We start from the raw sequence: 57,671 nt of genomic DNA on the forward strand, positions 1-57,671 counted from the left end.
GCTCAATGGACAGCCGACTTGATGGACCATTACAAGGTTGAAAAATGCGCATTCATCGGCCCTTCCTACGGTGGAGGCATCATCCTCAGGATTGCCGCATTTATGCCAGAAAGGATTCAGTGCGCTGTCCTTGTCGCTCCAGCGGGGATCAGCCTTGGTTCAAAGATTAAAATGATCAAGGAAATCCTTGTCCCGATGATTTTTTATAAAGTTAACGGATCTGCCAGAAGCCTGCGCAAAATCGCCGATGTCATGTCCTCCAACAGTATGAAGGAGCTGGATGAAAGCATCATCGGCAATATTTTTAAACACACAACCCTAGAACAGGAAATGCCCAAACTAACGACTGCGGAAGAATTGAGAGATTACAGTGCTCCCACCCTTGTCATAACGGGAACAGAGGATGTATTTTTCCCAGGAAACAAAATTTCCCAAAAAGCGGAAGGACTTTTAGGTGACTGGCTAGAATTGAAACAGTATCAGATGGGACATTTTCCGTCCACAGCACAACTTGAAACAATCGATACAGATATCAAGGAGTTTTTGAAAAACCATTATTAGGAGGCAAGTAATGCACTCAAATCCAGTACAAAAAGTCGGCCAGATTGGAATACCTGTAAAAGATATCGAAAGGGCCACTGTCTTTTATCAAGAAAAATTAGGTCTGCCGTTATTGTTCAATACGGATACAATGGCGTTTTTCGGCTGTGAAGGCGTCCGTCTTCTGTTAACCCTTCCGGAAAACGAGCAATTTGCCCATCCTAGTTCAGTCATCTATTTACAGGTTGAAGATATCAAGGCAAAGTATGAAGAGCTGCTTTCAGGTGGCGTGAATTTCATTGGGGAGCCGCATGTTGTCGCTAAAATCGGCGATACCGAAACATGGATGGTATTTTTCAAGGATACAGAGGACAACACTCATGCATTCATGAGCGAGATTTCAGCATAAAAGCCAAAAGGATACTGCCAACGACGCAGTATCCTTTTTATTGGATTGCTTTCAATTCATTCTTTTTCAGGAATAGTTCGATTTGATGCGCCGCCATCATCCCCGCCGTACTGTTCAAATGCATTCCGTCAGTCAGCAGCAAATATCCATTCCGGGCAGATATCCTGTCGAGGCTGTATCCGTAAACGAAATGCTCGATGATCGCTTTTTCATAAAGCTTCGTTCCGGTCTTCAGCGACCGTCCCCTCGTATGTCCTTTTCCCTTTAGATATGCCTTTAATTTTTCGTTAAAAGGAAGGTAAGAAACATTGGTCATTTCCGCCGTTTTTTTGATGACCTCGTTGTACTGGTCAATTTCTTTATTAGCTTTCGAAAATAAGTTCTCACCAACGACCGGTAGTGATAGCAACCCGATTTTCGCAGATGTTTCTGATTTTAGCCTTGAGACGATTAACGCAAGATTTTTTTCATACACCAATAATGACGGTTTTTCCAATTGCTGAGCCAGCTTAATGTTCTTCTTTGCAAGGTCTGGGGCTATTTTAGCCGCGGCATCATTCAACCCGACTAAAATCACTATGAATTCAGGCTGGCAAGCGATCACATCATCCAACCGCTGCAGAACATCATAAGCGGTACTTCCATTCACTCCGGCATTAATGAATTGATAATCGTTACAGTTTTTCCTCCTGGCTGCGTCATCAACAAAATTGTAGCTGATGTTGCCATGAACCACATCACCGCCGATTACAGCCACAAGCTTCTTGCCTTCCTGGCGAAGCCCTTTTTCCAGAAAAGCCTTCGGATTATTGTGAGGCAATTGTTTAATGCGGCTTTTCCGCTGATAATACAACGATAAACTGACAGCAGCTATCAATAATAGGACTAATATCCCACCATAAATAAGATCCATATATAACCCCTCTCTTTGTGATTTTCAGTGATTTATTAATTAAAAATTCTGAATATATATTATAAAACTATTCGACAATATGCGTAAAATTCCCTGTCAAACAGATATTTACCTAAACAAAAATTATTTCTCCTGCCGATAATTCCATTATAGCCTTTTATGTTATGCAACAGACAAAATAAATGGTTCAAAAATTTTCACAAATCAAAAAATTACTTTGCAACTAGATTTATATTTAGGATAAAATTATGTGGTAGAGTTTGGGAAAGGGGATTTTCTGCCTATGCTGAAAGCTAGGTTATATGATTTCACGTTATTCTTTACTGCTGTTGCCGTGGCTTTTGGATTAGGTACCTTCACTATAGATAAAAACAATTTTTTTATAGCACTTTTTATCTACTGGTTATTTTCAACCCTTTATAATCACTTAAGAATTACAGCGAAAAATGGAACGCTGAAATTTGATTATGGGATTAGTTATAGTTTATCCTTCGCCATTTTTGCAGGTCCGATCGGTTTGTTCATTTTTGAAGCAATCTATCGTTTCACAGTCTATTTTTCCAGAAAAAGTTCGAAAACGGCCGATGAAAGTGAGTTTTCCGATACATTTTACAATATAGGCGCTCATGTCCTGATCTACTCGATTGGTTATTACCTATTCCAACTCGGATATCCTTTAATAGAGAATATCCCCTTCGGATTCTTTATCTTGATGTGCATCCTTGCTGTAACGACCACGTTGATTTCCTATACCTTCTTGACCACTGCCTTTTACATTATGGGAGAAATCAAGAGCCTGGAGCAGGCAATTAAGTTTTTCAAAGAAAGCAATAACTGGCTGGATCTTGGTAAAACAGCATTCACGAATGGCTTACTGCTGCTTTTACTAGAGGAACAGCGATGGGAAATGGTCGTTGGATTATTCATTCTGAACTATCTCGTCAGCCGTTCCTTCCAATCAAAATCGCAAAGCATCCAGAACAAAATCGAGCGGGACAAGTTCGAGCAAATGGCCTATACGGACTTCCTGACCGGGATCCCGAACCGCGCATACATGGATAAAAAAATGTTTGAGCTGAACCATACTGGTGAAAAAATCGGCATCGTTGTAGCCGACATCGATAAATTCAAGCTTATAAATGATTCCTACAATCATGCCGTAGGCGACCGGGTGATCCAGCATTTTGCCCATACACTCAAAAGCTACTTGTCAGAAGACGATCATGTTTTCCGGAGCGGCGGGGAAGAATTCACATTGATCCTCAGGAATAGATCCTTCAGCCAGAACATTGATCTTGTGGAAAAGATTCGCCATGGGGTTGAGGTAAGTTCAGTGGAGGTTGATTATCAATCCGAGAAGCATGCTGTTTCAATCACCTCTTCATTTGGGTTGTATTATTTTAAAGTCAACCAGTACACTTCGATGGAAAAAGGGTATATCTTTGCTGACCAACTCTTGCTGCAATCGAAGGAGCTTGGCAAAAACAAAGTTACCTTTAAGGACGAGCTTTCCCGACAAACAGGATGAGAACAATAACAAAAGACAGAGAAGTCATTCTCTGTCTTTTGTTCTGTGCACTAGCAGGGTTATGCTATTTAGACAGGTTTCTGCTTTGCGAGGCAAACCTGTCACAATAACGGGCTTTTCTTGACAGCTTTTCTGCTTTGAACCTCAAACCTGTCATAATTACGAGCTTTTCTTGACAGCTTTTTTGTTTTGAGCCCCAAACCTGTCATAATTACGAGCTTTTCTTGACAGCTTTTCTCCTTTTAAACCCAAACCTGTCATAATAACGAGAGTTTCTTGACAGCTTTTCTGTTTTGAGCCCCAAACCTGTCATAATTACTAGCTTTTCTTGACAGCTTTTCTGCTTTGAACCTCAAACCTGTCATAATTACGAGAGTTTCTTGACAGCTTTTCGTCTTTTGGCACCAAACCTGTCTGAAGTTCCTGTATCTTGTGACAGCTTTACTTCTTCGACCCTCAAACCTGTCTGAATCCAAACCCTCAGCTATACTCGCTCCTAAAAATGCATAAATAAATCCGCGGATGCTGCTTCGTTTAGTATCCATTTGATTGGGACCTGTTCTGCGGGATGGATGAAATCGAAACGATCGTTTACATCCAGATCTACGACATAGAGCTGGGCTCCCATTTCTACGGCGATTCCTAGAAGGTCATGGACGGAAGATACACCAAAGTCGTTCAATGCATTTGATAAGTATTCAAGGTCCTCTGACGGGACGGATACATATCGCTTATCCAGAATATTGACTCCCCTGCGGGAAAACGCCAGGATTACGTCTGCACCAGATGATGCAGCCCCAACGGCCACATTCAAAGGTGGGTATGCAGATTCCAGTTGATCGTGAAGTGCCATAACCACTACTTTTTTCTTTTCCATAAGCTCCTCACCTCCATTAATAGCTTAGTACTGCATCTGCCTGGTAGGCGGTCTCTAAAAAGGTTGCAACCCCTGATAACTCTGCACCTTCAACAAGCTCCAGTCCATCGGCAATCAATACATTCATCTGGCAGCCGAAAAATTTTATGCCTTTATCTAAAGCCTGCTGCATCAATTTTTGCAAATCAATATTGTGTGTTCTCTCCATAATTTTCAAATATCGTTTATCCAGGACTCGCGCTCCGTCCAAATCAAAGAAAATAGCAACCTCGTTCTCTTCCTCAGCGTTTTTCAGGGCTTTTTTTAAAACATAAGGGACATTGGAGCTCAATGAAACGAAGTAAACAAATTTCTTATTAGCCATGTGGCTTCCCTTCCTTCATTCCGTTTATCTTCTACACTTAATTATGTTGTCCAAAGGATTACCTACCATGAATCTTACTTTCATTATATACCCATATAGGTATATAACCAAACAAAAAAAACACGCAGCAATCTGATTGTACCTACAGGCTGCTGCGTGCCATATTATCTATTATTTTACCCACTTATGAAGAAGTGGACCTGTCTCACCATATACCGGATCTGTTTCCGGAATAGGGACATTTTTGATTTGAGATAATGCTTGAGCCCTGACACCAGGATCTTCTTCATTCAAGTCTGGATTTCGTCCATTAGAGTAAGCACCTACAACCTCGAAATCCTGGCTGCTGTCAATTTTCTTGTGGCCGGTTCCCGCCGGTAGGACGACAACATCCCCTGCTTTAAGCTCCAGACGTTCTCCAGCATCGCCACCGATTTGCACGGTTGCACTGCCTGATTTAACGCCAAGGACTTCATGGGTATTTGTATGGTAATGATGATAATCGTAAATATCTCCAGTCCATGTGCCTGTCCAATTATGCTGCTGGAATTGGTCTTCCATGCTTAAGTTGTCATCAAAAACACCTTGGTAGACTATGATCGGTAGTGTCGGATTATTTGGTATATCACCTGTGTCGTTTGCGAAAAAGGATCGTATTTGTGTTCCCATTGTGAATTGCTCCTTTCCTATATCAGAATTTGTTACTCCTTTGAGAAGCAACACTCTATAAGTTGGTGCCACCCACAAATGTTAACTTGATGGCATGGACCAAAAAGGTCTATGCTTATCTGTACCTAAAATCCTCTTGTGTTAAACGTATCGCCTTGTTCAAGATTCCCAGCTTTATAGCCTTTTTGGAACCAGCTTTTCCTTTGTTCTGAAGTACCGTGGGTGAAGCTTTCCGGAACAACATAGCCTTGCGATCGCTTCTGGATGGTGTCATCCCCAACCGCACTAGCCGCATTCATCGCTTCCTCTAGGTCGCCTTCTTCCACGACGCCCATTCCCTGGGCATGGTGAGCCCATACACCTGCCAAATAATCGGCCTGCAGTTCGAAGCGGACTTGATATTTATTGAATTCTGTCTGGTCCAAACGAGCCCGGAGTGAATTCAGTTTATCGGTTGTTCCCAGTAAAGTCTGGACATGGTGACCAACTTCATGGGCGACAACATAAGCCATCGCAAAATCACCAGGTGCCTTGAACTTTGTTTGAAGCTCATCGTAGAAACTGAGATCGATATAGAGTTTTTGGTCACCAGGACAATAAAACGGGCCTACCTGCGAGCCTGCCATTCCACACGCAGACTGGACGCTTCCTGAGTATAAAACAAGGGTAGGCTCTTGATATTCCATCCCTTCTTCCGCGAATACCTTGGACCACACTTCTTCCGTGTCAGCAAGGACTACTGAAACAAATTGGGCAAGTTCCTCTTCCTCAGCACTCTGCTGATAAGGAGCAGGCGACTGGTTTCCGCCATTTGTCATATCATTGACGACGTCCCCCATATCGCCTCCGCCAAGGAATGTCATGATCACTAATAGGATGATGCCGCCAAGACCGCCGCCCATGAGCATGCCTCCGCCACCCATCCCTCTTCTATCTTCCACATTGCTGCTCGCTCTTCTGCCTTTCCACTGCATGATGTTGGCTCCTTCCTGCTATATACTAAACACTGATAAAAAATTTAATGGATGTCCTTAGTGTTATACCCGCATATAAGCGATATATTTGCCTTTCCAGGAATATTTTTTTGCAGTCCAACAACAAAAAAGGCAGGACACCCTGAGTTTCAGGTAGTCCTGCTCGCTTTTTTCATTGCCTAGGAAATATTGTCGCTGATGGCTCCTGAGACATCGTACTGCTCGAGGTCTAGTTCGACGTCTTCGCTTGCTGCCAGTTTGGCGAGCTGGGCTCCAAGATATGGTCCGACTGTGAGACCTGAAGCGCCCAGTCCATTTGCCATGAATAGGTTGTCAAAACCTGGAACGGTACCAATAATCGGAAGGAAATTCGGTGCAACTGGCCGGAATCCCACTTTTGTTTCAAGATAGGTTGCATCAGCCAGACCCGGTGCGACCGTTAATGCTTTATCGATAATTTCATGCATGCCCCCAATAGTCGGGCGGGAGTCAAACCCCTTCTCGTCTTCATGCGTTGCTCCGATGACAACCCTTCCTCCATCGAACGCAAGAATGTACTGGTTATTCGGCGGCATCACTACAGGCCAACTGCCGGTCTCTTTATCCTCAAGCATAAGATGGATGATTTGCGCTTTTTGAGGAGAGATTCTGAGTTGCATTCCAAGCGGCTTCAGCAACTCTGGTGCCCATGCCCCTGCGGTTATGATGATGCTGTCAGCTTCATATCTTGTACCACTCACATTAACACTTGTCACCTTTTCGCCAGCGTACTCTAATTGGGCATCACCCTCCACCAGTGAAGCACCATGTTTTTGCGCTGCATTCAGAAGAGCCAATCGCAGGAAGCGTCCATTCACGCGTGCCCCACCGGTTACATGCACAGAAGAATACTCTTCTGGTAATGGCGGGAAAAGTTCATTTGTTTCGCGCTGATTAAGCTGCCTGATTTCTCCGATTTCCGGAGCATCTTCACGCCTCACAGTCGCTCTTTCTTCCATTTTTATAAGTTTTTCCCGATCATGATGAAGGCTGAGGGCTCCCACACGCTGATAGCCTGTTTCCACCTCGCCATCATCTTCCAGTTGTTTGATCAAAGACGGGTAAAAGGCCGCCCCATTCTTCGCAAGAAAATACCACGCTTTATTCCTGCGCTGGGTTATCCAGGGACAAATGATACCAGCGGCAGCATCCGTCGCTTGCCCTGGTTCTCCACGGTCAATGATCGTTACACTCTTTCCTTCCTTCGCTAAGTGATAGGCAGTGGAAGCACCTAATATTCCTGCGCCAATGACTACATATTTTTTCATAATTACACCTTTTCATAAAAGAATTCTTTGTCATCATTCTACAGAAATTTATCAATAGACTCAAAGTAAGCTATCCCTTTTACTTTTTCACTGCTAATTCATACATAAATAGCAATATAATATGCAATCTACTCTCACCTGGAGGAATTCTATTCATTTACATTTACTGCGAACAATAGTACTGAATCAAAAAACCAAATGCTAACCTAACAGATCGTTACAACACCCTATTAAAATAAGTTTCCACTCTCGAAAAGTTATTTTCGCTATACCTTAGGGGTTTCTGATATAATTTTTATTATTGTGCACTTTTAGCAATGATACTGTTGAAATAATGGAGTGAATATAAAGATGGATACCAAAAAGGCTTTGCCTATTTTATTTTTAGTTATGTTTCTCGTAATGGTCGGCTTTGGCATCATCATTCCGGTCATCCCGTTTTATGCAGAAGAAATCGGGGCAACGCCTACTCAATTAGGATTATTGATGGCGGTCTATTCCTTGATGCAGTTCTTATTCGCGCCAATGTGGGGCCGCATTTCCGACAGGATTGGCAGGAAGCCTGTCATTATGATCGGTATACTGGGACTGTCCCTTTCCTTCTTCTTGATGGCACTCTCCACAGAGCTTTGGATGCTGTTTGCTGCCAGGATCATTGGAGGATTCCTGTCATCGGCTAATATGCCTACTGTCATGGCGTATGTCGCAGATATCACATCCGAGGAAGACCGCGGAAAGGGCATGGGGATTATTGGCGCATCAGTTGGACTTGGATTCATTTTCGGTCCGGCAATCGGCGGTGTTTTCTCTCAATCAAGCCTGAGTACACCTTTTTATCTTGCAGGAGCGACATCATTGGTTACGTTCTTATTCGTTACTTTTGTATTGAAAGAGTCGCTTTCAGCTGAACAGCGCAGCAGTCAGGGAAAGGAGAAAACTTCATTGCTGAAGGCTTTGAATGGACCACTTTCCATGCTGTTCGTGCTTCAATTGTTTGTTTCACTTTCTTTGGCCGGACTGGAGGCAACCTTTGCTTATTTTGCTGCTGAAAAAGCAGGGCTTGGATCCGTGGAATTAGGATATATCTTCATGATCATGGGACTCGCAGGTGCCATCGTACAAGGTGGATTAGTCGGCAGATTGACTAAGAAGCTTGGCGAGGGTACGGTCATCCAGATTGGTATCATCATATCTGCAGCAGGTTTCGGTTTAATCCTCCTGACTGAAGGATTTGGAACTGCTGCATTATTCCTCACCATTTTCGGGATAGGCAATGGATTGATACGCCCAAGTGTTTCCTCATTACTGACGAAAAAATCGACAACTGGTCATGGCGGAACGACAGGATTGCTTTCATCCTTTGATTCGCTCGGCAGGATCATTGGACCACCTTTAGGCGGATGGTTGTTCTCGATCGCCATTGGAATGCCTTATATTTCAGGGATTATTTTATCAATGGTTGCCCTGATTCTATACCAATTCTATCAAGCACGAACAAAAACTTCCCATTCGTTAGACCAATAAGTACAAAAAGCGCAAGCGCCTCGTTCAGCCCCGACAAGCGCTGGAGGGCCGACCGATGAAGTCGTTCTTTGACTTAATTGGGCGGACCGAAGCGACTCGAGGGGCTAGGCGCTGGAGCTGGATTAAGAATACCGCATGTAATTATCCACAACTAAATAATTTTTAATTTCCTTAATAATGACAAACAGGAGGATGGCTTAATTGCCATCCTCCTGTTATTTATAGTTGCTCTGTCTTTTCTTGATTCGTTAAGGGGAGTGTTATTTCAACTAAGGTCCCATTGTTCAGCTTACTATGATAGGAAACCGTGCCATTGTGCTGCTTAATGATTTTATGGCAAATCATCAACCCGAGCCCCGTCCCTTTCTCCTTTAATGTGTAAAATGGCTCTCCTAAGCGCGGAAGCAATTCTTCCGGAATTCCGCAACCTTCATCTTGAACAGAAATAATACATTCACCATCTATCCCTTTTTGCAGTTTTATATCTATAGTTCCACCCTTAGGCATGGCCTCCATAGCATTTTTAAAAACATTCAAGAACACTTGCTTGATCTGGTTTTTCTCACATGTTATGAAAAAATCTGTACCCAGATAACTTCTGCTGAATTGTATATTTTTCATATTGGCCTGCGGGGATAAGAATTCGACTGTATGGTCGATCAAATCACACAAGTTAGCCCGGTTAAGCTGTATAGCCTGCGGTTTTCCTAACGAAAGCATTTCACTTGTTATTGTTTCGATTCTTTCTAGTTCGCTAAGAAGCAAGTTGTTAATTTCATTTGACTTATTATCTTTTCCATACAGTTGGACAAACCCCTTTATTGTAGTAAGGGGGTTCCGGATTTCATGAGCTACCCCTGCTGCCAGTTCCCCCACAATCGATAGCTTTTCGGATTGTAAAAGAATCTCTTCGGCTTTTTTGCGCTCAGAAATATCCCTGCTTATTATAACAATGTGCTCGATTGTTTGAGCATCATCCATAACAGGCATGCAGCGGGACTCAAAATCCATCCATTTACCATTTATATGCTGGAAGCGGAACTCTACTGTCAGTGGTTCTTTATTTTTCATAATTTTTGTGATTGTGTCCCTGAAATTCACAACGTCATCTGGATGAATCACCTTACAGATTTCTATTTTTTCAAGCTCTGAAACCTTGTATCCCAACACCACCTCATGAGAGGGGGAAAAATAACTTATGGTATGCTCTTTATCCATTACCATTATAAGATCTGATGTATTCTCAGCAATGAGGCGGTAATTGGATTCACTTTCTTCCAGTGTCTGCTCCATCCTCTTTCGTTCCTTAATAATTCTGTATAACTTTTCATATGACTCGATCAATAATCCTCCAATAAGCACTCCTATTGAAACAAATAATAAGTATTGAAGGTGAAAAACTGGATTGTCTCTAATTACGTTAAAAGCGACCGGTACAATAATAATATAAGTAACAATATATGCACTCGTCAGAATCATATATCTTCTAACAGGTTTAATATGTAAAGTGAATTTATGAATCACGATAAAAACGGCCATGACTACTAACCAGCCAGCTATTGCTGGAAACCAGTTATCACTAGCCACCAATCTGGAGGCCAATGCAATACTGCCAGTAACTAAACCCGGGCCTGGCCCGAGATATGCAAAGACCAAAATGATAACTGCGTAACGGATATCATAGGAATAGCCTTGATCCTGGAATGATAGGCTAACGAGCATAGAGGAAACAATTCCCCCATATAACCCTACCCAAAGCCGCAGCTGTTTGAGTGGATTAAGATTCAGATAAGACCGAATTACTAAAGGAGTACTGACCATTAAAGAAAGCATTGAAAGATTAATTAAGTAATCTATTATAATCAACTGGCTCCCACCTATATTAATTCCGAATTTATTAATTATCATAAACCAGAGATTACACCTTTTCCATAAAATTTAACGTAAATACCCTTTATTATTTTTAAAATTTTTAAAATAGTTAATTTTTAACTTAAATTATTTCGACAATCGTAGTAATATTTAAATATAGAAGGAGGAGATGAATTTGAATAAAACGATCGAAAAACGATTGATCCGCACGGAGGTACCTGAAGACTTAACCTGGAATCTGGATGATTTATTCCTATCTGACCAGGAGTGGGAGACGGCACTGAAAGAGATTGAAGATGACGTCAAAAAATTCGCAGACTTTAAAGGTAGCTTACATACAGGTTCAAAGGCATTGCTGGAATGCCTTACTGCTCAGGAAGAACTAACGAAAAAGTTGGTCAAAGTCCGTACATACGCAAGCTTGAAGCAATCTGCGGATGGCACAGACCCTGTCAATCAGGCAAATTCGTCTAAAGTAGCAGCCATTGGCACACAAGCTTCATCTGCTCTATCATTTATCTCATCTGAAATACTGGATTTCGAGGATGGAAAAATTGAAGAATTCCTTCAGGAAGAACCTGGTCTGGAACCCTTCAAAAAGAACTTATTAGAACTATTAGAAACCAAAAAGCATAAGTTATCGCCTGAGACTGAAGAAGTACTAGCGGCGCTTGGTGAGGTCCATTCTGCTCCTTACAATGTTTATGGAATGGCTAAGCTTGCCGACATGCAGTTCTCTTCGATCCGGGATGAAGAGGGAAATGAACTGCCAGTATCTTTCGCATTATTCGAGAGCCGTTATGAATTTTCACCTGATACCTATGTCCGCAGAAAAGCATATGAATCCTTTGTCTCGACACTAAAACAATATCAAAATACGATCGCTGCAACCTATGCAACTGAGGTTAAAAAACAGGTTACTCTAGCAAAGCTGCGAAATTATGAATCCGTTACACATATGCTCCTTGAGCCACAGCAGGTAACACCCGAGATGTACAATAACCAAATCGATATCATCTATAAAGAACTGGCACCGCATATGCGACGCTTTGCTGAACTGAAGAAAAAGGTACTGGGCCTGGACAAAATGATGTTCTGTGACTTGAAGGCTCCTTTTGATCCTGATTTCGATCCGGAAATCACCTATGAAGAAGCACGGGAACTGATCACGGAATCATTAAAAGTAATGGGCCCTGATTATACCGCCATGATTGAAAAAGGCTTTGATGAGAGATGGGTGGACCTTGCTGATAATGTCGGCAAATCAACAGGAGCATTCTGCTCAAGCCCATATGGTTCACATCCATATATCCTGATTACTTGGGCAGACAATATGCGCGGCTGCTTCACTTTAGCTCACGAGTTCGGTCATGCGGGACATTTTTACCTGGCGAACCAAAACCAGCGCATCATGAATGTACGTCCTTCCATGTATTTCATCGAGGCTCCATCTACGATGAATGAGATGCTTCTCGCACAGCATCTTCTCGAAAAAAATAAAAATGATGCGCAGATGAGCCGCTGGGTCATTCTGCAGCTTCTGGGAACGTACTATCATAACTTTGTCACTCACCTGCTTGAGGCAGAGTATCAGCGCCTTGTGTACGCCCATGCTGAAGCCGGCAAAGCCCTGACGGCAAAATCACTTACTGAAATCAAAACAGACGTCCTTAAAGGCTTCTGGGGCGATACAGTGGAAATCGATGAAGGAGCCGGCCTGACCTGGATGCGCCAGCCTCATTACTACATGGGCTTGTATCCATACACCTACTCAGCAGGTTTGACCGCATCGACTGCCGTATCCCAGCTGATCCAGGAAGAAGGCCAGCCTGCCGTAGACCGCTGGCTTGAGGTGCTCCGCGCAGGCGGCACCATGAAACCGCTTGAGCTACTGAAGCATGCTGGGCTGGATATGTCGACACCGGAACCAGTACGCAAAGCAGTTGCTTATGTCGGGGCATTGATTGACGAATTAGAGCAATCTTATCAATAAAATGAAAAGAACCCATGGGCAATTTTGCACCCATGGGTTCTTTCTGGTTATTTATTCATTTTAGCTAGGAAATCTCCAAGAAGATCGTCCAAATCCTCTTCCTTCTCTTCGGTTTCCTCTTCTGGTTTGTCGGCCTGCTCAATTGACTCCCAGACAAATGAATCAAGGTCATCATTTATTGAATCGTTTTCAGTCGTTGAAGCAGTCTCTTCAATTACCGGGGAATCCTCTGCTGCAATCACCGGTGGAAGATCCATTTCTTCTTCCTGAAGGTACAGGGCTTCATCAATTTCTGTTGACTTACTGTTCAATGATGCAAGCAGTGCCGTAGCCCGTATTGGGTCTGTCATCAGGTGATACACGATATTGCCCAGCAAAGCTTCTGAATGCTCATGCTTGATCCAATCCCGTTGCGATTTGCTGAGATTGCGCGGGAGAGGGATGGTAATCGTTTCGCGTTCCCTGGAATATGAATTCCCCACACCCTGCAAGACAAAATCGGCAATCTTGCTGGAGAAATTTCTTCTCTCGGTTTCTTTTAATTTTTGAAGATGCCTTAAGATATGGTCTGGTGTATCAGATGGGATACGAAACGACAGTGCTTGCCCTCTCTTTATCTCATTTGGGTTGGTTTTTTTCATGGGATCACCTTACTTTAGCTTTTAACAGGCTCTGATGCAGCTTTGCTCTTATCTGATTTTTTTACAAAATCCATGATGAGCTTATAGTAAGCATTCGCCATCATCCAGATGCTCTCTTTTTCATCCTCGAAGAATTCGATGTTATAGCCATCAAGATTATTGTTTAATGTTTTAATATATTCTTTTAAAACTGTCGCGCCGCCGCCGACAAAGTAGCAGATCTCAGTCTGTGAGTTCTTTGCCCAGACATTGCGAAGCAGGCGGTATTGCTTCTTAGCCAGTTCGAGAAGGATGCGGTCAGTGATATCATGGACGCTTGTCCGGCTTCCCTTAACCATGATGTGGTTACGGTCATTCTTGCGTGTGATGATTTCTACAACATCTGTCCGGCTGTCTAACTCCACACCATGCTTGCTGCGGATTTCTTCCCTGATTTGCTCCAGTGCCTCAGAAACACCAAGGTTGAAGCCCTGTGCCTTATCATCATCAACATTGCGGTTCTTGATGACAGCGATATCTGTTGATAAGCCACCGATATCCTGAATAAGGATTCTTCTATCAATAAGATCTTTGTTGATGATTTTCAGGCTATTGTCCATTACTAGATTGATATAAGCTGCGAAGCCCTCAGGGTAAACCTTTACTTCATCAAATTTGATATTCACTTTCAGACCCTGGTATTTAGGAGTAACAAGGAATTCTACCTGGTGTACAGATCCTACCAGCTTAGAACGGTAGCCAGCATCTTTTCCTTCCTTGACTTCACGAAGCGGAAGGCCAGTACCAAGGGTATAATTCGCATCAATGACATTCTTGCTTTTTGGAAAAAGCTTTGCATTATCTTCATTGACTGCATCCAATGCAAGAGTAGCGAACAACATAATCAATGTCTGATCTTCCTCGGACTTGCTGCTACCAGGATCAAGTTCTGTAGCATTATCACTTTTAGTCGCCAGATTGCCGACACGATAAATAGCGTTATTATCCTTCAGGGCAGGGGAGTGGACTCGAATATGAATTCCATCAAGAGGATCCTTCGTATCAAGCTCCTCAATACCGATGACAGGACGGTCTTCAGTGTCCCTTGCTACGATATTAGGGATGTTCAACTCATTATCAAATTCTCCAAAAATAGCTTTAATAGAATCGTTACCAACATCAACAGCTGCAATTCTAGATTTCGTCATTTCTATCATTCCTTTTCAATAATCTAAGTTTATGTATACTCACTTACTATTTTAAAGGTAAAGGTAAATAATAGATACTGCAAGAAAATCGAGTAAAAAGAAATATAAATGTAAACATGTAAACAAGCTGTAAACCTCACACTGATTGTATACATAATTGTACACAATGAATACAAAGTTGTATACATATTGATTTAATAGGTTGTTTACGGATTTGTATACATGTAAACGCGTTTGTAAACACGATGTTTACAATATGTATACTTGTTTACATATTTGTATACTTTAGTTTTAACCCCTAATATTTTCAATTCATTTCCAGTTATCCTTCGCATGTGTCCCCTCCCCTACCCACTTTACCAATTAGTTTTTTTGTAGCAATTCCAAAGAAAGTATCCTCGATTTTAATAAAATAGATGCGAAGGGAAAAATCGAGGTATTGGTGGGGATGTTGAAAAGGAATTGGATCGGGAAGTGGATAAGGCGTAATAATTAGTAGTTTTTCTATAAGGCTATTTTCGTAAAGATTGTTGTTAAAATCCTAAAGCCGATTTTAACGTGATAAAAGGCTAATTTGCAGGTCGGTCTTAAGAGTGCAAGCTCTTTTCTCATAATAAGCTTCAATTTTGTGAAGAAACGTAGGTCATTCAATCCTATTTTGGAATCCATAGCAACAAAGTTTGAGAAAAGTACCTTCTTAAAAAGCATGAGGCACTGTGCACATCAAATTAGGAACACACTAGAAACAAATTTTTTTCGATCGGGTCGTCTACCAAGAAAACCAACGTTCATGGCCCTAAATAGAAGTCAACTCCCCTCCCCTATCTGATGGTTAGAGCAGGATACAGTCGAAACCTGACGAAAGAGGAAGAAGAGAGCGAAACAAAACAAAAGCCAGGCAAAACGCCTGGCGATAATTGTTCTATATTTTCTTTACAAATTCAGACTTGAGCTTCATTGCTCCAAATCCTTCAAGTTTACACTCAATATCATGGTCACCATCAACTAAACGGATATTTTTAGCCTTTGTCCCGATTTTAATCACTGAAGAAGTACCTTTTACCTTAAGGTCCTTGATGACAGAGACGGTGTCTCCATCGTTCAGGACATTACCGTTCGCATCTTTGATCACTTTATTATCCTCTCCATTAGAAGTTTCAGCAGCAGGATCCCATTCATGGGCGCATTCTGGACAAACCAGGAGGGTACCATCCTCATAAGTATATTCTGAGCCGCATTTTGGGCAATTAGGCAAATTAGACATGTTAGAAGCCTCCGTTATTTAATATTAAAATTAATTATAGCCAAGTTTCGCTGATATTCCTACAGGATTACAGGAGACGTCAGTATAGAAAGAAGCCCTGGCAGGACGACCGGTCATCCACCAGGGCTCTTTTTGTTTAGTTTTCGGCAACTTCCTTACGGTTTTTCTTAAAAGTCTTAGATAAAACTTCATAAACAATCGGTACGATAATCAGGGTTAATAGTGTCGAACTGGTCAAACCGCCGATTACGGTAATCGCCAGACCCTTGGAAATCAGTCCGCCTCCGCCTGATCCTATCGCTAATGGAATCAAGGCGCCGACCGTTGCAATTGCTGTCATCAGGATGGGACGTAAACGTGTAGCGCCTGCCTCAAGGACCGCTTCACGCATTGTGAGTCCTTCGCGTTCCATGTGAATGATCCGGTCTACAAGCACGATGGCGTTCGTTACGACGATACCAATCAACATCAATAGACCCATCATGACTGAGACAGAGATGGTTTCTCCTGCGATAAGCAGACCGACAAATGAACCAATGACCGCGAATGGAAGTGAGAATAGTATCGCGAATGGTGCGACACCCTCACGGAAGGTAACAACCAGGATGAAGTAGACGATCGCAATTGCAGCAAGCATCGCTGCACCAAGCTGTGTAAATGTTTCTGTCATATCTGCCTGGACGCCGGCTACTCCGACTTCCACTCCTTTAGGAAGATCTAATTGATCGATTGCTTTTTCAGCTTCTGCAGCTGCCTTCGAAATATCTTTACTGATGACAGTTCCTGATACAGAAGCATAATACTGGCCTTTGCTGCGGGCCAGGGTATTCAGCGTTGTGCCTTCTTCAACACTTACTAATTCAGACAATGGCAAGGTGGTACCCAGCGCTGTTTGTACTTCAGTGGCAAGAATATCATCGATTGATTCAGGCTGTGCTGCTTGCTCCTGCTGAACAATGACATCAAGCGTATCTCCATCTTTTTCGACGGTCGTCAAGACCTCTTTCGACTTGTTCGGATTGAGCATCATAACGATTTGTCCCGCTGTCAATCCGTATTGCAGCAATTCATCCTGTTCGACCTTGAAGGTGTATTCTACATAAGCATCTTCCGCACTGGAGGACACATCCTTCAAGCCACCAACTTCTTTCATTTCTTCTTCTACCATCTTGACTGTTTCGTTTAACTTAGCTAAATCCTCACTGTACAAGGTATAGCTAATTTCATTCTCAGGCATCGACATTCCGCCGAAATTCTGGCTCTTCCATTCGCCGCTTTGGCCAATGTTGAAGACATATTCCTCAAGTTCATCCCTTACCTCTGAGAAGTTCTCCATTTTAGGGTCAAAGATCAGGTACATTAAGGCTCCGCCTGCACCTCCACCCATCATAGCTGTCATCTGATCGGCCTCATCATTAATTGATACCTGCACGATATCAATGTTATCGCGTTTCAGCATTTCTTCTTCTACTTCAGCGACATTTTCAATTGTTTCTTCCTTAAGCTCACCTGCTTTAGGTGTATACGTCAAATACATGACTTTTTCTTCTTCACTGCCCATGAAGCTGAAGCCGATAATCGGAGTCAAAGCAAGACTTCCGACAAGCAGGATCACAGCTATGAGTGAAGTAATGACCTTATGGTTTAGCGACTTATTCAATGCACCCTTATACCAATTGGCCAGCTTTCCAACTTCCTTGTGGCTACTCTCAGACTTTTCACCATATAACTTCTTCCTGAATAAAAAATGCGATAACGCTGGTACGATCGTAATCGCAACAATCAGTGAAGCACCCAGAGCGAATGTCATCGTCAGGGCAAAAGGAGTGAATAATTCCCCTACCATCCCGCCTACGAAGATCAACGGTGCGAATACAGCAAGCGTCACAAGTGTGGACGACAGGATTGGCTTGAACATTTCGATAGTCGCTTCACGCACTAGTGCCCGCCCTGTTAATCTCTCTTCTTTTAAATGCAGGCGGCGATAAATGTTTTCCACGACGACAATCGAGTCATCAATAACACGGCCAATCGCTACAGTAATCGCGCCAAGTGTCATGATATTAAGCGTGATGTCCATCCAGTTCAATAGCAGCAATGCCATAAAAATCGAAACTGGAATCGAGACAATTGATATAATCGTAGATTTGAAGTCACGCAGGAAAAGCAGAATTACAAGAATCGCGATCAATCCGCCAAATAAAGCTTTTTCAATCATTGTAAAAACTGATTCTTCAATTGGCTCTCCCTGGTCAAGCGATACTTCAATGACTAATCCATCAATTTTAGCCTTTTCTCCTTTCACTAAATCTTTTACAGCGTTAACTACATCAACGGTATTCGCTTGCTGCTCTTTGACAATCTGCAGGGCAATCGCATCTTCACCATTGGTGCGGGAAATGGATTGAACTTTACCAACCAGTTCAATCTCGGCAAGTTCGCTAAGTTTTACAAAAGGTGATGGATTGGCTGCTGATGGTGTGACCGGGATCAACATATTTTTCAATTCATCAGTTGTTGTGAACTTGCCATCGACGGCAACGGCCTGCTCTCCTTCTTTAAACTCAAAAAGGCCTAATGAAACGCCCAGATTGCTGGCTTGGATCATTTCCTTTACATTCGTTTCCGTTAATCCAAATTGCAAGAGTTTTGCTTCATCGTACGTTAAATTAACTTCTTCGATATGCTGACCAGTCATGGTGACAGATGCAACTCCATCGATTTTATCGATTTTCGGAAGAATGATTTCTTTAACGGTGGATGTAAGCTCCACAATATCCTCAGTTGAACTGCTGACACTCAATGCCGCAACCGGCATCATATTCATGCTGATCGCTGTGATGGTCGGTTCCTGAGCTCCCTCCGGCAACTTGACCGCATCCAATGCCGATTGCAAAGCACGCTTGGCCTCATCCATATCAATGCCGTACTCATACTCTACCTGGATACTCGACATATTGGAGTATGAATTGGAATAGACAAATTTAACGTCTTCCAGACCCTCTACCGCTTTTTCAATCGGAATCGATACATCCTCCATAACTTTTTCAGGAGTTGCCCCAGGATATACATCCATAACCATTAGGTATGGGATTGAAATATTCGGAATGGTCTCCATGTTCATCCGTGTGCCAGAATAGATTCCTGATACTGTGATGATAATCGTAAGCAGCCATACGGCCAGTTTATTTCCAAGTACAAAATTGACTAAATTTTTCACTACTGCACCTACCTAAAAATGACTTTATTGACGATAATAATCTTACTGACTGACTGGTCATTTGTCAATCTCTGAGGTACAGCAGTTATATAAAATAGCATGAAAAAATCCGCTTCATAAAGGAGCGGATTTCGTATTTTTATTCATCGTCTATTTCGCCGTCACCAATCTCATCTTCTTCCTCCACATCTTCCAGCTGTTCCCCTTCCTCGGGCGGTGCGTCATTGCCGCAGCCAGTTACTGAGAACATGGAAATCGCCAATAAAAACATAAACAATAGCTTTTTCATTTTTCATACCTCCTTTGAAATAAGTTTTTCCAGGACTTTATTTTTCTATGTAGCTTGTTACGAATAAACTGAATTCCAATACGGGAGCTCAACTCAGTAAAGTCCTACTCCTTGAACCAAAGAGGTGCACTCTAGCTGATAAACATTGCAAAAATATCTGCGAAATAACTTTCTATTGTAATAAATTCCTGCAAAAAACGAACAATAAAGGCAAAGGAGTGACTCGCCGAATGAGTGGAACAAATGTAAATCTTACCTCAATTGAAATATCGAATATATGGTCTTCCTACATGAAAAGTAGTATGGAGTTGAGGTTTTTTCAATATTTTTATGCAACCACAGAAGATTCAGAGGTTAAAAATATAGTGGAAAAACTAATGGAGTTTTCTCAGCAAAGTCTAGAAGATCTTAAGAGGATTTTCACAAAAGAGAACTTGACATTCCCTTTAGGATTTACGGAAAAGGATGTAAGGCTTGACGCTGATAAAGTGTTTTCCGACACCTTTACCCTATACATTTGCCATGATATTACGATGCTTTCGTTAAGTACATACCCAAGCGCTTTGCCCGATTGCACAAGGAAAGATGTACGGAATTATATCCAGAATGCAATAGAATTCACGTTGCAAATCCAAAATGAAATTACCGATTTAATGCTTGCAAAAGGGGTCTTTTTGAAGTCACCTCAGGTAGCAATGGACCATACAGTCGATCTGGTTGATGAAATGAAATATCTCAATGGACTATTTGGCGGCTCAAGACCTGTGAATGCAGCAGAAATTGCAAACCTGTCAAGAGTCATCCATCGCGCTCGTTTTTCAAAAATGGTAATGGTGACATGCAGTAAATTGGCTTCCCATAAGGAAGTTAAACAGCATTTTAGTAAAGGAAGAGACGAGCTAGATAAGGTTCTCGATTCTCTTGAAGAGGTTTTTGAAAAAGAAAACATCCCTTACTCCGCTTCCGGTGACTTCAATATTTTTGACGTAAAGCATTCGCCTTTTTCAGATAAGTTGATGTTATTTTTCGTCAACACCTGCATAGGCATGTTCTGCTTCACCATGATCAACCAGGCACTGACCTCCAGTTTGAGGACGGATATCGTCACCAAATTCACGATGATTTCAACTCAGATGAAGAAGTTTTACGGAAAAGGCCTGCTCCTGACAATCACCGAAAAATGGCTCGAGCAGCCGCCGCAGGCTTTTAATCGGAAGGTATAAAAAAAGGATTCCAATTGGCATAAGCCAGGAGGAATCCTTTTTTTGAGAAACTTATTCTTTTGTTACCAGGTAGGCTTTGTATTCAGTAACGCCTGCTTTTTCTACGTAAACGCCTAGTACCCAGTCTCCGTTAGGAAGTTCAATACCACCTTGAACTGTTCCGTCCCATAAGAATTCATGGTATGGAGTTGGAGCGTTTGTGAATGAACCAAGTGTATCAACAAAGCCTCCAATTGTTCCATTAGCATTGAATACATATAGATCATATTGTAATACTTCCGCTCCACCTGGCAGATAGGCACCAACAAAGTATCCATTATCAACCTTGTCCATGAATGCTCCTGTTACACGAGGGTAATCCGGCTCGCCGACAAAAAGGATGGTCGGTACGTCGAACGTCTCAGTGCCATCAGAGACTTCAATTGTTCCTTCGTAATAGCCTGGCTCCAGCTTAGAAGTATCCACCTGAACATTGAAGTTCACTTGCTGGGACTTGCCTGCGTTTACCTTCAAGTTCTTGCTTGTCATCACCTTGATGCCATCTGGATTTCCAGCAAACTCCACATCAAAGCTATAAGTCTTGCTTTTTTCTGAAAGATTCTTGATTTCAAAGCTATTCTTTTCTACTTGCTTGCCGCTATCCTTCACGAACTTGCCAAATGAATGGCTTCCAGGAGCAACAAGCGTTTTTGTATTCAAAGCTTCTACCACACGGATGCTTCCTGCACCCTGAGAGTTATGAGCATAAGCTTCACCTGTGGCAGGATCAATTACATCTACCGCAGTATTCATCAATGCAGCTTTTACGTCTTCCGTGCTCCATTGTGGGTTCTTCTCTAATAGCAATGCAGCTGCACCTGCAACGTGTGGCGAGGACATACTCGTCCCTTGCAATGCAGCATAACCGTTACCAGGGAAAGTACTTACAATGTTTACACCTGGAGCCGAAACATCCGGCTTGATCATCCAAGAAAGAGTAACAGGACCGCGGGAAGAGAAGTCAGCCATTGTTTCGTCGACTGCCACGTCAAACTCAATATTGAACGACACTTTGTTATTTCCCGCTTCTAATTCAGCAAGCAGCTTTTGACCATCTGTAAGCTCTGTTTTGATAGTTGGTATAGCCATTCCAGGAACATCTGCATGTTCACCAGCAACATTGTTGAAGATAATTGCTCCAACAGCACCAGCATTCTTCGCATTTTCTGCTTTGTCAACGAATGCAAATTCGCCGCGGCTGATTAATGCAATTTTTCCTTCAAGGTCTTTTCCTTCAAAATCACTTACTGCACCTAATCCAACATATACAAACTCATATTCTCCTTCATTTAAAGCAAGTAATTCATCATCCGATGGGAATCCCATGACTTTTGCTGTCGGATATTCAACACCCTCAGAAGTAGATAAAGCAGCTGTATATTTATTATAAGGCAACTGTGTTGCCCCAACTGAAATTGCATCACGGGAAGTACCTGGAGACCCAACTGTCCAGTTGTTCGGACCCGCGTTTCCGTTTGAAGTCACCGCAACTACGCCTTCAGCCATTGCCCAATCCAGCGCAATGGAAGTAGCCCAGTCTGGATTGTTCAATGAGTTACCAAGAGACAGGTTCATGACGTCAGCGCCGTCTTGAACTGCCAATTCGATACCTGCAACTACATCTTCTGTCGTACCGCCGTTAGCACCAAGTACACGATATCCTAGCAATGTAGCTTCAGGAGCGACCCCTTTGATTGCTCCATTCGCCGCAACCGTTCCAGATACGTGTGTACCGTGGTATTGTCCAGCACCTTCCTGCGGATCATTATCATCATCAACAAAGTCATATCCTTTGTAATCCCCAAAAGCATGTGCAAGATCCGGGTGAGTGTAGTCAACCCCAGTATCAATTACCGCAACAGTAACTCCCTCACCAGTAAAACCTGCGTCCCATGCTTCATTAGAACCGATGAATGGAGCACTGTTCATCATGTTCGGGCTGAAGTCTTCCGCAGAAATTTCTTCAGCAGAAATGACATCAGCTGTGTAATGAACGTTCGGGTATACAGCCTTTACGCCAGGAAGCGCCATTAGTTTAATAATTTCATTTGCTGGTAGTTTTGCAGAGAAACCAGAGAATACATAGTCATACTCTCTTTTTACCTCTGCACTTTTCACAGAGTTCTTTAATGCACCAATTACTTTTCCTCGTTCAGACTTCAGGCTGGCCTTTGTCTGGTTCTTTCCTTTATGCTTTGCTTCCACAATTGATTCTGCTTCCAGCTCGACGATGACCGAAGTCGGCCTGCTAGATGAAAGTTCAATATCTCCGAAAATCTCTGCCAAAGGCAATTCAGTTAGTTTAGTTTTTGAGGTTGTCCCTCCATTTGCCGCTGCCCCAAAGCCAAATGTAGAAAAAATCATTACGAATGCAACTAATGTCAGTAATACTCTTGGAAAATACCTCTTCATTCCTTCGCCTCATCCTCTCGTAAAATAATCAAAACCCTCACTCTTCTGAACAGAATTGACACCTCCTTAGGTAAAAAGAGCGAGTATGTATCTAAAAATTCTCTTACCTATTACTAATTAACTAATCTTTTAAAATAACCTTTAACAAATTATCCAAAATTTCTGACTATTTTCAACAAAAAAATTTACAAAAACCCTTATTAAAACCTGTCCTTTTACAAACGTTGATAATAACCGCAAATATTCGTGGAGATATGACCTCCCCTCTTTTACAAAAATTCCAGTCTTGATATAGCTTTCTGATCCCCTCTTTGTCACCTTAACCAATTTCACTATTGTCTGTTTCAGTTAACAAGTGTAATTTAATAGTTAGTACTATTTATCCAGTGCATAACAATTTTATAAAAAAGAGGCGATACAAGAAATTGAACATTTGGCATTCATACAAAAACTCATCTTTTATTTTAAAAATGACAGTCGGCTTTGTACTTGGTATTTTAGCTGGTGTTGTATTTGGGGCGGAGGCCGAGGTTTTCAAACCTTTTGGAACACTGTTGATAAAATTGCTTAATCTCATTGCTACTCCCGTTGTATTTCTGACGGTTGTGCTTGCAGTCAATCAAATGAATCCTGCGCAATTAGGCAGGACCGGCGGGAAGCTGGTGCTTTATTATGGGGCGACAACGGCAGCTGCCGTCTTGATTGGCCTCGGCCTTGCGCTGTGGATCAATCCAGGAAAATCCCTTTCCCTTCCTAATGCGGAGGTTGAGAAGCCTGCGACACCTTCTATCTCAGATGTGATTTTCAATATTGTACCGGATAATTTCTTCTCGGCTTTTACATCAGGAAACTTAATGGCCATCCTGTTCCTGGCGATCATTATTGGCTTTACGATTTCGGGGATGAGATTTGCTAATGAGGAAAAAATCCAAAACTATGGTGCTCAGCTGCAAACATTTTTTGAAGCGGCGAATGAGTTGTTCTTCAGGATTCTGAAGGGCATCCTCCTTTACGCACCAATCGGAATTTTTGCAATAAGTGCTTCTACTTTTGGTACACAAGGCTGGGATACATTAACTTCCCTACTAGAGTTTACAGCAGTATTTTATATCGGGGTCATCATTCTGTGGGTTTTTGTTTACAGTGGAACATTAAAACTCTTCAAGATTCCGGTCAAAAGCTTCTTTGCTAACACAAAGGATGCATACACGACAGCGTTCTTTACTTCCAGCAGCATTGCCTCATTGCCAGTTGCGATTGAAAGTGCGAAAAAGGCTGGCATCAGCGAGAAAATGGTGAATTTCAGTTTACCTTTAGGAGCTGTGTTCAATTCCGATGGCGGAGCGCTCCGGATGGGCGCCTCGATTGTCTTTGCTGCCAATGTAACAGGCGTGAGCTTCTCGCTGACTGATTTCATTACCATCGTCCTAATCGGAACACTCCTTTCGATTGGCACAGCAGGCATCCCTGCAGCAGGGCTGGTGACCCTGTCAGTCGTGCTGACGATGTTTGATCTGCCTCTAGAAGTCGTTGCACTGATTGCCGGCGTCGATGCCATCATCGGCATGGCGGGAACAGCATCCAATGTAGTCGGAGACGTCGTAGGCGCAGCAGTAGTTGATCAATCTGAAAAGAAAGCCGAAATGGCTGGTTAATAAAGACAAGAGACCGCATCTGCTTTTAGATGCGGTCTTTTATGTCCGATTATAAATCCAGCACCACATTCCCCTTACCGCGTGAAACACAGCTAAGCATTGTTCGATTGGAGCGCTGCTGTTCATCTGTCAGGAACGAATCGTAATGGTCAATCTCTCCTTCTGCTACCTTCACCTCACATGTACCGCAACCGCCCACTCTGCAGGAATGCGGGACATCAATTTCATTTTGACGAAGTACGTCTAGCAGTGAGCTTTCTGCAGGTACTTCAAGCTGTTTGCCGCTCTGTTTCAATGTAATTTCAAACGGGACTGAGTCCTTTTTCACAGGTGGTGCGAACCGTTCAAAATGAACATTGAAGGCGGGGTAGCCGTAGCTTTTAGCTGCACTAGAAAACTCTTGAATCATTTTTTCCGGCCCGCAAAAATAAACATGTGTGCCGATTCGATGATCCATAAGCAGCTTTGCTGACAAACGTTGCCGATTCTCCCCTTCAGAAAAATAAAAATGGCACTGACCAGGATAGGTCTTGTTAAGGTAATCAAAAAATGCGCATTGCTCTTTTGATTTGGCCGCATAATGAAGCTCAAAGGATTGGTTTTTTTTAGCAAGATCAGCCATCATTGATAAAAATGGTGTAATCCCAATACCTGCTGCATAAAAAACATGATGCTTAGCCTGAAAACTCAAAGGAAAATGGTTTTTCGGATAGCTGACTTTCAAAACATCCCCTTCAGAGACATGATGGTGCCAGTACTCAGACCCGCCAGTTGAAGGCTCTGCCAGTCTGACAGCTATTTCGATGGAGCCAGCTTCAGATAAATTAAAGACTGAATATGATCTCTCCAATGTCCCCGAAGACTTTGGCAAATAAGTGGTGAGATGAGATCCCCCACTGAATGGCGGCAGCTTTGATCCATTCAGAGCCTGAAGGGTAAATCTTTTAATTGTCGCTGTTTCTTTTTTTATTGATTCTACACGTACTTCAAGGGTAGATTTTTGATGCAATCAAAAGCTCCTCCTATTCTATTTGATATTTACATAACCCAAATAGGCATCCAAACGGCGTGAATAGTGGTCCGACACTTCCAGCTCCTGTCCGCAGTGCCCGCAAACGATATTCGACTGATCCAATACCTCATTTTCACCATGGCAAGTGCAGCAGATCAATTTTTTCCTGGCAGGTCCGATCATAAGTGATTGCATGTCTTGTTCTGAAAAGCCTGCCTTCATTGCTAATCCTGTTATTTTTTTTACAAAATCAGAAGTCCCCGAAATGTATAAATACGTGCCCATTTTCTGTTTGCCGAACCATTCGTTTACAAAGCCCGCTTCACTTTCTTCTTGTAAAATATGAAACTCAAATGGCACATTCTCATTCAAAGCCTGCTGAACGAGAATATGTATATTTCGATCCCCTTCTGAATCCGTACAAAATAAAAACTTCCTTTTACCTTCGGCATATGAAAACATATCTTGTATCACCTTTTTTTCAGTTCCTCTTCTAAATATTCAAGGACAATGTCACGGTAAAGAGAGATTCCTTTATAATCCGAAATGAATTCAGGAAGTTCATGGAGAATTGCAGAAAATTGCTCCAGCCATGGTGTATGTTGAATGAATTCTTCCAGCGGAAGCATATGAGTATGGATCGTAAATAATATCGCATTGCTTTTTGGCAAACGAAATAATTTCTGAACCTCAACCCGAAGATGAACCAGCTTACCAACATTTTCTTTCGTCACTTTCTTACGAGCCTTCCCCCATTCAGCAAAGGTTTCAAGCTGCGTATCCAACCGGTTGCCTGCCATCAGGGACCAGTTTTTCCTCCACCATGGACTTCCTGCCTCAATCCTCATTAAGAACTGGAGAATTCGCTCATCAAGAGAGGCGGAATGGAATCCAGGAATCGGCTTATGTATTTCTTTAAATGACATTCCCGCATCAAAAAACAATGACCAATTTGCAGGAAAACAGAGCTGTCCTGCATCTAAAAAAAGGTCACCATCTTTCTGCATCATCAATATAAGGTCTTCCTGAACATGACGGCCAACAAAATCCAGCGGCTCCAGGTCCAGTGTCTTATGATCCCCAAATGTGAAAGATTGTTCTTCACCTGTTTTCAGGTTAGAAAATATCCAATGATCATCTTTCGTAACAAGTTCGAATTTCTCAGGATAATATTTGGCCAATTGATGCAGGATCAAGTCCAATGTTTCCCACTGGGCATCCATTGTATAGGACTCTGAATGATAACAGCGTTCGTGATGTTCATTCAGCAGCTCTCTTTTTAAATCCATTTCTTCTATATAAGAATCCGTCACTTCGATTCCAATTGGTGGATTTAATGGAATTGCATTGTTAGAATATCTATAGACATTATATTCACCAAATGGATAAGGAAATGAGAGGATTTTCTCAATTGAGACCATTCAATCCCTCCTTTTCAGAATTTTTCATCTACTTAATACTATACAGAAGTTAGCTGATGAATTCATTACAAGAGGGAAAGTTGGACAAGCTTATAGATGGCAGGTTATAAACCACGGTATAATTGTGTCCTTTTTCTGAAATAATGATTAAGAATTAAAACCTGGTGGTTAATACTTGACAGTTAATAAGTTTTATATAATAATTCTTACTGTATTAGAATTATTCTAGTTTACCGAATAGTTAACTGAACTTATCAGTGAAACTATTTCAAAAAATAATTCAACCATTCAAGGAGGAAATTAATCATGGCATTAATCGGAACTCAAGTTTTACCATTCACAGCAAACGCATTTCATAAGGGTGAGTTCATCACAGTTTCTGAAGAAAATCTTAAAGGCAAGTGGAGCGTAGTTATTTTCTACCCAGCTGACTTCACATTCGTTTGCCCTACTGAGCTTGAAGACATGCAAAACGAATATGCAACATTGAAGGAAATGGGAGCAGAAGTTTACTCTGTTTCTACTGATACTCACTTCACTCACAAAGCATGGCATGATCACTCAGAAGCAATCGGCAAGATCGAGTACATCATGATCGGAGACCCTTCTCAGAAGATCTCTCGCAACTTCGATGTATTGAACGAAGAAGATGGTCTTGCAGAGCGCGGAACTTTCATCATCGATCCAGACGGCGTAATCCAAACTGTAGAAATCAATGCAGGCGGAATTGGCCGTGACGCTAGCCAGGTTGTAAGCAAGCTTAAAGCAGCACAATATGTACGCAACAACCCAGGCGAAGTTTGCCCTGCTAAATGGAAAGAAGGCGAAGCAACACTTAAGCCAAGCCTTGATCTTGTAGGAAAGATTTAAGGGGTACACTCCCATGTTATTAGATGCAGAAATTAAAGCACAATTAGCCCAATATCTTCAAATGATGGAGGGCGATGTGCTGCTTAAAGTTAGTGCTGGATCGGATGATGTATCACGAGACATGCTGGCTTTAGTCGATGAATTGGCAACAATGTCATCCCATATTAAAGTGGAGCATGCCGAATTAGAAAGAACCCCTAGCTTTAGTGTGAACCGTATCGGCGAAGACACTGGAGTGACTTTCGCAGGTATTCCTTTAGGACATGAATTCACTTCATTAGTTCTTGCCTTGCTGCAGGTGAGCGGCAGAGCTCCTAAGGTTGACCAAAAAGTCATTGATCAGGTTAAGGCTATCAAAGACGAATACCGTTTTGAAACATATGTCAGCCTGAGCTGCCATAACTGTCCTGATGTTGTGCAGGCTTTGAACCTGATGAGCATCTTAAACCCTGGCATTTCCCATGTCATGATTGACGGTGCCGCATTCAAAGATGAAGTTGAAAGCAAGCAAATTATGGCAGTGCCAACAGTTCTCTTGAATGGTGAGCCATTCGGAAGCGGCCGTATGTCATTGGAAGAAATTCTTGCTAAAATGGGCTCTGGTCCTGATGCTTCCGAGCTGACTGACAAAGATCCATACGATGTACTTGTTATCGGCGGAGGCCCTGCAGGTTCAAGTGCAGCCATCTACGCGGCACGTAAAGGCATTCGTACAGGTATCGTAGCTGAGCGTTTCGGCGGGCAGGTAATGGATACTTTGGGCATTGAAAACTTCATCAGTGTGAAGCACACAGAAGGTCCAAAGCTTGTTGCAAGTCTTGAAGAGCATGTTAAAGAGTATGGCGTTGATATCATGAACCTTCAGCGTGCAAAGCGTTTGGAAAAGAAGGACCTGATTGAGCTTGAACTAGAAAATGGTGCAGTTCTTAAGAGTAAGACTGTCATCATCTCAACTGGTGCACGCTGGCGCAATGTCAACGTACCAGGAGAAGCCGAGTTCAAGAACAAAGGGGTTGCCTACTGCCCACACTGTGACGGACCATTGTTCGAAGGAAAAGACGTTGCTGTTATTGGCGGAGGAAACTCCGGTGTTGAAGCAGCAATCGACCTTGCAGGTATCGTAAAGCATGTAACAGTGATTGAGTTCAACCCAGAACTTAAGGCTGACCAAGTTTTACAAGACCGTCTGCACAGCCTTCCGAACGTCACAGTCGTGACTAACGCACAAACTAGTGAAATTACCGGAACTGACAAAGTGAACGGTATCACTTACATTGACCGTGCATCAGGTGAAGAACACCATGTTGAATTACAAGGTGTATTCGTCCAGATCGGCCTTGTACCGAACACAGAATGGCTTAGCGACACGCTTGAACGCACTCGCTTCGGTGAGATCGTTGTAGACAAGCAAGGTGCCACAGACCTTCCTGGCGTCTTCGCTGCAGGCGACTGCACGGACAGTGCATACAAACAAATCATCATTTCAATGGGATCAGGTGCAACCGCAGCATTAGGTGCGTTTGATTACTTGATTCGAAACTAATGATAAAGCCGCTTTGCTGCTGAATGCAGTAGAGCGGTTTTTTGTGATATCGGATGTTTTGTCATTGTTTGTTTGACAGTTTGGTCCTCTTCCACCTGGGAGATGTCACAATAACGGCCTTTTCTTGACAGCTTTGAGCTCTTTCACCTGAAACCTGTCACAATAACAGCATTTTCTTGACAGCTTTGGGCTCTTACACCTGAAACCTGTCACAATAACATCATTTTCTTGACAGCTTTGAGCTTTTTCACCTAAAACCTGTCACAATAACATCATTTTCTTGACAGCTTTGGGCTCTTACACCTGAAACCTGTCACAATAACGGCCTTTTCTTGACAGCTTTGAGCTCTTACGCCAGAAACCTGTCACAATAACAGCTCTTTCTTGACAGCTTTGAGCTCTTTCACCTGAAACCTGTCACAATAACAGCATTTTCTTGACAGCTTTGAGCTCTTTCACCTGAAACCTGTCACAATAACGGCCTTTTCTTGACAGCATTGAGCTCTTTCACCTAAAACCTGTCACAATAACGGCCTTTTCTTGACAGCTTTGGCCTCTTTCACCTGAAACCTGTCACAATAACGGTATTTTCTTGACAGCTTTGAGCGCTTCTATCTAAAACCTGTCACAATAACGGTATTTTCTTGACAGCTTTGGCCGTTCCTTCTCAAAAGCTGTCTGAATAACAACGCGTTCTTGACAGCATTGATCTGTATCCCTTAAAAGCTGTCTAAATAACGATGTGGCCATACCTCCAGACTGGATTACAACCGTAATATCATAGGAACTCTCTCTCCCCAACAAAAAAACCTTCAATCCAGCTTGGATTAAAGGTTTTTAGTCATCTCACTGTCTATTTCCATAAACAAATCAGCTATAAACTCTCTCTTTATCGCTTAATCCCAGCACCTTGGCAGTTGATTCATGGATATCATGGAACAGCTCTGGGTTGTGCACTAATGACACGCCATAGGTAGGGACCATTTCCTTTATTTTATCCTTCCAATTGAACATTTGCTCAGGGAAGCATTTTTCTAACACTTCCAGCATGACGTTTACGGCAGTGGACGCACCAGGGGATGCACCTAGCAATGCCGCTACTGAGCCATCAGAGGCGCTTACAACCTCTGTACCGAACTGTAGTGTCCCTTTGCCAGTGTCGGTATCCTTGATGACCTGGACACGCTGTCCTGCCACCACGATTCCCCAGTCCTCGCTCTTGGCATTAGGAATAAACTCACGGAGTTCTTCCATCCGTTTTTCATGAGAGAGCATCACTTGCTCGATCAGATACTTAGTCAATGCCATTTCTTTCATGCCTGCTGCCAACATAGTAATCACATTATTCGGTTTCACTGAACCAATCAAATCCAGATTCGAACCTGTTTTCAGGAACTTAGGTGAGAAACCGGCAAACGGTCCAAACAGCAAGCTCTTCTTATTATCGATAAATCTAGTATCAAGATGCGGAACTGACATCGGTGGAGCGCCTACCTTGGCTTTTCCGTATACCTTTGCATGGTGCTGTTCTACTACTTCTGGATTGTTGCAGACCATGAACAGTCCACTTACAGGGAATCCGCCAATATGTTTAGATTCAGGAATACCTGTCTTTTGCAGTAATGGCAGACTTCCGCCCCCGCCGCCGATAAAAATGAACCTCGTAGTATGATATTCAGTTTTACCGCTTTCTAGGTTTTGCACTTTCAGTTCCCATAATCCATCACTTGTACGATTGATATCTTTAACACTATGTTTATAGTTAATCTCAACATTCTTACTCTCCAGATGATCAAATAACATTCGAGTTAACGCACCAAAGTTAACATCTGTTCCTGAATCAATTTTGGTTGCCGCTATCGGATCATTAGAGGTACGGCCTTCCATGACTAATGGAATCCATTCTTTAAGTTTGTCAGGGTCTTCGGAGTATTCCATTCCCTGGAACATAGGAATACCTGAAAGCGCTTTAAATCGTTTTTTCAAAAACTCGACATTTTTTTCGCCTTCTACTAAACTCATATGAGGCAGCGGCCTGATAAATTCTTCTGGATTGCGGATCAAATTGCTTTTTACCAGATAAGACCAAAATTGTCTTGAAACTTGAAACTGCTCATTTACGTTAATTGCCTTGCTAATATCTATCGATCCGTCGGGTTTTTCAGGTGTATAATTCAACTCACACAGAGCAGCGTGCCCAGTACCCGCATTATTCCACTCATTGGAGCTCTCTTCACCTGCAGAAGCTAGTTTTTCAAACACTTTAATGTCCCATTCTGGTGCTAACTCTTTCAGTAAGGATCCCAACGTCGCACTCATGACTCCGGCACCAATTAAGATAACGTCTGTTGCTTTCTGTACGTTGCTCATTATACCCTTCCTTATCCCTTATATTTGAGTAGGTGCGCCTTATTCGATCTCACCTAGGAGCACACCTTTTCCGTCCATGTTCAAACCATAACATAATCTATTATAATGACTTACACATTAAAATATCTACTATTTACTGATAATTATAAACTATTTTTCCATAGTAAAAAAGTGAGAAGTCTCTCCATATGGTTTAGAAACAAACAAAAGTAAAAACCATAATCCTAACACAGTTGACCAAAACTTAGGTTTTGCCTCTTTGGTAGCTAAAATTGAAAAACCTCATCCTGCACTCTTCAGAACTTGTGAAGTGACTAAATCTCCATAAATACCCGCTCTCAAAAAAAGATACCGTTATAATAAACAGTATCTCTTCTACAACTATTCTAACATTCGATTAATTGTCTGCTACTTAGCTACTTAATCTCATTTCTCTATAAAAAACATTGATATGGCTCCCGGCCCTACATGGGTTCCAACAGAAACTCCCATCTGCATAATATGGATAGCACCTGAAAAACCTGCTTCTTCCCGGATTTTTTCTTTTAGCGTTTCAGCAACGTTCTGATCCGATGTATAGCCAATGAGAATAAACTCTGTCATTTCCTTGTCGTTTCGTTTAATAAACTCTTGAACATAATGCTTCAGTACTTTATTACGGCCTCTTTCCTTTGCAACGATTGCTCCTTTTCCTTGTTTCATCGTCATGATTGGTTTGAGCATAAGAATCTTACCGATAAAGGCACTTGCATTCGTGAGTCTGCCACTTTTGATTAAATGATTTAAATCGTCAACAGAAAGGAAGTGTTTTACTTTTGTTTTGTAAGTTTCATTAAAATCGACGATTTCTTCAAATGATGCCCCCTGCTCTCGCATCATCGCACTCTTCATGATTAACCAGCCGCTGCCATGACTCATGCATTTGGAATCGACTATATGAATTTTAACAGCCGAATCAGGCGATTCCTCATAGAAATAATCTTTTGCTATCACAGCTGATTGATAGGCACCGCTTGTCCCGCTAGACATACATACACATAGTATCTCTTTGCTTCCATCATTCACAGCTTTCTTTATGATCTTAAGGTATTCTTCAGGACTTGGCATCCCTGTTGTTGGGTGTTCAGATAACGCTTCCAACATACTATAAAAATCATTTGGCTCAATATCCACTCGATCTTTATAAAGTTTACCCTCTATATTTATTGTCAACGGGGCTAAGCTAATGTCATATAATTCAAGTACTTCCTTCGATAAATCACAAGTTGAATCAGCCAAAATTTTAATCATTTCTATCCTCCAAGTAAGCAACTACTCTTATCTTAACCCAACCTCAGCTTAAGTTTATACATATTTTATTAGGTACTTTTCGGTAACCAATTGCATTACCTCTGAAAAGCAGCACTAAAAAGTCAGCAAACTCGCTTAAAACTGAGCTTGCCGACAGTGTTTATTTGTGCTGTTCCCAGCTACTTTACTCTCCTAGCTGCTTGCTGGACAGGATCCCATACACCATTATACGGGGGCGCATACGCCAGATCTAAATCGAGAAGCTCATCGGCCGTCATAGAATGAAATATTGCTGTCGCTAGGACATCGGTCCGTTTATCGACGCCATTTTCCCCAATAATTTGCCCGCCAAGAACCTTATGTGTCTCTTTATGATAGACAAGTTTCAATTTCATCTTTTTATCATCCGGATAATAACCAGCGATATCAGTTGCTGTAATGGTTACAGAACCATAGGGGATGTTCATTATTTTTGCCTCTGTTTCAGATAGCCCTGTTCTCCCCAAGGTTAAATCGAAGAACTTAATAATGGAAGTACCTACAATTCCTTTAAACGTTTTATGTACATCAACCATGTTCAATCCAGCGATTTGTCCTTGCTTATTGGCATGTGTTCCCAACGGGACATGATCATCCTTTTCTTTTACTCGGTGATATTGTGTGGCACAATCTCCTGCTGCGTAGATATCCTCAATACTGGTTTGCATATAGGCATTTACTTCTATCGCACCATTTACACTGGTTTTAATACCTGTTCCTTCTAAAAAAGAAGTATTGGGCTTCACACCTACAGCGACTAGCACCAAATCTGTTTCATACTCTCCTTTATCGGTTTTCACAGTCTCCACATGGTCACTTCCACCGAATGCTTCCACGGATTCACCCATTTTTAACACAATATTTTGCTTTACTGCTTCTTCATGAATCAGTTCAGCCATGTCTGTATCAAATATTTTGGCTAATTGCTCATTTCTTTCAATGATGGTTACCTTTTTGCCGAGCTCCGCAAAACTTTCAGCCATTTCAAGTCCAATGTATCCGCCACCAATCACGGTCACATTCTGTATATCTCTTTCCAGATACTCCATGATTGCTTTTGCATCGGGGATGGTCTTTAATGAAAAAATACCTGGTAGTGTCACACCTTCCCACTCTGGAATGACCGAGCTTACACCAGTCGCAATCAGAAGGCGGTCATATGGAAGACTGAACGTTTCACCATTACTATGGTTTATTCCACTTACCATCTTATTTTCTGAGTCCACCTTTTGGACTTCATGAAATACACGTGCATCAATGCCATATTTCTCTTTAAAAGTAGACTGAGTGCGAGCGATTAACTGATCTGTGGACTCAATCTTCCCACTGATCACATAAGGCAGGCCACATTGTCCGTATGAATACACGCCTCCCTTTTCCAATACAGTGATTTCATGTCCAGAGCTGTTTCGTACCATTTGCATCGCAGCACTCATACCTGCTGCATCTCCACCAATAATAAGTATTTTCATTTTCATCCCTCCATTCCTTGTGTTTCCATTTATTACTGATCCTTAAACATCGGGATTTATAGGTGACTTCAGAAAAAGTAATAATTAAATAAAACGGCTGTACTGGCTGCCGTTTTATTCACTCAATATCTTTTACAGATTAAACAATTTCATCATGGAACATCGATAATTAGCTGAATTTCTGTTTTACCACTACTTATGGTACGGTTCACCGCGATTTATCCTGTAAGCCCGATAGATTTGCTCAACGAGGATCAAGCGCATTAATTGGTGAGGGAATGTCATTTTGGAGAAGGATAGTTGTTCATCGGATCTTTTTAATACTTCTGCACTTAAACCTAGTGATCCGCCGATAACAAACGCGATTTTACTTTTTCCGTACGTCGCGAGTTTATCGAGTGTGTCTGCAAGTTCTTCTGAGGATTTGAGCTTGCCGTTAATGGCCAGGGCGATAACATGGGTATCAGGTCCAATTTTCGCGAGGATCCGTTCGCCCTCTTTTTGCTTGACCTGGATCATTTCAGTTTCGCTCAATTCCTCCGGTGCTTTTTCATCTGGTACTTCGATGACTTCCACTTTTGCATAGCTTCCGAGTCGTTTTAGGTACTCCTCAATCCCCTGTTTCAGGTATTTTTCTTTTAATTTTCCAACCGTTACGATCGAGATATTCACAGTCATCCCCACTTTACAAACAGATTACAAACAGTTTACAAACAAGATATCCACAATAGTTATCCACATATTCACATCACTATCCACATTTAGTAGGCGATCATTCGTTCGCCACAATATATACAGCAGGTTGTCCACAGTATCCACAGACAAACTCCGACTTATCAACAGACTCTAACTTTGTTAATTGTGGTGCTACCTCAAACTCATCAACCGCTTCATCCAGCGCTAATTCAACATGTTCACCGCAGCAATACTTCATAACACTCATCCTTTCAGCTTCTTTTTATATGATTATCATTTGCTTAAATTCACTTTTAAATTTATCCACAAAGACCATTTTAACACAAAAAAACAGGAAGCATTTCGCCTCCTGTCATTATCCACAACTCCTATAATGTTTCTCCGCCTAACTTCATTGTTGTTTCTTCCAGTTGGCCATTTCGGTAATACTTGACCTGCATGTCATCGCCAACCTTCTTTTTATTGTAAAGATGCTTGCGCAGATCAACCACATCCCGGATTTCCTCGCCATCCATTTCAACAATGACGTCATACTCCTTCAATCCTGCCTGGGCTGAAGGAGAATTGGGCTGTACGCCTCTAACTGCAACACCATAGGTAATTTCCTTCGGCAGCTTCAACGTGTTTTCCTGGTGGTAGGCTGAAATTTCATTTACGGAAGCTAATTCTACACCCATGAATGGACGTTTTACTTCCCCAGTCTTCTCTAGGTCTTCAATAATAGGTGCAGCATAATTAATGGGAATAGATAATCCAATTCCTTCGACAGCACTCTGGGCGATTTTCATTGAGTTAATACCTATCACCTGGCCTTCGATATTGATCAAGGCCCCTCCGCTGTTGCCGGGGTTAATCGCTGCATCTGTCTGTAAAACTTCTGCCTGCCAATCGGGAGTTCCATCCTGATTGATATCGACTGGAATCGCACGTTCTAAACCAGAGATAATTCCCTGTGTAACAGAACCTGAAAAAGTAAGTCCGAGCGGATTACCAATCGCAATGACTGGCTCACCAGGCTTCAGCTTATCTGAGTTGCCAAATTCGGCTACGACTTTAATTTCGTCAGCTGGTACTTCCAATACAGCCAGATCGGTCCAGATATCACTTCCTAAAAGCCTGGCGGGAATTTTCGTGCCATCACTCAGGCTGACCTCAAGTTCGGAGGCTTCCGCTACGACATGGTGGTTTGTGACAATATAGGCTTTGTCACCTTCCTTTTTATAAACTACACCAGATCCTGTTCCGCCTGATTCCTGGGATTCGCCCCAGAAGCTTGTGCTCCCCTGGATATTCGTAATGCCGACTACTGCATCTCCAGCTTTGTCGACTGCGTCCGTAATTTGCGAGTATACATCAATCGATACATTCTTTTTAGTAGTTTTGCCTTCTTCACTTTCTTCAGAAGGCTCTTCGTCAGTTGCCGCTGTTTGATTATGAGGTTCAATTTTATATGGCAGCACATCCAAGTTAGCCAATATAGGAATTGAGAAGATCACCAATAATGCACCTATGATAGCACCTGCCAGGCTGGCCCAGAAAAAGCCGCCTTTACTTCTGTTCTGCGGTTTATACCGGCTTTGATAATCCTGATCATAATAACCCAATGTCCACCAATCCTTTCATTGACCAATAGATACGTTAGTTATTCTTATATAGATTATTATACTATCAGTAATGCTGATTTCTAAAACATAAGCCCCTCTTATCCTCGGGAAAATAAAAAGGAGCAAAAGCACCCAGTGCAGATGCATTTACTCCTTTTACCTATAAATTTCATTCTATAAACAAGTTAAATTGCTGTCAAAGGTGTCGGAGTCTTAGGATCTGTATCTATCAAATCGAATTGTTCTCCTACTAAGATGCCCCTTCCTTCGAGGGTCTGGCTAACTGACATCCTTGCAAGGTCCTTCATATTGTTATCCGTACTTAAGTGGGCTAGATAAATCCGTTTTGTATTATCTCCAGCGACTTCGCTCATCGCGACTGCGGCATCCTCATTCGAGACATGACCGTAATCGCTCAGGATCCGGCGCTTGACGCTCCACGGATATCTCCCCATCCTCAGCATCTGGACGTCATGGTTACTTTCAAACACATACGCATCAGCATTGGAAATGATTCCTTTCATCCGGTCGCTGACATAGCCTGTGTCTGTGATGAGCACCAGTTTTTTGCCGTCTTTATGGAATACGTAGAACATCGGCTCGGCCGCGTCATGTGAGACACCGAAGGATTCTATGTCCAATCCGCCAAAAGATTTAATGGTCTCCATGTCAAAGGAGAACTTCTGGTCAAGCGGGACTTCCCCAATCAAGCCGTCCATCGCTTTCCATGTTTTTTCATTCGCATAGATTGGCAGCTTATACTTACGGGCAACGATTCCTATGCCTTTTATATGATCGCTATGTTCATGCGTCACTAATATTCCAGAGAGGTCTTTCATTTCCCGGCCAATTTGCTTGAATAAAGCCTCCATTTGTTTGCCGCTCAATCCGGCATCCACCAAAAAGGACTGGCCCTCCGTCTCCACATAGATCGCATTTCCCGTACTCCCGCTGGCGAGAACACTAAAATGCAAACTCATATCTCTTCACTCCGTAATTTTATTTTCTCCGTCAGACAACGGGATGACCCGGCCTTCAATTGCATGTACAAAAAGGTTTTCCTTGCCATTGACTTCTATCCTCCACGTTGGTGTCACTACAAGGGATGAGGTCAATGAAACAAGAGTGGAATAGCCCAATTCAAAATCGGTGATTTTACTCTTCGGCTTGAGCAAACCTTTTTTATAAAGAGTTTCCAGCGCCCTCAATGGCGGCAGTAACTCTTCTGCATCCGACAGTTCATCGATGATTTCCAAATACGTTTGCTTATACGAAGTCACTTCATTATCTTCGTTGAAAAAGAAAGTCAGTTTCGCATTGCTGTTATAATAGAACGTTTTACTATCATGCTCTTGATAATACGTAATGGTCCCTGTCTCATCATTTTTGCTCCAGAACTCATACTCTTCACCGGCAAAAATATTCGCTTTTATGAAATCAGACAGTTCAGCCGGCTGGAACTTGCTCGTCAGTTTGAACGGCTTTTCAATCTTAACTTCAATCGACGTGCCGTCTCCCAGACTGACAGACTGTCCCTTGACCTTCTCCGTTTCCTCGGAGGTGAATACCTTGGCTCTTACACTAAGATACTGTTCTTTCTTTTTTGTGTCGGGGAGTTCACCATAGGTGATATCGTCATTTCTCAGCTTTTCCTCAAGGGTCGCTTCCTTTAGAATTTCATATTGGGTCGCATCCCTTGTGTTCCTGAACTGGTACACGAGATATATATCCAGGACGAGGAAGGTGAGAATAAAGATCGTCTTGATTCTACTCCAATCCATTATTCAATTCCTCCTCCCATATGAGCTGACGCCACTCCTGATCGTATAAATAAAACCAGCCTGGCTCCAACAGGATTAACGAATTTTCTGGTCCCTGGGTCATATAATAGCCAGGCATAAGATTTTGCAGCAACGCAGGCTTAAAGTCCTTCTTGCTTTGCAGGTATTCCAGCGCTTCATATCCAGAGGGCAATGTTTTGGTGACAACATCCGGATTCAATGGCAGCTCGAGATGGAACCCTGGGCGTACATATCTGCTGATTTCCGATTGTTTCCAATGCTGATAGATCTCTGACATCCCTATCTGATTGAAAACAGGATACCCTTCCTTACTGTAAAGACGGAAAAGAACATTCTGGTTAAAATCATCTTTATAAACATATCGATAAGGTTCCGTCCAGCCACCATGGTTATTAACAAACTCGATACTCTTCTGGAGCACATTGTTGGTGCCGATGACTGAATCGCCACTCCTGACAGGATTCACGTAGTTAATCATATTTGTATCGGTGTCAACGATCATCTTACTGGCATCATCCGTATATTCCTCAATTCCATCGACTATACTTCGCTGTACAAAGCTCGGGTCTGGGAACAAAGCATCTTTAAATTGTTCAGATTCAAGGGGATTCTGGTAGTAAGTGTGCAGCACCATCTTCACTTTTTCAGTTGGCAGGTAAATCTTCTTGATATCAGAAACATTATGAAGGAAATACGGCGTCAGCCTTTTTGCAGAATCATAAAATTGATTCGTAAAATCATTTATATAGGAAGGACTGACATTGCTGACATAGGCTTCCTGATTTTTCTGCGAATAGAAATAGACAATTCCTTCCTGCTTTTGCTGAGTCTCTGAATTAATGATGATCCGGTCGAAATCAAATTTCGGCATATCCTTTTCATCGATATTGAGGACCCTTTTATATAGTTCAATCGGTACCTCATCTGGGAAAATAACTTCGGTATTCTCCCCCTGAGCAATCTTTTCATTAAATTCACTTATTCGCCCAGGGTACTTTTCGATATCAAAATACTTCCATTTTGAAATAACTCCGATTATATCATCAATATAGTCATTGTCTACCGAACCAAACTGGTTTCGACCCACATGATATATTATCTGATGCGGCTTGACGATTTTTTTTAGTTCTTTCTGCGTGGCAATACTTACTTCTTCAACAGTCTCTTGATTGTTTACATTCTCATAGTCCGGCTGATACGTCCAAATGTTCCAGGTTAATAACCCGCTCAGAATCACGAGAAATGTTAAAATAACTGATTTTATATTTTCATATGTCATGACCAATCATCCTCTGCACTTCGGTCATAAGGAAGTGTAAATTGAACAGTGGTACCTTTTCCTTCCACACTTTCTGCCCATATCCTTCCCCCGTGGGCATTGACCATTTCCCTGGCAATAGCCAGCCCTAAGCCTGTACCGCCTAGTTTGCGGGTCCTGGCTTTATCGACACGGTAGAAACGGTCAAATATTTTATCAAGGTTATCTTTGGGGATGCCAACGCCTTCATCAGAAATGCTGGCAACAATCTTGTCATCCAGCTCTTTCACTCTGAAGGTAATCGTTCCGCCCTCTGGTGAATACTTCATGGCGTTAGAAATGATATTATCGAGTACTTGCGTGATTTTATCTTCATCTATTTCTACGAAAATCGCATCCTCCGTGATTTCCCTTTTGAAAGAAACGTTTTGTTCCTTCGTCATTTCGAATCGGTCAATGATCCTGTTAAAAAAGACCGGGAAGTTTACCCATTCCTTTGATAGACGATAATCCACACTGTCAAGTTTTGATAGCTGCAGCAAGTCGTTGACAAGTCGAATCATCCGCTCTGTTTCACCTCTGGTTGTTTCAAGGAAGTTCGGAGCGATTTCCTCATCCCTCCATGCTCCTTCAGCCAGCGCCTCCAGATAGCTGCGCATCGTTGTCAGCGGAGTCCGTAATTCATGGGAAACATTCGCAACGAATTCCCGTCTCTCCATATCAATTTTTTCTTGTTCCGTAATATCATATAGGACTGCAATCAAGCCATTTACAAAGCCGCTTTCCTTTTGTATGACCGAAAAGTTTGCCCGAAGGATGAATGGCTTACTTTTCGTACTGTAATCCAGAACAATCGAGTCTTTCTCCTGAAGCAAATCATCAAAAGTATAATTCTCATCCAGTCCAAGTACAGAAACTAATGGCTGCGAAAGCACTGTTTCACGTGGAACACCAAGCATCTGTGTCGCAGGGTCATTGATTAGGATGATGCGTCCTTTCCGATCTGTCGATATGACACCGTCGGTCATATAGGAAATGACAGAGGAAAGCTTCCTTTTCTCTCCTTCAGTTGTGGCCTGTGCTTCCTGCAGTTTTTTCGTCAGATTGTTAAAGGTGATCGCAAGTTGACCGATTTCATCGTAGCCATACACTTTAACCTTCCTGGAAAAATTGCCGCGCGTCATGGCCAGCGCCTGTTTACGCATATCTGAAATCGGCCTCGTAATCGTCTGTGCCAGCAAGACTCCCAAAATGGCTGTAAAAATCAGGGCAATGGCTGTTCCTGTAGCGAGGATTGTATTGATATCATTCATCTGGTCAAAGATATCATCAATATTAGCAACTAGATAGACAGCGGCTATCGCTTCACCGTTATGCATGATAGGTGTTGAAAGAACCCAAACTCTTTCGTTCGCTTTCAACTGGATGACGTCTTCATCTTCTTCAGTGATGATCGAACGCTTAATCTTGACGTCAGGAGTCCTCTGACCCACCATCCCCTGATTGCTCAGGCTTGATGTCCCCAGTATTTTAAAACTGCCCCCGTCAACTACTCGAATTTCAGAAATATCATTGGGCTTATAGTCCATTAAAATCTGCCTAATGGCTTCCTCTTTCGTGGGATCTTCCTTCCCGCGCTCTTTCACCAGCTCTTCCTGTATATCATAAATCAGCAGGTCCACACGGGATTTTACAGATTCCTGGTAATTCGTCATCAGGGTCGTCTCAAGTTTGCGGACAAAGTAAACTCCGATGATTTGCATGGCAACGAGAATAAGCAGGACGTATATAATTACAAATTTAAGATGAATGGATCGAAAGAAACCTACCTTTTTCATTCCTGTCCTTACTCCTGCTCAGAGTTTCTTAAATAATATCCTACTCCTCGTCTTGTCACGATCCATGTCGGATGGCTTGGATTATCCTCAATTTTTTCACGCAGACGTCTTACCGTTACGTCTACTGTACGGACATCACCATAGTAATCATAGCCCCACACGGTTTGCAGCAGGTGCTCCCTTGTCATGACTTGTCCAATATGCTTGGCAAGGTAGTGAAGAAGCTCAAATTCACGATGCGTCAATTCAATCGTCTCTCCTCTTTTGGAGACAACATATGCATCAGGGTGGATGGTCAAGGAGCCAACCGCAATTTCATTCGATTCTTCTTGCTCATCTTCCTTGATCGCATTCTGCTGATGGCGGCGTAGGTTTGCTTTTACCCTGGCAATCAATTCTCTTGTGCTGAATGGCTTCGTGACATAGTCATCTGCCCCAAGCTCAAGTCCAAGCACTTTATCAATTTCAGAGTCTTTAGCAGTCAGCATGATAATCGGCATATCGTATTTTTTGCGGACTTCACGGCAGACCTCCATGCCATCACGCATAGGCAGCATAATATCCAGCAGGATCAAGTCAGGCTGGATTTCCTCCACCATCTCAACTGCCTGGTTTCCATCATATGCACAGTAAACATCGTAACCCTCTTTTTTCAGATTGAACTGTAGAATATCTGCAATTGGTTTCTCATCGTCAACTACCAGGATTTTTTTCTCCATACCAATTCTCCTTTAAAGTACAAATTTATCTATCGTCTAGTAATAATCTTCTCTTTATAAAAATGCTATCTTATCTATTTTACTGTAAATCGGAGAAAAACTGAATTTTTCTGTTATATAACTTATATTCTTCTCCTCCCAATTGTACCAATCCTGCCCATAACAATAAAATAACTATGATTGCGAACTTTTATTTTAAAGGCAAATCTCTAATGAAAAAAGTCTCTAGTTTGACTAGAGACTTTTTTATAAATGGAATTACTTTCGATTTAATTTAGAAAGGGGATCGATAATCTTGCCGTTTTGATATACTTCAAAATGAAGATGAATTCCAGTGGAATTACCTGTTCTTCCCATGATCCCGATACTCGAACCGCGGGAAACTGTCTGGCCTACGCTAACTGAGATGGATGCAAGGTGTGCATACATCGTGCGGTAGCCGTTATTGTGGTCGATGATGATTTTGTTGCCGTATCCATCACCTTTATTACCAGCATATACTACGTTCCCATTATCAGCAGCCTTGATAGTGTAGTTGCTTGGTCTCGCGATATCGATTCCTTTATGCATCCTGCTCCAGCGATAGCCCTGGCGGCTCGATACATATCCGCCGTTTGTCGGCCATACGAACGTTCCATCTCCGCGTGAAGGAACAACCTTTGTTCCTTTGACAACGATTTCCTTCACGGGCTCTTCAAGCACTTCTTCATTTATAACTTCTCTCTTGATTACCTTGCCGTTTTGTTCAGATACGGAGTAGGTAGTGCCTTTCAATCCAACTTGGCCTTCCTGCTGCTTTTTCGTATCTCCCTTGAACATGGAAGAGTCTTCTTTTATTTCTCTTTCGAAAGGCACTTCTTTTTGCTCATAAACCTGGCGGTCGACCACGACTTCAACGAATGGCTTCAAGACAGTCACATTCAATTCCTGTCCTGGTTTTAGTACAGCGTCTTCAGTAAGACCTTCATTTAAAGAAAGTAATTCAGCAAGCTTCAGGTTATGTGAATTCGCAATGTTTCCTAACACATCCCCTTCTTTAACCTGGTACTTCTGTTCCTCTAAAGTACCCTTTTTAAGGAGCTCGACCGCTTCCCCTATAGAAAGTACTTTTCCAGGATCAACTTTTTCATCAGCATGTGAAACTTCATGAGTTAAATAAACGTCTATTATAAGAGTTTCATTTTCTTTTACTTCGGGTACTGGTAGATTAGGAGATTCTTTTCTACTCTCCACCTCGGCTAATTCTTCTTCAGTAACGTGTTCTAGCATTAATGTCCTAAGGACTTCATTCGCTGCTTCTTGATCTTTCACATAAGCAACAGACTGTTCACCGATCACAATAGCGGATGCTTCAGCCTGGACATTCAACTCGTCTTTAAGAACATCTAGTACTTCGTTTGTATTTGTATTGGCAGCCGAGCTGAACACTTGCTCAGGAACAAAAGACACGTCTAACCCCAGCTCGATATCAAGATCTGCGTAATCCTTCTCAACGGATGTCAACTTATCTTCTACCAGCTGTTCTACTTGCGCCTTATCTGTAACAGTTCCTACAAATTTATTATTTACATAAACATGATACATTGTTGTTAAGTCTGAATCCGCCGCAAGTGCAGAATTCCCTGCACCAAAAGACAAAGCAACTACAGTTACCGCTGCCATGATTGACTTTTTTATTGCTGGCTTCATCTCTCTAGATGTTTTGCCGGCAAGATTGGACAGCCTATGTTTTAAATTATTCATCCTGATCCTCCTACAACGGTCAAACACTATTAGTCTAGTTCTAAATAACTATTATCTGATAATTGTACCTTTATACTTTACCATATAATGTATCGATGGGAAGACTAGACTTCATTATGTAACAAAAATGTATAATAGCTGACATTTTATTACGATATTTGTCAGTTAAATGGAATTCATCATCAGCATATTTTCCTATCTCTTTTATTAAAAATGAGCAGAAAACCTAGTAATATCAGTGCATTCTCCTACTTTCGGAGCATAATTAATGAACAATGTTGTTAATAGCAACACAAACATGTTAAAAATAGGAAGTTTATCTTTATGTTACATAAATGTTACAAAAAAAAGAGAGCATGTCATATGACACGCTCCCTTTTTTAATGGCTCAGGACGGAATCGAACCGCCGACACAAGGATTTTCAGTCCTTTGCTCTACCGACTGAGCTACTGAGCCACGTTAAAAATTGCACCCTAATCTTTATTTGGTTTAGATCCTTTGCTCGAATGACCTCTCGGTCTTTCTCGCAGGTTGCCGCAGATGCTTAATCGATGATGTGAGCAACCTGCTCTACCGACTGAGCTACTGAGCCAAGATAATATAATGTTTCCTAAACTTTGCATTGTTTAAAAACTCTGCTCAAAAAACCTCCCGGTTTTTCTCGCAAGTTGCCAGAGATGCTTATCCGGTGAAGTAAGCAACTGACTGAGCTACTGAGCCATGATAATACTCAATTAAATATGTAATAAAGTGACCCCTACGGGATTCGAACCCGTGTTACCGCCGTGAAAGGGCGGTGTCTTAACCGCTTGACCAAGGGGCCAGATATTAAGTTGATCCTTTTTCACTGGGTTAAGGAAGTTTATTTTCGCTGTCGCGAATCTAAGGAAGTTTATTTTCGCTGTCGCGAAAAAAACTTGGTGAGCCATGAAGGACTCGAACCTTCGACCCTCTGATTAAAAGTCAGATGCTCTACCGACTGAGCTAATGGCTCATATTAAAATTGACCCCTATATTGGATCTTCTGTGAAATGTGCTCAAAAGACCTTCGGCCTTTCTCGCAAGTTGCCGCTGAAGCGAACTCCTGGATGCAAGCAACTGACTGAGCTAATGGCTCGTATCAAACTTTATCACTTTTTGTCGAATTAGTGACAACGTTGTTTATATTACCATAGCATTTTATTGTTTGTATATATCTTTTTAAAATATTTTTTGCTTTTTCTTGTTTTTCTTTGTAGTTCACTCTGCTTTCCTTAAATTTATTCAATTTTATAAATAGAAATTTACTAAAAACAGGATAATTCCGCGATGTTAAGGAGTTTTTCCGCGAAATAGACTGGTATTCCCGCGAAAAACTACATTATTCCCGCGAATTCAAGCCGGAATTCCGCGAACTGGATACAGCTGGGATTCACCCTGTAAAAAAACAAGCCCCCGTTCCAATGAGCAGGGGCTAGAACAATAATTATTATGATCTCCAAGGGCTGCGGACGACGTTTGTCTGGGTGCGGTCCGGGCCGACTGAGAAGATGGATAATGGGATGCCTGTCAGTTGTGAGATGCGCTCAAGATAGTGTCTTGCGTTTTCTGGCAGTTGGTCTAGTGATTTCACACCTGTGATGTCTTCTGTCCAGCCTGGCAGCTCCTCGTAGACTGGCTCACATTCAGCGAGTGTCTTAAGGCTTGCAGGGAATTCTTCAATTAACTCACCCTTGTAGCGGTATGCTACACAGATTTTGAGCGTTTCAATTCCCGTTAAAACATCGATAGAGTTCAGCGATAAATCAGTGATTCCGCTGACACGGCGTGCATGTCGGACAACGACGCTGTCGAACCAGCCTACGCGGCGTGGGCGGCCTGTTGTCGTACCGTATTCTCGTCCTACTTCGCGAATCTGGTGGCCGATTTCGTTATCTAACTCTGTAGGGAATGGTCCGTCACCGACACGAGTCGTATAAGCTTTTGAAACTCCTACGATATGGGTGATTTTCGTTGGTCCTACACCTGAACCAATGGTGACTCCGCCAGCTACGGGATTGGATGATGTAACAAATGGATATGTTCCCTGGTCGATATCGAGCATAACGCCCTGTGCACCTTCAAATAGTACACGTCGTCCTTCATCCAAAGCATCGTTCAAAACGACAGATGTGTCGACCACATAATCTTTGACTTGCTGACCATACTCGTAATACTCGTCTAAAATATCCTCAAGCTTAAATCCTTCAGTTTCATAGATGCGCTCGAGCAGGCGGTTTTTCTCCTCGAGATTGCGTGTTAGCTTCTCCTCGAAAACTTCCCTGTCAAGAAGGTCGGCAATCCTGATACCCGTTCTCGCAGCTTTGTCCATGTATGCAGGACCTATGCCCTTCTTGGTCGTTCCTATTTTATTGGCACCCTTGCTCGCTTCTTCCACTTCATCAAGTTTCAAGTGATACGGAAGAATGACATGCGCGCGATTGCTGATTCGCAGGTTGTCTGTCGTAACGTTTTTATCGTGAAGATAGGCTAGTTCCTTCACGAGCGCTTTTGGATCCACAACCATGCCGTTTCCGATAACACTGACTTTATCTTTATAGAAAATCCCTGATGGAATCAAATGCAATTTATATGTTTCACCATTGAACTTTATTGTATGTCCTGCGTTGTTCCCTCCCTGGTAACGGGCAATCACTTCAGCATTTTCTGAAAGGAAGTCAGTAATCTTCCCTTTTCCTTCGTCTCCCCATTGTGTACCAACTACTACTACGGATGACATATAAAAAGCACCTCCAAAGGTATACGGTTAATTTTTTTCCGCTTCAAACATATAAAGTTTACCAGTAATAATAGCATTAAGTCAACTAAACACGAACATTAATTTTAAATTATAATTATTTCGTTCGTAAAACCCTACATCCTATATATACTAAATAAAATATCAGCAAAAAAAAAGAGAATCAATCCATAAGGATCAATTCTCATTATGCCCCAGGTGGAGCGTACGATTCGTCATACCTGTTTTCAATGTTGACGAATTTATTGTATTCTTTTACGAATGCCAGCTTTACGGTTCCTACCGGGCCGTTACGCTGCTTGGCAATGATGATCTCAATGATGTTCTTGTCTTCGGATTCCTTATCATAATAGTCATCACGGTAAAGGAAGGCTACGATATCGGCATCCTGCTCAATTGAACCGGATTCACGAATATCAGACATCATCGGACGCTTGTCCTGTCGCTGTTCCACTCCACGGGAAAGCTGGGACAGTGCGATGACAGGGACCTGCAATTCACGCGCCAACTGCTTAAGGGAACGGGATATCTCAGATACTTCCTGCTGACGGTTTTCGCCGGCACGTCCGCTCCCGAGGATCAGCTGCAAGTAATCGATCATGATCATGCCAAGTCCCTGCTCCTGCTTTAAACGTCGGCATTTTGACCTGATATCGGTAATTTTGACACCCGGAGTATCGTCAATGAAGATTCCTGTATTCGACAGGCTTCCCATTGCCATCGTCAACTTGCCCCAGTCCTCATCAGTCAGGGAACCTGTACGAAGCCTCTGGGCATCGATATTTCCTTCCGCACAAAGGACACGCATGACAAGCTGTTCTGCTCCCATCTCCAAACTAAAGATCGCGACATTCTCTCCTGTCTTTTTCGCAACGTTCTGGGCGATATTCAAGGCGAATGCTGTTTTACCAACAGAAGGACGGGCGCCAACGATGATCAAATCGTTTCGCTGAAAGCCAGCTGTTATTCGGTCAAGCTCGGTAAAGCCAGTCTCAAGGCCGGTGATATCACCTTGACGGTTATGCATTTCCTCAATATTATCGTATGTCCTGACAAGGACATCTTTTATATTATGGAAGGCTCCTCCGCCTTTGCGTTGGGCAACCTCCATTATGTTCTTTTCTGCTTCGGCAAGTAATGCTTCGACTTCATCCTCACGCATATAGCCATCTTCAGCGATGCCTGATGCTGTCCGGATCAGCCTTCTCAGCAATGACTTTTCTTCTACGATTCTAGCATAATACTCTATATTAGCAGCCGTCGGAACGGATGCCGCCAATTCACTTAAATAACTGACGCCTCCAACATCTTCAATCAGCTTGGATGATGCCAGTTCTTCAGTGACGGTCACCAGGTCGATAGCTTTGCCTTTATCATTTAAATCCAGCATAACGTTGAAGATTTTCTGGTGCGCAACACGATAAAAGTCTTCGGGTAATAGAATTTCTGAAGCAAGAGTTAAAGCTGATGGCTCTAAAAATATTGCGCCAATTACGGCTTGTTCCGCTTCCATGTTTTGTGGCGGAAGTCGATCCGCGAATAATTCACTCATCTGCCTGCCCCCTTACATAATTCACGCTCTCTTCGAACTGAAAAAAGTGATCAGCAGAACCGATCACCTATTTCTGTAACTATATTATTTTATCATGTTTACGACTATATGGAACTGTAAATTATTTACCTTCTTTAACGTGGACATTCAAAGTTGCCAGAACATCCTTATGAAGCTTTACTGGAACCTTTGTGTATCCAAGTGTGCGAATAGCATCCTGAAGCTCAATTTTTCGCTTATCAAGCTTGATGCCATTAGCTTTTTGCAGTTCATCAGCAATCTGCTTGCTTGTGATTGAGCCGAAAAGACGGCCATCTTCTCCGGATTTCGCGGATAATTCAACTGTAACTTTTTCCAGCTTTTCCTTCAAAGCTTTCGCATCTTCAAGCTCCTGCTGAGCCACTTTCTCTTCTTTCTTCTGCTGTGCGTTCAGGGAACTCATAGCGGCTTGATTTGCTTCAACTGCAAGACCCTGTTTAATCAGGAAATTGTGTGCGTAGCCATCTGCCACATTTTTGATTTCGCCTTTTTTGCCTTTTCCTTTAACGTCCTTCAAAAAGATTACTTTCATTCTTTTTGTCCCCCTTCTAAATAATCCTCTATCGCATTTTGTAAAAGTGTTTCTGCCTCATCCGTAGAGATATCATACATTTGCGTCGCAGCATTAGTTAAATGCCCGCCACCTTCGAGATTTTCCATGACCACCTGGACGTTGATTTCCCCAAGCGATCTTGCGCTGATGCCTACCGTGTCTTCTGATCTTTTGGAGATCACGAATGACGCTGACACGCCGTCCATCGTCAGGAGTGTATCTGCTGCCTGTGCAATCAGCACCTGGTCACAGTAAACATCGTCCTCTCCTTTTGAAATGACAATGCCATCCCGGTAAAAATAAACATTCTCTATAATTTTTGCTCTTTTGATATAAGTATTAATATCTTCTTTTAAGAACTTCTGTACAAGAACAGTATCCGCACCATGGCTTCGCAGGTATGATGCAGCGTCAAAAGTACGGGCCCCTGTCCTTAAGGTGAAGCTTTTCGTGTCTACGATGATTCCTGCCAATAAAGCAGTAGCCTCAAGCATCTGGATTTTTCCGTTCTTCGGCTGATATTCTAGCAATTCCGTTACCAGCTCAGCCGTCGATGAAGCGTAAGGCTCCATATAGACGAGCAGCGGATTTTTAATGAATTCCTCACCGCGGCGATGGTGATCAATCACGATGACGTTCTCAATCCGGTTCAATAGTCTTTCATCGATGACAAGTGAAGGTTTATGAGTATCGACAACGACAAGCAATGTGTCATCAGAAGCAATTTCATAAGCCTGTTCTGGTGTAATGAATCTTGAATAAAGAGATTCGTTTTCCTTAATCTCATCCATCAAGCGCTGTACACCTGTATCGATCTCATTTTTATTATACACAATAAAGCCTTCACGCTTGTTCATTTGTGCTACTTTTAGGATACCGATTGACGAACCAATTGCGTCCATATCCGGATTTTTGTGTCCCATGATCAAGACCTTGTCACTTTCAATAACGAGTTCCTTCAATGCATGAGAAATGACTCGCGCTCTTACCCTTGTACGCTTTTCAACAGGATTCGTCTTGCCGCCATAAAACTTAACTTTGCCGTTAGGCTGTTTGATCGCTACCTGATCGCCGCCACGTCCCAATGCCAAGTCCAGGCTGGACTGCGCCTGACTTCCGAGCTCAGGAAGCGAGGAATAACCTGTACCAACACCAATGCTCAAAGTTAATGGGACATTCTGCTTCGATGTTGTTTCCCTGACTTCATCGAGAATCGTGAATTTCCCTTTTTCGAGCAGCTGGAGAATATGTTCACTAAAAACAGCGAAGAATCGTTCTGAAGAAACCCTCTTGAGGAATACTCCATTATTGGTAGCCCATTTATTTAAAATGGAAGTAACAAGACTGTTCAAGCTGCTTTTCGTCTGGTCATCCATACCCTGGGTCAGTTCCTCATAGTTATCAAGATAAATAATCGAAATGACTGTGCGCTCATCATGGTACATTTTTTCAATTTCTGCCTGTTCGGTCACATCGAAAAAGTAGAGCAGCCTTTCCTCAGGTTTATGAATGACCCTGAACTTCCGATCATGAAGAGTAATGATTTCAGTTTCTACCTCTTGCTTAATCAATGGAATGACCGCATCGGCTACATCATACAGCGATTTGCCGACAAGTGAGTCTTCATTGAAACTAGCAGCAATGAAAGGATTCGTCCACTCAATATAATAGTCGTCATTGATCAGCATGATTCCGATCGGCATTTCCATCAATGCTTCCTCGCCGACTTTTTTTACCCGATAAGACAGCGTGGAAATGTATTCTTGCGTTTCCTGCCTAATTATATGGTTCACTTGAAAAATGAGATATATCAACAGGCCAGTGAGAATGAACCCTGCCGCTCCTATAATCCAGTTATAGTAAGACAGAAATCCAATTAGCACCAGTGTTACGGCCATCAATCCATACAATGGATAACGTATTTGCCGCCTCTCTAAATAAGAAGGCATGTGCTCAGCTCCTAAAGCGTTAGTTTCTGATTACTTCTTCTCCCCAAGACGTTTTCTTAAGTCAAACCCTAAATCAATTATACCTAATATCCTGACAATATAAAGAACAAATGGCAGGAGGAAGGTCAGGATAATGACGATGATTGGAACAGCTTTAGGATACCGTTTTATATGTGTAACATAAAAAACTAATGATAAACCTTGGAGAACCATCAGCATCTGCAGTATGAATGTAAGATTGGAAATCGCCCAGTACCAGTAAGTCCCTTTTTCCGGCTGCATGATTAATGCTGCTATCATCGCGATGAGATAGTACCATAAGATACTTTTTGGCAGATTCAATTCCCTGAATGGAGGCCAGGATGGCACCTTGATCCCAAAACGCTTCAAGAATGGGAACGAGACAAGCTGAAGCAGGAACACAATCAAAAATGAAGCCATGACGAACATGCTTGGCATAAGCACTTCCATCATATCGATCATTGTTTCAAATTGCTTGATGAGTTTCTCATCAGGGGTCTGCCCCATTTGTTCCAGCATTTTGATCGCCTGGTCGGTAGAAACACGAAAAGCCTCCATCAGTTCTTCGATAATATTAATTTTAAATAAGATGACCGACAATGCATATTGTGCCACTAAATTCAAAAGAAACACGAGGGAACCTGCTATGTATGCTGTAAACCTGCTTTTCCCTTTTCTGACCATGTATCCCATCACAGCACCAGTCGTCCCATATGCTAATGCAAGCGGGATTGCCAGAAGTGACCCTAGAATCATCGATAATAATACAGCTGCGATCGTAAACACAGCCGTACTTTTACCGTCATACTTAGCACCAAAAAACAAGAATGGCAAAGAAAGAAAGAGGTTCACAACCAACCCCAGGCCAGGTATGTAAAAAGTGATCAACAATAAAACTGCAAAAATCGCTAACAGAATGGCTCCTTCCGTCAGCTTGTATGTATTCTTCATAATCCACCTCACCGAAATGCGTATGCGCCTTGGTCAGCCTTAAGGTTCAAGCAAGATATTATAACTGAACCAAAGTACCAACCATTTTAAAATAACCGATAAGAACTATTTTAGCTTCTAAAACTCTGACAAGCAAACGAAGTGTCTAATAGCTAATATAAAAGGCAGCGGGATGCCCCGCTGCCTTTTAAAAACCGATCATTATTCGCCTGAAACGTATGGCAGTAATGCCATTTGACGACTACGCTTGATCGCAACTGTCAATTTACGCTGATATTTAGCGCTTGTTCCAGTTACACGGCGTGGTAAAATCTTACCGCGCTCAGAGATGAATTTTTTCAAAAGATCTGTGTCTTTGTAATCGATCTTAGTGATTCCGTTTGCTGTGAAGTAGCAAACCTTACGGCGTTTTGCACGTCCGCCTCTGCGTCCACCCATTGCCATGGTCATTTCCCTCCTTGTGTATTCTATTTCACGTCCGAGTTATATTAGAATGGAAGATCATCATCTGAAATGTCGATCTGGCCGCCACCTGCAAATGGATCTTCATCTACTTTTGTATAACCTTGGTTCTGGCGTTGATTCTGATTCCCGAATGGGGAACCTTGATCATTTTGGCGGGAATAGTTGTTATCCCCTCTGTCTGAAGTTTGACCTTGACCTTGACCTTTTGGCTCAAGGAACTGAACACTCTCAGCAAGAACTTCTGTAACGTATACACGCTTACCATCTTGTCCTTCGTAGCTGCGAGTTTGAACGCGTCCATCAACACCTGCAAGGCTGCCCTTCTTCAAGAAGTTAGCAACGTTTTCAGCTGGACGGCGCCATACCACACAGTTGATGAAGTCAGCTTCTCTTTCCCCCTGCTGGTTGGTAAATGAACGATTTACCGCAAGAGTGAAAGTAGCCACAGCAACTCCATTCGGTGTGAAACGTAATTCAGGATCCTTGGTCAAACGGCCAACAAGAATGACACGATTCATCATCAGAATCAACTCCTTCCCCCCAGCTTGAATGTTCCATGTGAAACATTTTACGCTGAAAGTTTCTATTTATATCATTAATTATTCTTCTTCTCTAATTACGATGTGGCGAAGGATATCTTCGTTGATCTTAGCAAGACGAGAGAATTCCTCAACTGCTGCCGGAGTAGCGTTTACCTTAACAAGCTGGTAGTAGCCATCACGGAAATCATTGATTTCATAAGCAAGGCGGCGTTTGCCCCATTCCTTAGCTTCTGCAACTTCCGCACCGTTTTCTGTAAGGATATTGCTGAAACGCTCTGTAAGAGCCTTTTTAGCTTCCTCTTCAATGCTTGGGCGGATGATGTACATAATTTCGTACTTTCTCATCACTGTCACCTCCTTTTGGTCTAAACGGCCCCATTACAGGGCAAGGAGTAATTGATTAATTACTCACAAGATGAAATTATATCACAGAATATATTCAAAGGCAACGCTATGTATAGCAATTCTACTTTTCATATTCTGGACTAATAATTCCTTTAGTGAAATACTAACATACGTTCGTATTTTTGTCCATTTTAACTTTGGGAAATTCTAACCCTTTTAATAAAAAAATAAAACCCTGCGAATTACGCAGGGTTCAGCTCATTAGACATTGAAACGGAAGTGGATGATGTCTCCGTCTTTTACTTCATATTCTTTTCCTTCAAGGCGAACTTTTCCAGCTTCTTTAGCTGCTGCCATGGATCCGGCTGCAAGAAGGTCATCGTAATGTACTGTTTCTGCACGGATGAATCCACGTTCGAAATCAGAGTGAATGACACCTGCACACTGAGGTGCTTTCATGCCATGGCGGAATGTCCATGCACGGACTTCCTGAACGCCAGCTGTGAAATATGTTGCCAGGCCAAGCAGACTGTAAGCCGCTCGGATCAACTGGTCCAAACCTGATTCTTCAATGCCTAGTTCCTCTAGGAACATTTGCTTTTCTTCGCCTTCAAGCTCAGCGATTTCTTCCTCAATTTTGGCACTGATGACGATTACTTCTGCATTATCTTTTTGTGCAAACTCGCGGACTTTCTGTACATATTCATTTCCGCTTGGATCTGCGACATCCTCTTCACCTACGTTAGCAACATAAAGCATTGGCTTGATTGTGAGCAAATGAAGATGTTTAACGATTTTCATTTCTTCGTCAGTGAATTCAACCGCGCGTGCAGGTTGTTCAGCTTCGAATGCATCACGAAGACGTGCCAGAATTGGAAACTCAATAGAAGCTTCCTTATCTTTTTGCTTAGCCAATTTCTCAACACGGCTAATTCTTTTTTCAACTGACTCCATGTCAGCAAGAATCAATTCCAGGTTAATAACCTCGATATCAGAAATTGGATCTACTTTACCGGCAACGTGAGTGATATTGTCATCTGCAAAACAGCGGACTACCTGGCAGATCGCATCTACCTGGCGAATATGGGAAAGGAATTTGTTTCCGAGTCCTTCACCTTTGCTCGCCCCTTTTACGATTCCGGCGATGTCAGTGAATTCGAAAGCTGTTGGTACAGTCTTTTTCGGCTGTACTAGCTCAGTCAATTTAGTTAAACGATAATCAGGAACCTCAACGATTCCGACATTCGGGTCAATCGTACAGAACGGATAGTTGGCTGATTCAGCACCAGCCTGTGTAATCGCATTAAACAATGTAGATTTCCCAACGTTAGGAAGTCCAACAATACCTGCTGTTAAGGCCATCCATGTCACTCCTCTATTTAAAAATGTATCTATTCAAGCAAGAATCACCTAAACGATTTTTTCCTCTCACAATTATAGAGATTACGAAAGGAAAAGACAAGCTTGTAAAAGGAAGCAAGCTCTTGGTAGCGTTGTGGAGATGAAATTGCTTGCATAAGGGTATCTTTCCGCTTGAATCGTGCCCTTATGAAGGGGAAATGCCTTGCATAAGGGTATCTTTCCGCTTGAATCGTACCCTTATGAAGGGGGAATGCCTTGCATAAGGGGATCTTTCCGCTTGAATCGTGCCCTTATGAAGGGGAAATGCCTTGCATAAGGGTGTCTTTCTGCTTGAATCGTGCCCTTATGAAGGGGAAATGCCTTGCATAAGGGTATCTTTCTGCTTGAATCGTATCCTTATGACGGGGAAATGCCTTGCATAAGGGTATCTTTCCGCTTGAACAGTGCCCTTATGAAAGGGAAGTTACTTTCGTGTGGAGCAAAAAGATTAAAAATAATTGCACTAATTCCCATCATATATATATTTCTGCTCCTATTCACTCAAAAAGAAAAACCGCACTCTATTCAAGTGCGGCTAAAGATTCATCAATCTTTTTCCACTTTTTCAATATTAACCAAGCAATCGTATAGCGTGCTTCCGAGTCCGTTATCTGATTCTCTACTAGATGTCAGCTGGTTGACGGAGCCACCAAACCTCGCGCTCAATCCTTCGTCGATGTTCACGGTTCCCGGGTGGGCAGCCTTGAGGATCGAAACTGTTCCTTGGATTTCACCTCTGTCATTCCAGACTCGGACATAGTCCTGGTCTTTCAATCCCTTTTCAGCAGCCACGCTGCTGGCGATCTCTACTTTCACATACGGCTCTGGCTGGAACAGGTGGAAGTGCTGCGAGTGGTTGGAACGCAGCGGATGGATCGTCAGCAGTGTATATGGATATTTTTCCGCCAAATCGGGATTGGTCCATTTTGTTTCGGTTGGCAGTGACAGCTTGATCCGGCCGTCTGTGACTGCAGATGAAGTGAATTCATATTTGCCGCTTGGCGTTTTGAATTTTCGATCAGCCCATGGAATCTCATCCACTGGCAATTCGGCAAATTTATCATCACGAATTTTTTCGAGCGAAATGCCCTTCTTCAACAATGAAACGAGCCCCATTTCCAAGAATTCTTCTCTTGTAAAATCGAATTCCTCGCCAAAGCCTAATCTTTTTGCGAGTTCCGCCCAAATCCAGACGTCCGGCTTTGCTTCTCCCGGTGGCTCAACCAGCTTCGGACCGTCATTTACATAATGATGGTACATCGATGAATAGTAAACATCTTCTACCTCAAAGGCCGTGGCAGCTGGCAAAACATAATCAGCCAGTTCAGCTGTATCCGTTAAGAACTGGTCAATCACCACCAGGGTTTCAAGCGATTCAAAAGCCTCTCGTACTTTGTTCGTATCCGGAACTTGTGTCAGCGGATTGCCGCATGTGACGATGCCCATTTTTATCTGAGGATCAATAGCTGATAGGATTCCCTCTGCCTGCCTCATCATTGTAAAAGTGCGTGATGAACTTTTCCGCTCAGCCATGGTCATGTTCTGATAGTCAAAACTCTGCCCAACCTGCTTGTTCGCATAGTTGGCTCCGCCTCCAGGAATGCCGATGTTGCCGCTGACAGCAACCAGAGCGTCCAGCAGCCTGATCGTATTGCCCCCATTTTCATAACGCTGCATCCCAAGCCCCATGATCGTTGACACCGGCCGGTCAGCATATACTTCAGCAAGATGAGTGATGATCTCAATCGGAACTTCGGTCACTTCACTGATATATTCCAATGTTACGCTATCCAGCAATGCCTTTAAATCCTGGAAGCCCACTGAATGAGCTGCCAAAAACTCCTCATCATGCAATTTCATCCTGAGCAGTTCCTTCATTATCCCAGCTGCCAAAAGTCCGTCAAATCCTGGCTTGATGGAAATGTATTCATTCGCCAGCTTGGCTGTTGCATTATAGATTGGATCGATCACATAAACCTTTGTGCCCCTCTTTTTTACAGCCTGAAGGTTTTGGAAAAGATGCATATTCGTCCGTGCGACATTTCTGCCCCAAATGACGACATGCTTACTATTCGTCAAATCTTTTGGTGCATGGCTGTAGGCATCGCCAAAATCCCAGTTCTGTGCTTCAATCCCGGCTCCCCAGCAAATCGAACCGGTCAATTCAGTCACACCGCCATATAAGTTGAAAAAGCGGCTGTCAAGATTGGATAGCAATCCACTGTTTGCGTAATCATGGCTATGCAAAACGGAAGTGGTTCCATAGCTTTCTTTATAATGAGCCAGTTTTTCCGCAATCTCTTCCAGTGCCTGATCCCAGGAAATCTGCTTGAAACTGCCCTCAATTTTTTTCAGTGGATAAAGCAAGCGATCTTCTGAGTTCGCCCTGTGCTCAAGCATCCTGCCGCGGCCGCAAATTTTTCCCTGTGTGATCGGGTGCTCCGGATTGCCTTCGACCTTCGTTACCTTCCCATCCTCAACGGTAACAAGGAATCCGCA

General features: G+C 42.5%; 47 protein-coding genes and 3 tRNA genes (2 of these 50 running past the window's edge). 9 read left to right on the forward strand and 41 right to left on the reverse strand.

Annotation, left to right across the window (positions count from 1 at the left end; translation table 11 throughout):
- Positions 1–561, forward strand: partial view of an alpha/beta fold hydrolase gene (locus AC0VX7_RS23465; protein WP_475426159.1) — the 3' portion only. The gene continues 312 nt to the left of window position 1, outside the view; only the last 561 of its 873 coding nucleotides appear in the window; its start codon lies off the left edge, out of view; it ends in the stop codon at positions 559–561.
- Between the two features lie 10 nt (positions 562–571).
- The gene (locus AC0VX7_RS23470) at positions 572–949 is read left to right on the forward strand and encodes a VOC family protein (protein WP_475426160.1); all 378 of its coding nucleotides are present in this window, start codon (positions 572–574) and stop codon (positions 947–949) included.
- Between the two features lie 37 nt (positions 950–986).
- On the opposite strand, the gene AC0VX7_RS23475 is transcribed toward AC0VX7_RS23470, so the two are convergent.
- A complete protein-coding gene (locus AC0VX7_RS23475; protein WP_475426161.1) occupies positions 987–1,862 on the reverse strand; it encodes an SGNH/GDSL hydrolase family protein in 876 nt (291 codons plus the stop codon).
- Positions 1,863–2,145: 283 nt separating this feature from the next.
- Between AC0VX7_RS23475 and AC0VX7_RS23480 the strand changes: the two genes are divergently transcribed.
- On the forward strand, positions 2,146–3,390 hold the full coding sequence (locus AC0VX7_RS23480; protein WP_475426162.1) for a GGDEF domain-containing protein: 1,245 nt from the start codon (positions 2,146–2,148) through the stop codon (positions 3,388–3,390).
- 496 nt (positions 3,391–3,886) lie between these two features.
- Here the strand turns inward: AC0VX7_RS23480 and AC0VX7_RS23485 are convergent, their stop codons facing one another.
- From AC0VX7_RS23485 to AC0VX7_RS23505, 5 genes are all read right to left on the reverse strand, one after another.
- Positions 3,887–4,267 carry a peroxiredoxin family protein gene (locus AC0VX7_RS23485; protein ID WP_475426163.1) on the reverse strand — a complete coding sequence of 127 codons (381 nt, stop codon included), beginning with the start codon at positions 4,265–4,267 and terminating at the stop codon, positions 3,887–3,889.
- Between the two features lie 16 nt (positions 4,268–4,283).
- Complete coding sequence (locus AC0VX7_RS23490; RefSeq protein ID WP_215032423.1) at positions 4,284–4,631, reverse strand: DsrE/DsrF/DrsH-like family protein; 348 nt, start codon at positions 4,629–4,631, stop codon at positions 4,284–4,286.
- 171 nt (positions 4,632–4,802) lie between these two features.
- A complete protein-coding gene (locus AC0VX7_RS23495; RefSeq protein ID WP_475426164.1) occupies positions 4,803–5,300 on the reverse strand; it encodes a cupin domain-containing protein in 498 nt (165 codons plus the stop codon).
- Between the two features lie 125 nt (positions 5,301–5,425).
- Positions 5,426–6,274: a KPN_02809 family neutral zinc metallopeptidase gene (gene ypfJ / locus AC0VX7_RS23500; protein WP_475426165.1), complete on the reverse strand. Its 849-nt coding sequence runs from the start codon at positions 6,272–6,274 to the stop codon at positions 5,426–5,428.
- Between the two features lie 179 nt (positions 6,275–6,453).
- Entirely contained in the window at positions 6,454–7,581 is a 1,128-nt protein-coding gene (locus AC0VX7_RS23505) for an NAD(P)/FAD-dependent oxidoreductase (protein WP_475426166.1), read from the reverse strand.
- A gap of 351 nt (positions 7,582–7,932) precedes the next feature.
- On the opposite strand from AC0VX7_RS23505, the gene AC0VX7_RS23510 reads away from it, so the two are divergent.
- Entirely contained in the window at positions 7,933–9,105 is a 1,173-nt protein-coding gene (locus AC0VX7_RS23510; protein ID WP_475426167.1) for an MFS transporter, read from the forward strand.
- A gap of 219 nt (positions 9,106–9,324) precedes the next feature.
- Here the strand turns inward: AC0VX7_RS23510 and AC0VX7_RS23515 are convergent, their stop codons facing one another.
- Positions 9,325–10,971 carry an ATP-binding protein gene (locus AC0VX7_RS23515; RefSeq protein WP_475426168.1) on the reverse strand — a complete coding sequence of 549 codons (1,647 nt, stop codon included), beginning with the start codon at positions 10,969–10,971 and terminating at the stop codon, positions 9,325–9,327.
- Between the two features lie 181 nt (positions 10,972–11,152).
- On the opposite strand from AC0VX7_RS23515, the gene pepF reads away from it, so the two are divergent.
- Positions 11,153–12,970, forward strand: a complete 1,818-nt coding sequence (gene pepF, locus AC0VX7_RS23520) for an oligoendopeptidase F (RefSeq protein WP_475426169.1) — start codon at positions 11,153–11,155, stop codon at positions 12,968–12,970.
- Positions 12,971–13,017: 47 nt separating this feature from the next.
- On the opposite strand, the gene AC0VX7_RS23525 is transcribed toward pepF, so the two are convergent.
- From AC0VX7_RS23525 to AC0VX7_RS23545, 5 genes are all read right to left on the reverse strand, one after another.
- Positions 13,018–13,611 carry a hypothetical protein gene (locus AC0VX7_RS23525; RefSeq protein WP_475426170.1) on the reverse strand — a complete coding sequence of 198 codons (594 nt, stop codon included), beginning with the start codon at positions 13,609–13,611 and terminating at the stop codon, positions 13,018–13,020.
- Between the two features lie 14 nt (positions 13,612–13,625).
- Entirely contained in the window at positions 13,626–14,798 is a 1,173-nt protein-coding gene (locus tag AC0VX7_RS23530; RefSeq protein ID WP_215032446.1) for a ParM/StbA family protein, read from the reverse strand.
- A 922-nt stretch (positions 14,799–15,720) separates the two neighbouring features.
- The gene (locus tag AC0VX7_RS23535) at positions 15,721–16,062 is read right to left on the reverse strand and encodes a zinc ribbon domain-containing protein YjdM (protein ID WP_041967181.1); all 342 of its coding nucleotides are present in this window, start codon (positions 16,060–16,062) and stop codon (positions 15,721–15,723) included.
- 136 nt (positions 16,063–16,198) lie between these two features.
- The gene (locus AC0VX7_RS23540; RefSeq protein ID WP_475426171.1) at positions 16,199–19,282 is read right to left on the reverse strand and encodes an efflux RND transporter permease subunit; all 3,084 of its coding nucleotides are present in this window, start codon (positions 19,280–19,282) and stop codon (positions 16,199–16,201) included.
- A gap of 139 nt (positions 19,283–19,421) precedes the next feature.
- Complete coding sequence (locus tag AC0VX7_RS23545; protein WP_475426172.1) at positions 19,422–19,571, reverse strand: hypothetical protein; 150 nt, start codon at positions 19,569–19,571, stop codon at positions 19,422–19,424.
- 230 nt (positions 19,572–19,801) lie between these two features.
- Here AC0VX7_RS23545 and AC0VX7_RS23550 point away from each other — a divergent pair, with 230 nt between their 5' ends.
- Positions 19,802–20,794 carry a DUF3231 family protein gene (locus AC0VX7_RS23550; RefSeq protein WP_475426173.1) on the forward strand — a complete coding sequence of 331 codons (993 nt, stop codon included), beginning with the start codon at positions 19,802–19,804 and terminating at the stop codon, positions 20,792–20,794.
- Between the two features lie 51 nt (positions 20,795–20,845).
- On the opposite strand, the gene AC0VX7_RS23555 is transcribed toward AC0VX7_RS23550, so the two are convergent.
- The gene (locus tag AC0VX7_RS23555) at positions 20,846–23,245 is read right to left on the reverse strand and encodes a S8 family serine peptidase (protein WP_475426174.1); all 2,400 of its coding nucleotides are present in this window, start codon (positions 23,243–23,245) and stop codon (positions 20,846–20,848) included.
- 425 nt (positions 23,246–23,670) lie between these two features.
- Between AC0VX7_RS23555 and AC0VX7_RS23560 the strand changes: the two genes are divergently transcribed.
- A complete protein-coding gene (locus AC0VX7_RS23560; protein ID WP_475426175.1) occupies positions 23,671–24,900 on the forward strand; it encodes a dicarboxylate/amino acid:cation symporter in 1,230 nt (409 codons plus the stop codon).
- Positions 24,901–24,949: 49 nt separating this feature from the next.
- On the opposite strand, the gene AC0VX7_RS23565 is transcribed toward AC0VX7_RS23560, so the two are convergent.
- From AC0VX7_RS23565 to AC0VX7_RS23575, 3 genes are read right to left on the reverse strand one after another with little or no spacing between them, the layout of a single operon-like run.
- Entirely contained in the window at positions 24,950–25,909 is a 960-nt protein-coding gene (locus AC0VX7_RS23565) for a PDR/VanB family oxidoreductase (RefSeq protein WP_475426176.1), read from the reverse strand.
- Between the two features lie 18 nt (positions 25,910–25,927).
- Positions 25,928–26,374 (reverse strand): dimethylamine monooxygenase subunit DmmA family protein, encoded by a 447-nt coding sequence (locus tag AC0VX7_RS23570; RefSeq protein ID WP_475426177.1) that lies wholly within the window; start codon positions 26,372–26,374, stop codon positions 25,928–25,930.
- An 8-nt stretch (positions 26,375–26,382) separates the two neighbouring features.
- Positions 26,383–27,333, reverse strand: coding sequence for a heme-dependent oxidative N-demethylase family protein (locus AC0VX7_RS23575; protein ID WP_475426178.1), 951 nt, complete (start codon positions 27,331–27,333; stop codon positions 26,383–26,385).
- Between the two features lie 306 nt (positions 27,334–27,639).
- Between AC0VX7_RS23575 and ahpC the strand changes: the two genes are divergently transcribed.
- Positions 27,640–28,203 carry an alkyl hydroperoxide reductase subunit C gene (gene ahpC / locus AC0VX7_RS23580; RefSeq protein ID WP_214904122.1) on the forward strand — a complete coding sequence of 188 codons (564 nt, stop codon included), beginning with the start codon at positions 27,640–27,642 and terminating at the stop codon, positions 28,201–28,203.
- A 13-nt stretch (positions 28,204–28,216) separates the two neighbouring features.
- A complete protein-coding gene (ahpF, locus tag AC0VX7_RS23585) occupies positions 28,217–29,746 on the forward strand; it encodes an alkyl hydroperoxide reductase subunit F (RefSeq protein WP_475426179.1) in 1,530 nt (509 codons plus the stop codon).
- A gap of 870 nt (positions 29,747–30,616) precedes the next feature.
- Here ahpF and AC0VX7_RS23590 read toward each other — a convergent pair.
- From AC0VX7_RS23590 to AC0VX7_RS23710, 25 genes are all read right to left on the reverse strand, one after another.
- Positions 30,617–32,116, reverse strand: coding sequence for a malate:quinone oxidoreductase (locus AC0VX7_RS23590; RefSeq protein ID WP_475426180.1), 1,500 nt, complete (start codon positions 32,114–32,116; stop codon positions 30,617–30,619).
- Between the two features lie 426 nt (positions 32,117–32,542).
- Positions 32,543–33,406 carry a DegV family protein gene (locus AC0VX7_RS23595; RefSeq protein ID WP_475426181.1) on the reverse strand — a complete coding sequence of 288 codons (864 nt, stop codon included), beginning with the start codon at positions 33,404–33,406 and terminating at the stop codon, positions 32,543–32,545.
- Positions 33,407–33,585: 179 nt separating this feature from the next.
- Positions 33,586–34,917 (reverse strand): CoA-disulfide reductase, encoded by a 1,332-nt coding sequence (locus AC0VX7_RS23600; RefSeq protein ID WP_475426182.1) that lies wholly within the window; start codon positions 34,915–34,917, stop codon positions 33,586–33,588.
- A gap of 192 nt (positions 34,918–35,109) precedes the next feature.
- The gene (rlmH, locus tag AC0VX7_RS23605) at positions 35,110–35,589 is read right to left on the reverse strand and encodes a 23S rRNA (pseudouridine(1915)-N(3))-methyltransferase RlmH (RefSeq protein ID WP_475426183.1); all 480 of its coding nucleotides are present in this window, start codon (positions 35,587–35,589) and stop codon (positions 35,110–35,112) included.
- A 100-nt stretch (positions 35,590–35,689) separates the two neighbouring features.
- The gene (locus AC0VX7_RS23610; RefSeq protein ID WP_475426184.1) at positions 35,690–35,860 is read right to left on the reverse strand and encodes a CxxH/CxxC protein; all 171 of its coding nucleotides are present in this window, start codon (positions 35,858–35,860) and stop codon (positions 35,690–35,692) included.
- Positions 35,861–35,981: 121 nt separating this feature from the next.
- Complete coding sequence (locus tag AC0VX7_RS23615) at positions 35,982–37,217, reverse strand: S1C family serine protease (protein ID WP_475426185.1); 1,236 nt, start codon at positions 37,215–37,217, stop codon at positions 35,982–35,984.
- A 185-nt stretch (positions 37,218–37,402) separates the two neighbouring features.
- Entirely contained in the window at positions 37,403–38,197 is a 795-nt protein-coding gene (locus AC0VX7_RS23620; protein WP_475426186.1) for an MBL fold metallo-hydrolase, read from the reverse strand.
- 6 nt (positions 38,198–38,203) lie between these two features.
- Positions 38,204–38,998, reverse strand: a complete 795-nt coding sequence (locus tag AC0VX7_RS23625) for a two-component system regulatory protein YycI (protein ID WP_475426187.1) — start codon at positions 38,996–38,998, stop codon at positions 38,204–38,206.
- Complete coding sequence (locus tag AC0VX7_RS23630) at positions 38,985–40,298, reverse strand: YycH family regulatory protein (RefSeq protein ID WP_475426188.1); 1,314 nt, start codon at positions 40,296–40,298, stop codon at positions 38,985–38,987. The genes AC0VX7_RS23625 and AC0VX7_RS23630 overlap by 14 nt, the downstream gene beginning before the upstream one ends.
- Positions 40,295–42,115, reverse strand: a complete 1,821-nt coding sequence (walK, locus tag AC0VX7_RS23635; protein ID WP_475426189.1) for a cell wall metabolism sensor histidine kinase WalK — start codon at positions 42,113–42,115, stop codon at positions 40,295–40,297. The genes AC0VX7_RS23630 and walK overlap by 4 nt, the downstream gene beginning before the upstream one ends.
- A gap of 8 nt (positions 42,116–42,123) precedes the next feature.
- Positions 42,124–42,834, reverse strand: coding sequence for a response regulator YycF (gene yycF / locus AC0VX7_RS23640; protein WP_475426190.1), 711 nt, complete (start codon positions 42,832–42,834; stop codon positions 42,124–42,126).
- Positions 42,835–43,092: 258 nt separating this feature from the next.
- On the reverse strand, positions 43,093–44,577 hold the full coding sequence (locus AC0VX7_RS23645) for a peptidoglycan DD-metalloendopeptidase family protein (protein WP_475426191.1): 1,485 nt from the start codon (positions 44,575–44,577) through the stop codon (positions 43,093–43,095).
- A gap of 384 nt (positions 44,578–44,961) precedes the next feature.
- Positions 44,962–45,034 (reverse strand) — tRNA-Phe (locus AC0VX7_RS23650).
- A gap of 295 nt (positions 45,035–45,329) precedes the next feature.
- A tRNA-Glu gene (locus AC0VX7_RS23655) sits at positions 45,330–45,401 on the reverse strand.
- A gap of 95 nt (positions 45,402–45,496) precedes the next feature.
- Positions 45,497–45,572, reverse strand: a tRNA-Lys gene (locus AC0VX7_RS23660).
- A 474-nt stretch (positions 45,573–46,046) separates the two neighbouring features.
- Positions 46,047–47,336, reverse strand: coding sequence for an adenylosuccinate synthase (locus tag AC0VX7_RS23665; RefSeq protein ID WP_475426192.1), 1,290 nt, complete (start codon positions 47,334–47,336; stop codon positions 46,047–46,049).
- Positions 47,337–47,541: 205 nt separating this feature from the next.
- Positions 47,542–48,906 carry a replicative DNA helicase gene (dnaB, locus tag AC0VX7_RS23670; RefSeq protein WP_475426193.1) on the reverse strand — a complete coding sequence of 455 codons (1,365 nt, stop codon included), beginning with the start codon at positions 48,904–48,906 and terminating at the stop codon, positions 47,542–47,544.
- A gap of 121 nt (positions 48,907–49,027) precedes the next feature.
- On the reverse strand, positions 49,028–49,477 hold the full coding sequence (gene rplI / locus AC0VX7_RS23675; RefSeq protein WP_475426194.1) for a 50S ribosomal protein L9: 450 nt from the start codon (positions 49,475–49,477) through the stop codon (positions 49,028–49,030).
- Entirely contained in the window at positions 49,474–51,447 is a 1,974-nt protein-coding gene (locus AC0VX7_RS23680) for a DHH family phosphoesterase (protein WP_475426195.1), read from the reverse strand. The genes rplI and AC0VX7_RS23680 overlap by 4 nt, the downstream gene beginning before the upstream one ends.
- Positions 51,448–51,477: 30 nt before the next feature.
- Positions 51,478–52,419: a YybS family protein gene (locus AC0VX7_RS23685; RefSeq protein WP_475426196.1), complete on the reverse strand. Its 942-nt coding sequence runs from the start codon at positions 52,417–52,419 to the stop codon at positions 51,478–51,480.
- Positions 52,420–52,620: 201 nt separating this feature from the next.
- Positions 52,621–52,857 carry a 30S ribosomal protein S18 gene (gene rpsR / locus AC0VX7_RS23690; RefSeq protein WP_031307629.1) on the reverse strand — a complete coding sequence of 79 codons (237 nt, stop codon included), beginning with the start codon at positions 52,855–52,857 and terminating at the stop codon, positions 52,621–52,623.
- 50 nt (positions 52,858–52,907) lie between these two features.
- A complete protein-coding gene (gene ssb, locus AC0VX7_RS23695; protein ID WP_214904072.1) occupies positions 52,908–53,405 on the reverse strand; it encodes a single-stranded DNA-binding protein in 498 nt (165 codons plus the stop codon).
- 78 nt (positions 53,406–53,483) lie between these two features.
- Positions 53,484–53,771: a 30S ribosomal protein S6 gene (rpsF, locus tag AC0VX7_RS23700; RefSeq protein WP_475426197.1), complete on the reverse strand. Its 288-nt coding sequence runs from the start codon at positions 53,769–53,771 to the stop codon at positions 53,484–53,486.
- A gap of 261 nt (positions 53,772–54,032) precedes the next feature.
- The gene (gene ychF, locus AC0VX7_RS23705) at positions 54,033–55,133 is read right to left on the reverse strand and encodes a redox-regulated ATPase YchF (RefSeq protein ID WP_475426198.1); all 1,101 of its coding nucleotides are present in this window, start codon (positions 55,131–55,133) and stop codon (positions 54,033–54,035) included.
- A gap of 585 nt (positions 55,134–55,718) precedes the next feature.
- Positions 55,719–57,671: the 3' portion of a molybdopterin-dependent oxidoreductase gene (locus AC0VX7_RS23710; protein WP_475426199.1), read on the reverse strand. 48 nt of this gene lie beyond the right edge of the window; the window shows 1,953 of its 2,001 coding nt (coding positions 49–2,001); the start codon falls outside the window, past its right edge; the stop codon is at positions 55,719–55,721.

Source organism: Mesobacillus sp. QJM3NY_10, from assembly GCF_056173465.1.

Coding starts and splice junctions, on each gene's coding strand:
- AC0VX7_RS23470 (WP_475426160.1), top strand. CDS start 572: ATGCACTCAAATCCAGTACAAAAAGTCGGCCAGATTGGAATACCTGTA.
- AC0VX7_RS23475 (WP_475426161.1), bottom strand. CDS start 1,862: ATGGATCTTATTTATGGTGGGATATTAGTCCTATTATTGATAGCTGCT.
- AC0VX7_RS23480 (WP_475426162.1), top strand. CDS start 2,146: ATGCTGAAAGCTAGGTTATATGATTTCACGTTATTCTTTACTGCTGTT.
- AC0VX7_RS23485 (WP_475426163.1), bottom strand. CDS start 4,267: ATGGAAAAGAAAAAAGTAGTGGTTATGGCACTTCACGATCAACTGGAA.
- AC0VX7_RS23490 (WP_215032423.1), bottom strand. CDS start 4,631: ATGGCTAATAAGAAATTTGTTTACTTCGTTTCATTGAGCTCCAATGTC.
- AC0VX7_RS23495 (WP_475426164.1), bottom strand. CDS start 5,300: ATGGGAACACAAATACGATCCTTTTTCGCAAACGACACAGGTGATATA.
- ypfJ (WP_475426165.1), bottom strand. CDS start 6,274: ATGCAGTGGAAAGGCAGAAGAGCGAGCAGCAATGTGGAAGATAGAAGA.
- AC0VX7_RS23505 (WP_475426166.1), bottom strand. CDS start 7,581: ATGAAAAAATATGTAGTCATTGGCGCAGGAATATTAGGTGCTTCCACT.
- AC0VX7_RS23510 (WP_475426167.1), top strand. CDS start 7,933: ATGGATACCAAAAAGGCTTTGCCTATTTTATTTTTAGTTATGTTTCTC.
- AC0VX7_RS23525 (WP_475426170.1), bottom strand. CDS start 13,611: ATGAAAAAAACCAACCCAAATGAGATAAAGAGAGGGCAAGCACTGTCG.
- AC0VX7_RS23530 (WP_215032446.1), bottom strand. CDS start 14,798: ATGACGAAATCTAGAATTGCAGCTGTTGATGTTGGTAACGATTCTATT.
- AC0VX7_RS23535 (WP_041967181.1), bottom strand. CDS start 16,062: ATGTCTAATTTGCCTAATTGCCCAAAATGCGGCTCAGAATATACTTAT.
- AC0VX7_RS23545 (WP_475426172.1), bottom strand. CDS start 19,571: ATGAAAAAGCTATTGTTTATGTTTTTATTGGCGATTTCCATGTTCTCA.
- AC0VX7_RS23550 (WP_475426173.1), top strand. CDS start 19,802: ATGAGTGGAACAAATGTAAATCTTACCTCAATTGAAATATCGAATATA.
- AC0VX7_RS23555 (WP_475426174.1), bottom strand. CDS start 23,245: ATGAAGAGGTATTTTCCAAGAGTATTACTGACATTAGTTGCATTCGTA.
- AC0VX7_RS23570 (WP_475426177.1), bottom strand. CDS start 26,374: ATGTTTTCATATGCCGAAGGTAAAAGGAAGTTTTTATTTTGTACGGAT.
- AC0VX7_RS23575 (WP_475426178.1), bottom strand. CDS start 27,333: ATGGTCTCAATTGAGAAAATCCTCTCATTTCCTTATCCATTTGGTGAA.
- ahpC (WP_214904122.1), top strand. CDS start 27,640: ATGGCATTAATCGGAACTCAAGTTTTACCATTCACAGCAAACGCATTT.
- ahpF (WP_475426179.1), top strand. CDS start 28,217: ATGTTATTAGATGCAGAAATTAAAGCACAATTAGCCCAATATCTTCAA.
- AC0VX7_RS23590 (WP_475426180.1), bottom strand. CDS start 32,116: ATGAGCAACGTACAGAAAGCAACAGACGTTATCTTAATTGGTGCCGGA.
- AC0VX7_RS23595 (WP_475426181.1), bottom strand. CDS start 33,406: ATGATTAAAATTTTGGCTGATTCAACTTGTGATTTATCGAAGGAAGTA.
- AC0VX7_RS23600 (WP_475426182.1), bottom strand. CDS start 34,917: ATGAAAATACTTATTATTGGTGGAGATGCAGCAGGTATGAGTGCTGCG.
- AC0VX7_RS23610 (WP_475426184.1), bottom strand. CDS start 35,860: ATGAGTGTTATGAAGTATTGCTGCGGTGAACATGTTGAATTAGCGCTG.
- AC0VX7_RS23620 (WP_475426186.1), bottom strand. CDS start 38,197: ATGAGTTTGCATTTTAGTGTTCTCGCCAGCGGGAGTACGGGAAATGCG.
- AC0VX7_RS23625 (WP_475426187.1), bottom strand. CDS start 38,998: ATGGATTGGAGTAGAATCAAGACGATCTTTATTCTCACCTTCCTCGTC.
- AC0VX7_RS23630 (WP_475426188.1), bottom strand. CDS start 40,298: ATGACATATGAAAATATAAAATCAGTTATTTTAACATTTCTCGTGATT.
- walK (WP_475426189.1), bottom strand. CDS start 42,115: ATGAAAAAGGTAGGTTTCTTTCGATCCATTCATCTTAAATTTGTAATT.
- yycF (WP_475426190.1), bottom strand. CDS start 42,834: ATGGAGAAAAAAATCCTGGTAGTTGACGATGAGAAACCAATTGCAGAT.
- AC0VX7_RS23645 (WP_475426191.1), bottom strand. CDS start 44,577: ATGAATAATTTAAAACATAGGCTGTCCAATCTTGCCGGCAAAACATCT.
- AC0VX7_RS23665 (WP_475426192.1), bottom strand. CDS start 47,336: ATGTCATCCGTAGTAGTAGTTGGTACACAATGGGGAGACGAAGGAAAA.
- dnaB (WP_475426193.1), bottom strand. CDS start 48,906: ATGAGTGAATTATTCGCGGATCGACTTCCGCCACAAAACATGGAAGCG.
- rplI (WP_475426194.1), bottom strand. CDS start 49,477: ATGAAAGTAATCTTTTTGAAGGACGTTAAAGGAAAAGGCAAAAAAGGC.
- AC0VX7_RS23680 (WP_475426195.1), bottom strand. CDS start 51,447: ATGCCTTCTTATTTAGAGAGGCGGCAAATACGTTATCCATTGTATGGA.
- AC0VX7_RS23685 (WP_475426196.1), bottom strand. CDS start 52,419: ATGAAGAATACATACAAGCTGACGGAAGGAGCCATTCTGTTAGCGATT.
- rpsR (WP_031307629.1), bottom strand. CDS start 52,857: ATGGGTGGACGCAGAGGCGGACGTGCAAAACGCCGTAAGGTTTGCTAC.
- ssb (WP_214904072.1), bottom strand. CDS start 53,405: ATGATGAATCGTGTCATTCTTGTTGGCCGTTTGACCAAGGATCCTGAA.
- rpsF (WP_475426197.1), bottom strand. CDS start 53,771: ATGAGAAAGTACGAAATTATGTACATCATCCGCCCAAGCATTGAAGAG.
- ychF (WP_475426198.1), bottom strand. CDS start 55,133: ATGGCCTTAACAGCAGGTATTGTTGGACTTCCTAACGTTGGGAAATCT.